Genomic DNA, 57671 nt, shown 5'->3' on the forward strand with positions numbered 1-57671 from the left:
GCTTCCATCGCAATAGTGGCATCAGGGTAAGTACGCAGAAAAGGCAGGAGCTGAGCACGTTTAATCGAGCGGTTAAAAACACTCTTGCCTGCTTGATTAACTCCACATACTTGGAAGATATTTTTTGCGAGATCAATTCCTATTAGTGTAACTTTCATTTTGGACACCTTTTGTTGTTATTGAACGTGCAAATTCAATATGGCGTAAATGACGCCTACTTCACAAGAGGTGTCCATCCCATCATCCTTGTAGGCTCTACTAAAACATCCATGTTTTAGAAGGTCACTGGTGCTACAATGCTGTATTTGGTGTACTCGTTGAGTGAAGAGTTATGCCTATCCAATCACTTCCCGAGCATCGCTAGCTATGAAATTTTGAGGGATAATTATGTTTACTTCTCACCCATTCTCCGATCAGCTTTTTTTCGTAGGGATTACCTCTTTGCCAAAGTAATCATCACCACATGCTTTCTTTATTTTTTCTTGCCATTTAATATATTCATCAGTGAATTCGGTACCGTTATTTTTAAATTTAGGACGGTTCTTGTGTAGCGTATCTATATAAATAATATCTCCAACTGTTGACACTGATTTAACAAATACCTTACTCATTCGATCATGAAAAATATGATTAGAGCCAATTCTGCCTAAGTAATGCACACATGTTAATGAATCTTTCTCTTGCACTGCAGGTACGTTAATTATAGCTGACATTGTTTTATTTCTATAATCAGAGTCTGCTTGTATCATCAATGCTGCAAAAAATGCGTAGATAACAGAGATCGTGAATGCGAATAAAAACTGCAAAAATACTAGAAGGAGCGTTTTCCACCATTTTAAACGAATGTTTTTAACGCTGTTTAGCTTTTTTATAGAATAATATTTTTTATCCATTTTGATTAAAACGAAAAATATCAAAGAAATTGTTGCTGCTGTAAAGATCGCGAAAGCTACAACATATCTTTGTGAAACAGTGTGCCTAGCAAAATCCGATAATTCAGCTAACTCAATATAGTTTATGCCGAATTGCTCATAGAATGATGAAGTTGCGATAACTCCAATACTAGTCAATATAAAACTGGTTATTGTAGAAATCATTACCCAGTGTGTTGATGTCCACTCTAAAAAACTTTTTGTGTCTTCTTTTATCATTTATAAATTCGCCAGTGTTTTTTGGTTATACGTCGTCCAGGTGCTCAGAATTAAATTTTTTAAACTCATTATTTTTATTGTGATTTTTATGTTTTCTCTACCACATTTTTACGAATTATCTGCTGCAGGCTTTTGCATTCTCTTTGTTAGCGAACTTTGTAACTTGATGCCTATAATTTAAGTATTAGTGACACTAAAACATCCATGTTTTAGTAGATCACAAGCAGAACAATGCCTAGTCTGGTGTAATAGTTGAGGGGATTTTAAACTTTTCAAATATTTCATGTTTATATGACTCTATTTCAGAAAGTATACTTTGTATAACCTTCCCCTTTGGTAAACATCGTTGTCCATTTGGTGCAAAATCACTTAAGTTTAAATTGTTAACACTTAAGACAAGCTCCGCAGTAGGATCTTCTTTAGATATAAATCCATTGAAGTCATAGATAATGTTACATGTTCCTTTATATTCCATATTGTCTAAATGGTAAAATGCAACTACTTTATATAACTGAATATGTTCGTGGTATTTTTTTTCTTTAAAAAATAAAGTTGAATGTAATTTTTTGCCTTGTAGTGCCATGTTTGATACATTATCTTGCATCCACGAAATATTATTTGGTAGCAAAGAGTTTTGTTCTGGCTTGAATCCTATATCTTTAGTATCTTTAAAATACAGAGTTTCTATACCCGTAGGCCTTTGGCTTAGTTCATTTAAAAATGCCACTCTATTTTTATTGGTAAAGGAATTGAATCTTATTGTTATCAACTTCTCCCTTTCATTTACTATACCTGATTTTTTTAGTTCTGATAGGAAGTAAGATACAATTTTATTGGCAATAAGTTTTGTTTCAACTGATGAATGTGATGTGGTTGTTTTTACATCGATGCCATTTTTTTCTTTTTTAATTATTACCTTTCCATTGAATTCTGTAATGTTTTTGTAGCTACTATTAGTCATTTGAAATCTCTCAATGCTAAAGTTTAGCTCTATATGTTCTTTCCCATTGTTAATTGCCTTGAATGATGGTATTCCAATTATTTTGTAATTAGAAAATTCTTCTTGTGCTATTGTATTTAGATTAAATTCAGTTGGTACTATATTTATAAGGCTGAACTCTTTTTTTGTGCATTTTATAATTTGAGATTGGTATTTAGGGTTTTCTTCCTTCGTTATTATAGTATCAATTATTTCTGCTAGCTCAGAAGGGGAAATGCCTGTACTTACTAAAGATTGTACATACTCTGACTTTTCATTATTACATATGAAAATTCCTCGTTTACGAGAAATTCTTCTTAAAGTGGATGCTGTAACATTACTATCATTAAGAAGATCTCTTAAAGAGTTACCAAAGAGAAGTTTTTCTTTTAAATTGACTTTATTCATCGCCTAAACTCCAAAACTCACTTTGAAATGAAAGGATTCTTACAATTGTTTTATGTGTTCTTCGGTTAAAATGCCCAATTATTTTTTCGCAAATAAGATTGTGACTGAGTTTGTTATAGTCTGGAAATAAAATAATGAGTTGATTGGTGAAGTCTAGCGATATATCACTAGCGTAAGCTAGTAAACTATTTAAGTTTTCCTCAGAAAATTCATCATTTATTGATATTCCAAAGATAGTATCTTTATCATTAACCAATCTAAATGGCAGAATATCAGCTGTAAGATACTCTACAGGCATAACCGTACCATATTTTATAATTTCAGGATCTGAAAAGTTTGCATCACTCTGATTGTAGTGGAAATTAATTGAATAGTTACTATATTCCGATCTCATTTTTGTTATCGTTTTGTGAATGAATGCCATTCTGGAATTATCTACTAAATATATTCTTGAGAACTTAAGGTCTTTTGGTGTCTCGATAGTGGCAACTTCTTTAGTGATATTTTGTAGGGACTTATTGCAGTTATTTATCCAGAATAACACTCCCAAGTCATCTGCTTTTTTAATGTTTCTTTGTTCGTTAAAACCCATTATAGACTCTGTTCTTAAATCTGAGCGAATAAAGCATTCTAAAGTTTGAGATAAGTCTGAAATGTATTCTTTGAACTTTGTTGATGGGTATTTAGGGTATTCTGATGCTGAAAACTTTACAGATATAACAATGTTATCTAGTGTGTTTATTTTTAAATTAGATTTATTGGTATAGAAAAAGTCAATGCCGTGAGTACTTCGTTCTTTTTTTGCAGTTTTTGATTTATGAGCTATCGAATGCACACAATTTATCGAAATATTCGATTGGGGTGTATTCCAACCAATCAATTCTAAAAAATTGCGAACTATCAACTCGCCTTGCTCACCAATACTTTTTGACTCTTCACCCATGTGTGCACCTTAAATATTAGATAGGTAAAATGAAGTTTATATGAGCTCATGTTATGTATAGAAGAATTCTATTCTTCATTAAATGGCGCTCGATAATTTAATTCTATATTAACTTAGTAGTCGTACTTTAACCTTCTCCATACAGTATTATCAATATTTTTCAATAAAATTGTGTTCATAATGACTCATAAAAATATGACTTTGGATTAGTGAGAGATAAATAAATAGTGTTAGAGTAACCTTTATTCATTATCATCATTTCCCGCTTCACTTTTACTCATGCATCTTTGTGCTACTTGATAAATAATCTGTTCTACTTGTTGCTGGGTAAGTGCTTGGGTTCTGAGTGTTGGGATGGTGCCGACTAATTGTTTGTGGTTGAGGATCGGGAACGGTGGTTTTGATTGGCTTGTGACGTACCAGCCGGGGAATACTAGGGCTGGGGTGGCGGCGACGGGGGAGCCTGTGGCTTTGGTTAACCATTGACTGACCCACTTGGCCTGACGTTCGGCTTGTTCGATTGGCTTGGTTTCTGTCCACGAGGGGAAGTTTAAGCGCCCGTCTTTGTAAAATACTTGATAGCCTTTTTTACCAGAGCCTGGGCCAGTTCCATTGGTTTGGAGTAGGTCTTTGTTCCGTTTATGGCGGCCTTTGGTTTCAATGGCAAATACGCCATTTTTGCCTACGACAAGATGGTCGATATTAAAGCCGTCGGCTTGGACATCGTGAAACACTTGATAACCCAATGCTTGTAAGCCTATGAGCTCATTGGCTGTGGCAATTTCTGCTGTATGGCCGAGGCGTAATTTGATGAGCTTGGAAAAGAGTTTCCAGGTTTTAATGCCGAAGTAAATTACTCCTATTAAACCTGTTAAGGCGAACAACCAAGGGAATTTTCCGACTGTGATATGCGCTTGGATGCTGCTGGCGGCAAATGGAAGGCAAACAATCAATAGTCCCATCATCATGCAGCCGATTAAATCTAATTGCAGATCATGGATTTGCTCTTGTAAGCCATAGGCGGGGATACGGGTCAGTTGCTCACGATCAACGGGCAGCTTGACGGTTGTATCGCGATGTTTGAGCAGCACATACATCACACCCACTGTGACAAGAAGGCCAGACAGAAGTATCCCGTAGGATAAAAGAATGCTGCTGAAATCGGTCATTTACGTCCCTGAAGTAATGCGAGTCAATAGTTAACCCGATGACATAACCCGCTAATAAAATGTACTTATTATTTTGGAAAGTGGTGGCAGACTTGTCTGCTTAGAGTTTGGGCGCACATTGCTGATTTGCTTCTTCTTCCCTAAATGGCGTGCTCGATGATTGAGTTCGAGTTTGCCCTGCATTTTCCTGAGTGGTCACACTTTAACCCGCTCTATACGGTTTAATCAATGCGCTTTATCACAAAAACGTATTTTAAATAACAACTTGTATACAAGTTACTCTGGGGAAAAGATCTGATAGGCATCATTTGTCGCGTCGCGTTTTTAGATTCTGATATTTTTACTTACTAAACTTGCAGATTTACACAAGTGTTAAACAAGATTAAACACTTCATGTAAATAACTACCCGTAGTAAGGATATTTTATACTGCCTCATCGGACCAGTTTTAAGTGTCAACATACTAATTATAATATTTTTTTGAGTTTTTTATCATTATTCTCCCATACTTAATATTTATTCTGATATTGGCTGTGAAAAAACTTATTAGTCTGTTGAATGACTAGGTTTCTCAATTTTAACTTTATGGCCAATTTATATGTGTTGATTTTATTTTTGTTAAGGAAATGTATGAATAAGGCTTTATTATTTTTTTCATTAACCCTACCTTTTTCAGCTGCTTGGGCTGCTAATGAAACGTTTAAGGATGATATGGAGAGCCAAACTAGCATATTGGAAACGCTTAGATCTGCGGATATCGATGAGATAGATGATATAGATGAGACAGATGGTCCAGATAACCATTTGGAAGCTGGTCACAGTCATACTTATATTCGTTGTTGGTATAGATTAGATCAAACGCATAATAATCCTGCAACTGAACATAGATGGGCAAAGCAAAAGGACAGTGATGAATATTATTCTATTCAAGGCGCTTGGAGACATAAGCTTTCGGGTAAAAATATGTTTTATACAGAGACGTCACAAGATGAAATCATGCAACGGTGTGTCGATACATTAGGCGTTTCAAGCAACGAAGTCGCAGACATTACCTTCTTTGCTGCTAATGAAAAATTGTCATTTAATCAGACTATCTGGACGCAAGATAAGGCGGATCAAGGGAATAAAATTAACAAAATTATCGCATTTGGGGATAGTTTGTCTGATACGGGAAATCTATTTAATGGTTCTGAGTGGCGATTTCCAAATCCTAACTCTTGGTTTTTAGGTCATTTTTCTAATGGATTTGTATGGCCGGAATATTTAGCTAAATCGCAGAATATTCCTCTGTATAATTGGTCTGTTGGCGGGGCAGCAGGTATTGATGAATATAAGATTATTCCCGGTTTAGGTCATCAAATACAATCCTATTTTCATTATTTAAAAAAGGCTGAAAATTACCAGCCTGCAAATACGTTATTTACACTTGAAATTGGACTTAATGATTTTATGAATTATGATCGTGAGGTTAAAGATGTGAGTCAGAATTTAAGTGATGGGTTAAAACGTTTAGTTGATGAAGGCGGAGCTCTGCATATTATTTTATTCACGTTGCCCGATGCTACGCGCGCACCACAGTTCAAGTATTCTACTCAAGAAAACATTGTAAAAATAAAATCAAAAATTGAAGAGTTCAATGGTTTTATTAAACAGCAGGCTCTGTTGTATCAAGCAAAAGGTATAGATCTAGTGTTGTTTGATGCTCATTCTATCTTCGATGAAATTATTCAAAATCCTAAAGAGTATGGTTTTGTTAATGTCACAGATGCTTGCTTAGATATCAATAGAGATAGTAGTAAGGATTATTTGTTGTCACACAGCTTAACAAAAGATTGTGCCTACTATGGCTCTGATAAGTATCTGTTTTGGGGGATCACTCATCCAACGACTGCCGTGCATAAAGTTTTTGCGGATAAGATTATTGAAACAGTTTTTTTAATCGTCATTAACAGGCGAATAGTCGGCGAGTAAGATATTTTGGTTAAATATATCTCTAAATAATCAATAATATGGAGGTAAGCCAGTCAAAGCTGCTTTACCTCCATGAGTAAATTGAGTCAGTTATAATTTAAGCCAGTAAAGCAACATCTTTTTGCATTTTTTAGCACCGCTTTTAAATTGCCCGAATAATGCTGATACTTTGAACTGTGGTGAAATCATGTTACTTGACGTGTTGCTCGCCGAGTAGAATGAGCTGCTAAGTAGTATTAGCTAGCTTATGCTTTGTTTTATTGAAGGAATTGCTCACAAGGCCAATCGTTAAGACAAGTATTAAAGGTGCGTTTGGGGAAGGCCGCTTTAAATCTCAAGCGCTGTTAGACGAGTAAGCGCTGCCCGCTTACATGATGTACATGAATTCAAAAAGCAGCATAAGGGTAAAAAATCGAGTCAAGCTTAACATCCTCAAACTCAGGATGTGTAGTGTTCATGGATTTAGTTTATGTTTAGTCCGCGGTCAGTATGATTGGCGACTCTTCAGCTGCGTGAGTTTTTGCTGGTAAGGCTGCATGTATAGTGCTGCGAATAAGCTCTAGCTGATAGCTGCGTTTGGCATTGAAGCGGATTAATGGCAGTTTGGCGCTTTCGCAGGCTTGCTCGATGAGGAGGTCGCGTTGCTGATTACGTGTTTGCTTATGGCTTTTATCGTCGAGTTCGATGGCGGCGATAACTTCAAGTGTATTTTTGTCGCAGAGTAAGTAATCGAAGTGCTTGGCTGAAATTCTATTAAAGGCAATTTGCCAGTGTTTGCGGTTCATGCCTTTTTCTGGGGTGATAACGTCGGCGATACGTACTTTGCCCAAAACTCGGAATTGTTCGCCTACAGCTTGATCTAATATCCCGAGAAAGGAGCGTTCAGCACTGGAAAATAGGGCGTCTTGTTTACGGTAGCGATAGTTATTATCTGAAGATGGGATAAGCAGATTAGTGAAAATGCGTAAGAGTAGCGGCACGAAAATGATAATCGCCAAACCCAGCCCGATAAGTATTAATTGATTCGAATTCATCATTACATCCTTGTTTAGTATTGTCATTGTAACTTGCTAAGTACATATCCGTTAGCTGCTAGTACTTTTATGCCAAAAATAATGAGTCTCTGAGTGTAGTGATCACATCTTGTTAGCCACTACATCAACAGTCGTACCGATATTATCAGTACGCATACATCTTAACGATAAAACGTTTCAACTGTACCTTTTACTGCGAGTAAAAGAGGTTGGCCGCGACGGTCTAAGGATTCATTATGGATGGCCATTTATTTTAATGTTTTATGCACTTTAGTTTTCGATTTTTTGAGTTATGCTAAATGCAACATATAAATTTGCGGGTATCTCTATGTATTTTAAAAGTATCCTTGTTTCGTTGCCTTCTGTTTACGCAATTTTGTGTGTACTTGGTTGTGGTTTTTTTGCGGGCATCATTGTCGCCGCTGAGGTGCAATCGGCTACTTTTTCTAACGTGTTGCGTGCCGATTTTCGGCATCGTCCTCCTGAGATGGTGCTTGATGAGCGAACTAATACTATGACGAGTCCGTTAAAGGATATTCTTGAGGAAGCGGCGGCTAAGGTCGGTTATCGCGTCGAATGGAGCGCGCGTCCTTTTGCTCGCAGCATTCATGAGTTGCGGGTAGGAACGGTCGACATTGTGCCGCGCACGATACGAGACGAAGAGCGAGAGGCATTTGTACGGTTTCTTGGTCCTATCGGCACTCAGACTCGCGATATTTTGTTTCTTGTAAAAGCCGGCGAGGAAGGACGGATTAAGTCCTATGAGGATTTGTATCAGCTTACTGTAGGGGTTAAACGGGGCACAGTTTATTTTGAGCGTTTTAATACGGATCCCGCGCTACGTAAAATTGAGTCTACCGATGATGAAAACATGGCTCGCATGTTTATCATGGGGCGTTTTGACACTATGGTAGTGCTCGATCGTGCCGCCATTGAGAATGCCTTCAAGCAGCTCGGTTACGATCGTTTTAGCTATGCCGATTACCGTCAGTCGAATCGGATCGAACATTATTTTGGTATGTCCCGTAACTCTACCCATGCTGCTATTTTCGATGAACTTAATCGGGCGCTGCTTGATATGGCTGCATCGGGCCGTGTAAAACAGATTTACCAGGCCTATGGTTTAGCCGCAGAAGTAGAATAGGCAAACAAAAACGGCCAATATTAATTGGCCGTTGTTATGATCCCGCTCTTTGCGCTAAAGTTTAACGATAAAAGGCTTCAACTGTGCCTTTTACTGTGAGTAGCAGTGGTTGGCCGTGGCGGTCCATGATTTATTGCGGATGACCATTTATTTTTTGTTTAAATTTTTTCAAAGGTAACATTTTTAGGAGGGAAACTATTAGGTAATGATCCTGATCTTATTTTTCTTAACAATAAACCAGTCAATAGAGAGGTTATATTTTCATCAAAATATTCTACATCTGGCGATCTAGATGCGATTATTGCAGTGCCCCATGTCTCACTGTCTTTCAGATCGGAAACAACCCAAAATATGCAATCACCATTATCCGTTACGCCTATTGGTAAAAGGCCATTAATGTCTGGATAGAGGTTATATTTAAAATACTCTGGGTCTTCATTATTAAGGTAATTGAAATCCTCAATGATTGATTTCTTCTGCTCAAAAAAATCAAGGTCACAATTCGTAGTAAATGGATTGAATATCGCTATAAAATCGGCAATTCTTCCTGTGCCATAACGATTAATAAACGCAATGTAATCACTGGGAAAACTAAGACCTTCATCTATAGAAGGCCAAACGTTACCAATCCCAGATTCATTAGGGATGTTAGGGGGAACTAAAATGCTATTTAATACCGATAGGGTCATGATCTACATTCCACGAGGATTAAGAAGAGTAATGTTTTCAAAGAAACCACCACTACCTTGAGCATTCACTGTTATACCTGCCGGTATTCTGGAAGGACCTTTATATATTGGAGTTACCGAGACATCAACTATTTCTCCTCTCTCTAACGCTTTCTCTCGTGAATCCCCAAATAAACTTAATGATATTCAAATAAGTAGGCATGCATAATGCTATTTGATTTAATCCATTTCGCCAAAAACCGACTAGATAGCTGTTCCGAATAGTCGTTCACTGCACTGGTGCCGTTTCAGCAAGTAGTATTGAATTAGTATCATTTGCTGCTGAGCAAACAAAAACGGCCAATTAGATTGGCCGTTGTTATGATCCTGCTCTTTGCGCTAAAGCTTAACGATAAAAGGCTTCAACTGTGCCTTTTACTGTGAGCAAAAGAGGTTGGCCGCGACGGTCTAAGGATTTGCTTGGCACTTTTACCCAACCTTCACTGATGCAATATTCTTCGACATCAAAACGCTCTTTGCCGTTGAGCTTAATACCGATATCGTGCTCGAAAATTTCTGCCACATGGTGTGGGCTGCGTGGGTTAACGGAAAGGCGATCCGGTAAAGCAGGTAATGATGTTGTGTCGGTCATGGTCGTGATCTGTCGTTGTCTATAGTGAAAAAGCGTGCGCTATTGTAGGCAATCCCAGCGCAACGCTCAAGACTTTAACTGTGACTGATTACGCGCCTTGCGTTACAAGGTTCGGTTGTCCTGTTAGGACACTGCTGTTAGGACACTGTGCCGCAGCTGGAAAAGGCTTTCAGCACTCGGCCGTTTTCTCTGCCCATGACTGAGCGCAAATAAACCTTGGCTAATATGTCGGCATTGATTGCACTAAAACCGGGAAAATAGTCCTGATAGCTCGCTAATGATTCGCTTAATACCGTTGGGCTGACAATGTTTATTCGCTGCTGTGCAGGTAATTCTCCCGCGACGGCGGTAACAAAATGCTCAAGTGCGCCATTGATTGTGGCGGCACTGATGCCATCTTTTACTGGGACATCGGCAATAATGCCACTGGTCAGTGTAAAACTGCCCCCAGTGTTGAGGTATTGGCTACCTATTTGCACTAACTGTATCTGCCCCAATAACTTACTTTGGAACCCTGTATACCAGTCTGCTTGGGTCATAACGTTGAAGGGTTTAAACACGACATCACCCATGGCCGAAATCATTGCATCGACTTTACCGATTTTTTCTAGTCCTTGATGGAGTGAATGTTCATCCCGAATGTCTATCAGGATATCCCCCGTTGTTCGCCCTACCTGAATCACTTCATGCTGAGTTGAATGAAATAAGCGGACTATGGCTTGTCCGATTGTGCCTGATGCACCCACTACGACTATTTTCATGACATGCTCCTAAATTGAGTACGAATTGAGGATAGTCTGGTTAATTAAATAGAAAAAGCGCATATAATCACCACATTGTTTCGTTAATGGATTTAATTGATGAATCTCACCCATCTGCAGTCATTTATGCTGGTTGCCAAAATGCACAGTTTTAGCGCTGCGTCTGAACAACTCGGCGCTTCTAAAGGCTTAGTATCGCGCCATGTTAAATCCCTTGAAGATGAAATGGGTTGTCAATTACTCCACCGAACCACTCGGCGAGTATCAATGACCGAAGCAGGGCATGCGTTATATGGTAAAGCCTGCGAAATCGAGAGGCTGGCCAATGAAGCCGGGCGTTTAGTGCAGGATTTAACGCAGGACTCCTGTGGCACTTTAAAATTCACCGCTCCAACGGAACTGGGCAAAAAATTGCTGAGTCCTATGCTGCTTCAGTTTATTGCTGAGTATCCTCAAGTGAAACTCGAACTGTGTTTTGAGCAGAATATTCAAGATGTTGAGTTCGGCAAGTTTGATCTCGCCTTAAGAACAAGCATTGCGCACAGCGATAATCTGGTCGCCAGATATCTTGGCAGAATTCGCCATGTCTTAGTGGTTTCACCTGCACATCCCGCAGCCGCAGAAGTTCGTCACCCTGATGATTTACGCCATTATCGTCTATTGTCTTCGGGCGAAACACAGTGGGTGTTTGAACCGCTCGCGGGGGGCAGTCTCACGCTCACTTTTGAGCCTGCACTGTGCAGTTCAAACTATGCCACTACACATCTTCTTACTTTGAGTGGTACAGGTATCGCTAGCCTGCCTTATTATTTGGTAGAGGAGGATATCGCTCAGCACAAACTCACTTTGCTCGTTCCCCAATGGCAATGCTATCCACATGAGTTGTATATGGTTTATGCCAAGCAGAGCCATTACCCAAAGAAGCTGCGCGATTTACAACATAAGCTACAAACTTGGTGCGAAACTCACTCAAAATATGTGGGTTAATGAGTAAAAGCGTCATCGCATCAAATCTTATCCGGCAGAGGGTGGAGCTTTTAGAATAAAGTGAGGCAGAGTACACTGCCGCGCATTGAATTTTTGTATTTGAATCTAAAGTCGAGCAGGCTTTTACCCATGCAGGCATAAAAGAGCGGCGATGAACCAAGCGTTATGAACGATGACATTAGTATCTCGCTGCCCTCGCTGATTCATCGAATTGGGCGGGAGGCGGTTAAACAAGCTCAAGCGATTGCAGCCCAATATGATTGCGATCTTAAGCGTGTGCGGCGTTCGAGAAATTGGTGCATTGTTGGCGCGGCGATCAAGATCCAATCCTGCACCGCTCGTTTACAAGCCGAGCAGTTACAGGCACAGCAGTTAACGGCCAAAGATGACCAGTTTGGTTATCTTATCAAAAAGTTGGAGTCAGCCTTGCTGCAACATGTGGATAAGCTAGAGCCCTTAGACGCTAAGCTGATTCGGCTTATCACAGACAATCCTGCGATTACCTTAGGTGAGTTGATGCAATTGACTCAATGCACAGTCACAGAGGCCAGATTGGCACGTTTTCAAGCTGACTCTTGGTAGTTTGTCTGCTGAGTGTTTTTGCTTTGAAGGTTTATTTATGGTTTGTTGTTTCTAACACTTTTATTTGATTTTCAATTTGCTCGGCTTCAGCGGTCAGCATTGAGTAGGATCTAATATCGCCTTTTCTCTGGGCATGCATAGCTTGTTCAAGCTTGGCGTTATATTGCTGAGTTAATTTTTTTAAGGGATTTTTCTTAAATATTGAGAACATGGCCATTTCTATTGGATTGGGTATTTGGACTTATATACGTAGGCAATGGGATTTAAGTTTTACTTTTTGAAATTAAAAAATCCCACGATCTCACAATCCTTCAATTCCACTGCCATCGGTCTCAGCAAGGCTGAGACCTTATCTTACATTTGCAGCAAACCAATGGGTTGCGATGTCTTATTTAGCTTACAACCCATTGAAAATATTTTTAAATCTTAAACTGACCGACGAGCTTACCTAGGTTAATGCCTTCCTGTGACACGGTTTGGCTGACTCTGGCAGCATCTTCGCTGGAATGGAGTAACTCATTCACTATCTCTTGGATGGCGAACACATTACGGTTGATTTCTTCGGTTACAGAGCTTTGTTCCGTGGCCGCCGTCGCAATTTGGGTGCTCATGTCGTTAATTGCCGTGACCGCCGATGTCACTGAACCAAGGCTTTCAGAAATTGCACGGGAAGAGTCTACCGAGCGCACGCAGCTTTGCTGACTTTCTTCCATCGTTTTTACTGCCAGTGCGACAAGCTTGTGCAGTTCAGTTAGCATCTCATTGATTTCTAAAGTGCTTGATTGCGTTCGGCTCGCTAAGTTACGCACTTCATCGGCCACCACGGCAAAGCCTCGGCCCTGTTCTCCGGCGCGGGCCGCTTCGATGGCGGCATTTAATGCCAATAGGTTAGTTTGCTCAGCAATACCGCCAATCACTGACAGCACGTTGTTGATTTTTTTAGACTGTTCGCTCAAAGATTGAATACTGCCCGCCGCATTGTTGATTTGCGCCATGAGAGCCGAAATTTCTTCTAAAGAAGCATCGACGCAGCGCTGAGCATTGGCTACATCGCCAGTGGCAGCGTGAGTCGCTTCAGCCACTTGCGTAGTATTTTGCGCTACTTCGCTGGCGGTGGCTGACATTTCAGTGATGGCGGTAACCACTTGATCAGTTTCATTGTTATGGCTGATGAGTTGGCTCGACATGACTTTGGTTTGATCGTGAATCGCGTTGGCGGCGGTTTTAACTTTAGCCGTCGCGTTTGCCACATCGCCTATGATGGTTTGGAGTTTATCGACAAACAGGTTAAAGGATTGACCTAGTTGTGCAATTTCATCTTCACCTTTAACAATAAGACGTTTGGTTAAATCGCCTTCGCCTTTAGCGATATCGTTTAAGTTATTCGCCATATTTTTAATGGGCGCGACCATACGTTGGGCAGTGATCAGAATAACAGCGACAGTAATCGCGGCGAGTAACAGCGCAATTAACAGAATGGCATAGGATTTTTCGATCATCTGCTCAGTGACCGTCGCACGATAATCCTCAACGACAGTGTCGATATCATCGATATAGACTCCCGTGCCTAGCATCCAGTCTGTGCCAGGGATCATCATGGAGTAACCGATTTTTTCAATTTGCTCATTGGTATTGGGTTTTTGAAAGTAGAACGAGAAGTTACCGTCCCCTTTTTTAGCGGCATCGAGTAAACCGACAATGATTTTAGTGCCGCGGGGATCTGTCATATCAATTTTATTTTGCCCTTCGAGGTTGGGCATGACGGCATGGAACAGGTTTTTACCTTGGGAGTCGTAAATAAAGAAGTAACCAGAACTGCCAAAACGGATATCACGTAGCGCTTGGTTTACATTGCCATTTTCTTTTAAAGACAATTGATACTGCACTATTCCTGCGGCAATTTCGGTGGCTTCTTTTATTTGTGTTTTACGTTCACCGATGAGCTTAGTTCTAAAGGTCGTCACCTCATCTGCAAGGGCGTCTTTTTCGACATAGTAAGAAACTGTCATGAGTACGAACAAAGTAAAAATTAAAGGGAATAACGACAACAGCAGTAATTTATTACGTAGGCTGAAATTAGACATGCTTGACGACTCCATGATGAACATCTCTTTTATTGCAGGGCAGTATAGCTAATTTCCCGCATTCTTAAGTGTTTAAGTTAACAAAAATGTAATGGAAATCGATAAAATGCGCGCTGTTGATTTATTCCAAAGTCGTTAACTATGCTGTGAATCTAGGCCTTTCTTTTGATCTTTATCAACACTATACGGGCCCAATGAGTTCACTATATTAGCTTAAATTGATGCAAAATTAGCTAGAGTTGGTGCAGGCTGATGTGCTGGTGGAGATAGTGGCGAACAGTAAGGGCAGGGTTGTGACGAATGAAAAGTTGATCCTAACGCTGAAAATCTGCATTACTGTAGGCATTTGTCTTATTGCGTTGGGCATCTACTTACATAACTTTAATGAAACTGTTGAGGCGATGGGCGTGCAAGGGATTATTATCAGCGCTATGTGTGTCGCCTTTGGCATGGCCTTGTCATTACCGACTAAGATGTATTTAACCTTTCTGTTGGTTAAGCGAGAAACTGAAAAACATCCATAATGTGTTTTTGCACAGAGTGTTACTCTGCGACTCATTGGTTTCCTCGCCTTCTTGAGACTCAATCTAAGTACTCGCTTAACCCTGCTATTCAAACCGTCAAGCTCAGCCGTAAATGCCCTGATTATGGTTTTTAACATAATTAACCCAAGACTAATGGGCCAAAAACACCGATAATTCACCCTTAATGACTCATTACCAATGACGCGACTTGGTCGATGGGCTGCTACAGACTCGCATATTTAGTGGAAATCATATTCAATGGAAATCAAAGTTAATTTTCTCGACAATCTTAGACTTGAAGCCAAGTTTGATGATTTTACCGTGACCGCCGATCAGCCAATCCGCTACAAAGGTGATGGTTCTGCCCCTAGTCCGTTTGACTATTTCTTAGCGTCGTCAGCCCTGTGTGCGGCCTATTTCGTGAAGGTATATTGCAAAGCCCGTGATATTCCAACGGATAACATTAGACTGTCGCAGAACAATATTGTCGATCCAGAAGATCGCTACAACCAGATTTTCCAAATTCAAGTTGAGTTACCCGAAGATATTTCGGAGAAAGATCGCGAAGGTATTTTGCGCTCGATTGACCGTTGTACCGTTAAAAAAGTGGTGCAAACGGGTCCAGAATTTAAAATTGAAACCGTTGAGAACCTAGATTCAGACGCCAATGCCATGTTAATGGGTCAGCCTAATGGCGCATCGAGCACCTTTATTCTGGGTAAAGATCTGCCGCTGGAGCAAACCATTGCCAATATGACGGGCATGCTCGCCGATCTTGGAATGAAGATAGAGATCTCATCATGGCGCAATATCGTGCCGAACGTGTGGTCACTGCACATTCGTGACGCCGCTTCGCCAATGTGTTTCACCAATGGTAAAGGCGCGACCAAAGAAAGCGCGCTGTGCTCGGCACTCGGCGAGTTTATTGAGCGTTTGAATAACAACTTTTTCTATAATGATCAATTCTTTGGGACTGAAATCGCCAATAGCGAATTTGTGCATTATCCCAATGAAAAGTGGTTTGCGTTAGAAGAAGACGATGCGCTGCCAGCGGGTATTCTCGATGACTATTGCTTAGAGATTTATAACCCAGATGACGAGCTGTGCGGCTCGCACTTGATTGATACTAATTCGGGTAATGTTAAGCGCGGCATTTGTGCGATTCCTTACACCCGTAAATCTGACGGTGAAACGGTTTACTTCCCATCGAACCTGATTGAAAACCTGTTCTTAAGCAATGGTATGAGTGCGGGTAATAACCTGCAAGAAGCCCATGTGCAGTGCTTGTCAGAGATTTTTGAGCGCGCTGTAAAACGTCAAATCATTGAGCAAGAAATTGTCCTGCCCGATGTGCCTATGTCTGTACTAGAAAAGTACCCAAGCATCCTCGCGGGCATTAACGGTTTAGAGGAGCAAGGTTTCCCGGTTGTGGTTAAAGATGCCTCACTCGGCGGCCAGTTCCCAGTGATGTGCGTCACCCTGATGAACCCGAAAACTGGCGGTGTATTTGCCTCCTTTGGCGCGCACCCAAGCTTTGAAGTGGCGTTAGAGCGTAGCTTAACTGAATTGCTGCAAGGCCGTAGCTTTGAAGGCTTAAACGATGTGCCAAAACCGACCTTTAACAGCATGGCGGTCAGCGAGCCAGAAAACTTTGTTGAGCACTTTATTGATTCAACAGGAGTGATTTCATGGCGCTTCTTCAGCAGTAAATTTGATTATGAATTCTGCGAATGGGATTTTTCTGGCACCAGCGAAGAAGAAGCCGACGGCCTGTTTGGGATCTTAGAAGCGTTAGGTAAAGAGGTGTATATCGCCGAGTTTACCGATTTAGGCGCATCGGCGTGTCGTATATTAGTACCTGATTACTCTGAAATTTATCCAGTTGATGACTTGATTTGGGATAACACCAACAAAGCGCTGGCGTACCGTGAAGATATCTTAAATCTGCATTCGTTAAGCACTAAGCAATTGGCTAATTTGGTCAACCGTTTAGAAGAAAGCCAACTCGATAACTACACGGATATTCGCACCTTAATCGGCATTGTATTTGATGAAAATACCGTGTGGGGAAAACTGACGATTATTGAGCTTAAGATCCTGATTTATTTGGCACTCGGTGCACACGAAGACGCGATTGAGCTGGTCGGTGAGTTCCTACAGTTTAACGACAATACCGTTAAACGTGGCCTGTTCTACCAAGCCATGAATGCTGTGCTGGAAGTGACCTTAGATGAAGAGTTAGAACTTGATGATTTTATCCATAACTTCAACCGTATGTTCGGTAAAGAAGTGATGGACAACGTCGTTGGCTCAGTCACAGGAAAAGTGCGTTTTTATGGTTTAACTAAGACCAGCATGCAGCTCGAAGGCATTGAGCCGCATTTAAGATTGATTGAAAGCTATAAGAAGTTGCATCAAGCCCGTAAAGCTGCGAAAGACCTGAATTAATTCTGTTATTTGGCATTAGCTTCATGTGTTTAAAAGCGAACCTTTTGGTTCGCTTTTTTGTTTGTTGCTCTTTTGATTCGCGCTTCTTATGAGCACTTGTGGCTATCATTTATTAAGGGCGTTTGTTATTGCTATGTGTGGTTTGAAATGTTCAGCCCGCTTAGGCTGTATTTGATATAACTCGATTTTTACCGTTACGTTTAGCTTGATACAAGGCCGCATCGGCCCGCTTAAGCGTTTCTTCATAGGACTTATCCAATGGTTCGATAGAAGCGACTCCAATGCTTACGGTGGCAAACAAGCCATTGACCGCATATTTTTGCAGTTCAGTGTAAAAGCAATCGCAGAGGTATTCTGCAAATTCAACCGCTTGCGAATGCTCAACCCCAGGTAGGGCAATCACAAATTCATCGCCACCAAAACGATACGCGCTATCGGTTTTTCTAAATTGAGTTCGGCAGGTTTCGGCAACTGCGATGATGATTTGATCGCCAGCATAGTGACCCAACTGATCATTGATGGACTTTAAATGGTCTAAATCGAGGATCAAGATTGAGGTGGGAATACGGTGGCGCTGAAATATATCGAATTGAAAGGTTAAATCACGTTCTAAGCGGCGACGGTTATACAGCCCTGTCAGCTGATCGGTATCGCTTAGTTGACGTAGTTGCAGTTCAAGTTCATGCCGCTTGGAAATATTACTGGCGACCCAAAGCACCACAGGCTCATCATCAACCAGAAAGTCTAGTGCTTGAATGCGTCCCTCAAACCAAATGGGTTGTTCAGGGCCTATATCGGGTAAGCCTTTGACATCTTTATTGCTCAATTCATATTCTTCGATCAGTAATTTTCGGCTGGTTAATGCACTTTCGATAACCTGTAAGAAGTAATTGAGTTTGTCAGCCTTTAACACATCGCTAAGATACAAGCCGATTAGGCCACTACCATCGTGGTAATAACGGTCATCTTTACCACCGAAGACGGCAATGTATTTACCACTTTTTGACAGAACAAAAGTAGGATCAGGAAGTGCATCAAGGACTAAAGCCATTTCTTCTATTTTGATCATCGATTAAAATCCCTGTGGAAAATCACCCAACCTTAAGTCCGCGTGTCCAAGTTATCATAGATAAACTACTCTTTGGCGCTTTAGCCGCGAATGCATCCTGCGAACTCATTACAATTTAGCCGCTTTTGTGGGTAACAACAAACCATAACAATATGCCGTACAATTTATTTGTCGTCGCGATTTTACCAAGGCATCAGAGCGTTCGATGGCGCAGAGTTGTATCCCTGTTGAGGCTTAAAACCTAAGCCCTGCGATCGTATCGAGTCAGTCGTGATGTCTTGAATTTTAGCGTTTGTGCTTATGTTCAAAAAGCTTCATTGCAGTGCTTAGTGGACAGATGATTTTCGAGTAGAATCTAGGGCCTTAATTGTGGTTTTAATTTTACACAGGGATTTATAATGCATACTGCAGATGATTTTATTGAACATTTAGCGCTAGAGCAGCATGTTGAAGGCGGTTATTACCGCTCATCCTATCGTTCAGAAACGGCATTTGATCAGACTCGGGCATTATGGAGCAGTATCTATTTTTTGCTGCGTACGGGAGAGGTTTCCCATTTCCATCGTCTGACAGCTGATGAAATGTGGTATTTCCATGCGGGGCAATCACTGACGATTTACATGATTGATCCTGATGGGGTGCTAACGACGGCGCAATTAGGGCTTAATTTAGCTGCGGGCGAGCGGCCACAGTTTTTAGTCCCTAAGGGCTGTATCTTTGGTTCAGCCATGAATCAAGATGGTTTTTCATTAGTGGGCTGTATGGTATCGCCCGGTTTTACCTTTGATGATTTTGAGCTGTTTAGCCAACAAACTTTGTTAGCCCAATATCCACAGCATAGTGACATCATCCAACGTCTGAGCCGTTAGGGAAGCGCCAAAGTCAGTTAAATTTAGCTAGTTGATTTGTTAAATGGTAACTTGGTTGACATTGCCTCATTCGGCAAAACCAAGGTCGCTCTGAGTCATTAAATTTGACTCAATAGTAAGATATCCCCGCGACAAGGCTTGTCTATTGGCGTTTAACCACGTAAAACATGCTTTTTGGCGTACCTCTATGTACCAAGTGTTATGGAGTAATTGAATTTGGAACACTTAGTGTGGGAGCTCGATCCTGTATTAATCTCGTTTATGGGACTAAAAATACATTGGTATGGAGTCCTGTTTGCTCTTGCTATTACTGCTGGTTTTCAGGTGATGAAGCGGATTTATATCAAGGAAAATCTCGATCTTGAGTCCCTTGATAATTTACTGATTTATTGTGTGGTTGGCATTATTGTGGGTGCGCGTTTGGCCCATTGTATGTTCTACGATCCGACTTATTACTTTGCTCATCCGCTTAAGATCTTGGCGATTTGGGAAGGCGGACTCGCCAGCCACGGTGGTGGTTTAGGCGCGATTCTGGCCTTGTATTATTACCAACGTAAAGTGAAGCTACCCTTCCTGTTTTTGTTGGACAGACTCGCGATCGCCACCGCCATTTTTGGCTTTTTTGTGCGTATGGCAAACTTCGCCAACTCAGAAATTTTAGGCGATCCTACGACTCAACCTTGGGGCATTATATTTGCCCGTGTCGACATGTTGCCAAGACATCCAGCACAGCTCTATGAGGCTTTCGCTTATTTAGCTATCTTTATTGGTCTGTATGCTTTGTATCAATACACGCAGATTAAACAAAGACATGGGGCTATTTTCGGCCTGTTTCTGGTATCGGTGTTTAGTGCGCGAATTGCGATTGAGTCGATTAAAGTTAGCCAAGCGGCTTACTCTGAAACTTTCTTAAGTGCGGGACAACTTCTGAGCTTACCGTTTTTAGCCGTAGGTATAGTTTTGTTGTTCTTGGCGTATCGAAAGAAAACCGTTTAAATCTGAATATCAAACGATTAAAAAAGGCTTTCTATCTAGATAGAAAGCCTTTTTTATGAATGAATTAATCATCAAGTATGACGTTAGGCTGTCTTCACTATATTGGTCACCTGCACCATGGCATCCCGAGCGGAACGGCTCACGCCCGAGAGTTGGAAGAAACCATGGATGACGCCAAGATAACGACGGCAGTGGGCATTTACGCCAGCCTCTAATAGATTCCTAAATAGCTGTTCACCTTCATCGACGAGTGGATCGAATTCGGCGGTGATGATATGGGTTTCCGGTAAGCCTGCTAAGTCATCACGGCGAAGTGGACTGGCTTCGGCATCGGTTCTGGGGTGCCAATCTAAATACAGATCGAAACCTGTTAGCAAGGTGTCGCGGGTGATGATGTATTTCTCGCCATTGTCGCTATAGCTTTGGCTCTTCGCGGTGGCATCGAGCATAGGATAGATAAGCACTTGTTTGTGTGGCAACCATTGCCCTTTGGCTTTTAAACGCAGGCAAGTGACTAGGGCTAAATGGCCGCCGGCGCTGTCGCCCATTAGGGTGATCTTAGTGTTATCACCGCCCCATTGGTGACAATGTTGATAGATGACTTCTGCGGCATGGCAGGCATCGTCGTGGGCAGCGGGATAAACATGTTCTGGGGCGAGGCGATAGCGAACGGCGATCACCAGTGCGCCAGAATCATTGGCGAGTTTTCGCAGTTGTTGATTATGGGTTTCAACGCCGCCACTGACAAAACAGCCACCATGGTAGTAAATGACGATAGGTAAATTGTCTGCCGCCGAGGGTTTAAACAGAGTTAATTCTGCGCCATCGATGGAAATTGCGCGCACCTCGAACACCTCTTCAGGCTCACCCGCGAGTACAGTGCTGGCGATATAACCTTGCCTACGTTGCTCAATGGTTTGCTCTCGCACCGATGGGCAACCCGCCGCGATAAACTCGCTAACCAATTGTTTAATAACCTCTTCTAAATAGAGTTGGCTCATTTAATACTCCCTCAATTTTTAGTGCGCTCGGCTGTTCTGCAATGGGCTGAGTTTATCGGCAGCTTAATTGAATTGGTAGCCTAGATTCACACTCAGCCATGAGCTCTATCATGATTGCGGAAATTAACTTTGGTATTAACTTAGTAATGAATACGGTTGCAGTCGGCATCTTTTTCACTATTACAGATTGAGTTGTAGGGTGTCTTGTAAGAAAATTACCAACTTAATTGACTGTCAGGCTTAATGCGCTTAAATGTCCGCCTGATTGTGCGTTCGATAGCACTTTGATGTCTATTTGTGAAAGTGGGTTTCAGTCTCTTGGCTAAAATATAGGTTGCCAAGATGCTGTTTGAGCGACACATTGAGCCAGCGATCACACTCGTTATTCGTTCTCTATTTGCAGGAATCTTTCGTGGCAAAAGCACCCAAAACATTGCAACAGCGCATGGGCATAGTTGCCCTGACGTGGCCGATTTTTATCGAGACCTTGTTGCAATCTCTGCTTGGGATCAGCGATATCTTTATGCTGAGCCATTATTCCGATAATGCGGTTGCCGCGGTGGGACTCACGACTCAGTTGATGTTCTTCATGATGGTCATGTCCATGATGGTGAGTACGGGCGCGAGTATTTTGATTAGTCAAAGCAATGGGGCAGGCCAACCACAGCAGGCTGTCGATATCGGGGTGGCGAGTGTCGTATTGAGTTTGGTATTAGCCTTGGTCATGGGCGCATCTATGTTCTTTGGTGCTAAGGGCATTATCGGCTTATTTGCGCTTGAGCACGATGTGGCTGGTTTTGGATATGACTATTTAGTGATTTGCGGCAGCTTGAGCATAGGGCTAGTGATGAACATTGCCTTCGCCGCTATTTTGCGTAGTTACGGTTTTACCCGCTCGGCCATGTTAGTTACCTCGAGCACGGGCTTAATGAACGTGATCGGTAATTATATTGCCCTGTATTCACCCTTTGGTTTACCTGTTTATGGGGTAACTGGGGTGGCGATATCGACAGTGACCAGCCAGATCATCGGTGCGTGTATCATGCTGATGGTGATCCGGCATAAGCAAATTCCGCTGCCACTGCAACGACTTAAGCTCTTACCGCGCAGCACTTATTGGAGTGTGATGCGTATTGGCCTGCTCAATGCTGGCGAGATGCTGTCTTACAATGTGGCTCAGATGACCATCATCTACTTTATCAGCCAGATGGGCACTTTATCGCTCACGGCCTACACCTATGGCTTGAATATTAGCCGTTTTATCTATTGTTTTGCGGTAGCACTCGGGCAGGCGACGCAAATTCAGACCGGATACTATGTGGGTAAACAATGGTTCGATGAAATCACTACTCGGGTGCAGCGTTACTGTTTGGTGGGCTTTGTGGCTTCACTGACCATAGTATTAGTCTTCTATTGGCAGCGATTCGTTATTGTCGGCTGGTTGAGTGAGAACGAAGAAGTCATCCAACTGACGGCGTTATTACTGGCAGGTTCAATCGCGCTCGAAACGGGGCGGGTGTTTAATCTGGTGATTATTTCGGCCTTAAAAGGCGCGGGTGATGTGGCGTTCCCTGTGCGGGTAGGCCTCTTTAGTATGTGGGGTATTGGGGTATTTTTTGCTTGGTTCTTTGGCTTGCATTTAGGTTATGGCGTGTTGGCTGCTTGGCTTGCCGTCGCGGCAGATGAATGGGTGCGTGGATTGATTATGGTGCAGCGTTGGCGCTCGGGTCGCTGGCAGCGTTTTACGCGTATTCCGCCAGTAACCCTAGCTTAAACCGCGCTGATAACAAAAGGTCAGCACTTATTGGTTGCCCCATTTGCCCGATTTCAGTAGTTCATTTTTAAATTGTAGATACCTTGGATGCCCTTCATAGGTTTCGATTTCCATAGTGCTGTAGGGGGCAAAAATAGCCCCTGGAATTTGGCATCCTCTAGTAAGAACGTCTTCTAATGAGGGCATAAAACATTCTTTAAGCGGGTCAAAATGGATTTTATAACTGGCATAGCCGCGCGCAACAAATCTATCGGTTATGGTTTTGAATAGCTGTCCAAAAGGCGTGTCGAGCGTCTCCGGCGTGGAGTAATAAAAGCCTTGTCCGTACCAGTAGAGTAATAAGGCGGTACCTGCGTCGCAGAGTGGATGTTCGATAATCGCCCTGACCATGTCGGGATCATCGTTATCCCAATTCAAGTTGGCCGCGACAAAATGCAATTCCTCCATACTTTGTAAGTCACTGATACAGGTGATTTGTGTCGCCGCTTTGCCAAAGTAGGTACTGTCTTGATGTAAAAAGTCGTAATCGGGATCGGCGAGTAATTTGGCGAGTTGTTGTTGATTGGCAAAACAGCCAAATTCTGCGCATTCATAGGCGCGAATAAATTGTTCTTGTGAGAGTAATTTAGCCAAGGGAATCCTTTCTTTTTATAGAAAACACAGTTTATAAAAAAGACAGCGTCAGCCTTTACGTAGTAAAAGGCTGACATAGAAGAAAAGGAGCGTAAAACGTTACGCTTGCTCTTGCAGTAGGGTACGGCACAGCTTAATAAAGTCCGATGAAGTGACGATACCGAGTACCTTTTTATCGACATCGACGACGGGCAGGCAACCAAGTTTGTTCTCGATAAAATATTCAACCACCACAGTTAAGGGCTCGTCGGCGGTGAGATGCTGATAGTCTTTATCCATCACAGTTGTGATCGGCGTGTATCGTTCCTTGCGCTCGAGCGCGCCTTGGCCGTACTTGTTCAACATAGTCATCACGCTGGCGATCATCTTTTTATGGGTGAGTACGCCAACGAGGGTGCCATCAATTTCAGAAATCACGGGTAAGTGGCGTACGCCACGGGTTTGCATCAGATGGTGGGCATCTTTCAAACTGGCGCCATCGCTGATGCAGATGACTTGATCACTCATAATATCGCTGACTTTCATTGTTAAATTCCTTTTCTTGCCATTCTTAGGCGTGCATTTAACACGCTGCGTTAGCCTGCACCGATGTTAGCAGCTTCTCTGTAACCTACGCCAGTCCTGCACAAATAAAGTACGCTATCCAGTATAAGTGTTTGAATTGATAGATATCATAAAAGGCTGACAAAGATGTCACAAATATGTAACAGTGATATCTCACAATCGTGGTCTTATTAGACCTCATACCAGTGAAGCCTTATCTAACAAGGAATAATAATAATGAATCGTACCGTAACTCGTCGTGATTTTTTGGCTATGTCGGCCAAAGGTGTTGGTGTTGCTGTGATCTCTTACGGCTTGATGGGCTGTAGTGATAGTAATGATGATAATTCTGTACCCGCGCAATTTTTACATGGAATTGCCAGTGGCGATCCGGCAGTCGATGCCGTGATCCTCTGGACCCGTGTCACGCCTGAGTCTGAGGGCGATGTAAAAGTGAGTTGGCAAGTGGCAAGCGATGCGGCCTTTAGTCAATTAGTGACCACAGGTGAGACTGTCACTAATGCGAGCCGTGACTACACGGTTAAGATTGATGCCCGTGGTTTACGTGCCGGGCAAACCTACTTTTATCGCTTTATGACGGGTGATAAAACCTCAGTTGTGGGTAAAACCCGCACTCTGCCTGAGGGTGACGTTAGCTCAGTCAAATTAGCCGTGATGTCCTGTGCTAACTTTCCTGCCGGTTATTTTAACGTCTATGAGTTAGCGGCGGCGCAGGATGATTTAGATGCTGTGGTGCATTTAGGCGATTACATCTATGAATATGCCCGCGGTGGTTATGCCAGTGAGCATGCTGCCGAATTGGGGCGTGAAGTGTTACCCGCCAATGAGTTGCTGACGTTGAGTGATTACCGCACTCGCCATGGTCAGTACCATACCGATGCGAGTCTGCAAAAGTTACACGCGAAAGTGCCTTTTATTACAGTGTGGGATGATCATGAAGTGGCCAATGATACTTGGCGTGATAGTGCCGAGAATCACAACGAAGGCGAAGGGGATTTTGCCGTTCGTAAAGAAGCGGCACTACAAGCTTATTTCGAGTGGTTGCCGATTCGCCCATGGCGTGAAGGGAACCATGAAGAGATTTACCGCAGCTTCAGTTACGGCAATCTCGTCGATCTGCATATGCTGGATACTCGCGTATTAGCCCGTGATAAACAGCTCGATTATGCCGATTATATGGATCCTACCACGGGCTCGTTTGCTGGAGAGCGTTTCCTTGCCGATGTCACTTCGACCACTCGCACTATGCTGGGGCTGACGCAATTATTATGGCTACAGGGCACATTGCTACAGTCGACAGGCAAGTGGCAGGTACTGGGACAGCAGGTATTAATGGGTAAGATGTCATTGCCGGCGGCGATTGCCACTCAGCAGATGAGCATTCCCCAATTTGCCATGTTAGGGGCTTTAGCTAAGTTAGCGGCCCGTGCGGCGGCAAATGATCCCACGCTGACTGCCCAAGAGCTGCAATATCTTCAAGCCAATCAAGCTTTACTCACGCCAGAAGTTATCGCACTGCTGCAATTACCTGCAATCCCGTACAACTTAGATGCTTGGGATGGTTATGCCTATGAGCGTGAAGTGATTTTAGGTACGGCTAAATCGAAAAATCTCAATCTAGTTGTGATCGCGGGTGACACCCATAATGCATGGGCAAACGAGCTTAAAGACGTGAATGGCGATACCGTTGGGGTGGAGTTTGCGACCAGCTCAGTATCATCGCCAGGCCTTGAATATTATTTGAATCTCCCTGCGGAACAGATCCCCGCGACCGAGGCGGCAATCGTCGAGTTAGTGCCAGATCTTAAGTACGCTAACTTAAAAGACCGAGGCTTTATGACGCTCACCTTTACCGCTGATGAGGTGCGCAGCGACTGGCATTATGTGGATACCATTTTGTCGAAGGATTTCCAAGTTGCAACGGCCCGTGGTTATAGTGCTAAGACAAAAGTAGGCGAGCATGTGATTACGCCTATCGTTTAATGCGGTATTGTTCGCTTGTTTATCGGCCACCTTAGGGTGGCCTTTTTGTTGCTTTTGGCTTTAAAAGGCAAAATAAATGTCTGTTGTCACGCAAGTTCTTACTATTACTGCAGCACATCGCATTTTTTTGGTATAAAATTCGCTCCCAAAATTCGGCGGCTGCCTACACTTGCTAAGGCAAAGCTGTTCTAGTGTTTTGGGAACCTTTACCCGCCGAACAGACCTTACAGGGGTCATAAGCTTTTGCTTTAACGACCTAAGAATAAAATCAATGTGATGGGGACTGTGTCATGTCAGAAAAGTATTTTGTTACCGCGCAGCAATTGCTGGAAGATTCATTTTTATTAGCTTCGCAAGTGTATGAGAGTGGCTTTCGTCCGCAATTTATCGTGGGTATTTGGCGTGGCGGTGCTCCAATCGGGATCGCGGTACAGGAATTTTTCGACTTTAAACAAGTTGAAACCGATCACATTGCCGTGCGTACTTCTTCCTATTATGGGATTGGCACCGACAAACAAAGCAAAGAAATCAAAGTTCATGGCCTGCATTACATCGTTGAAAATGCGAACGCGAGCGATGGTTTATTGATTGTGGATGACGTGTTTGACTCTGGCCGTAGTATTCATGCATTAAAAGAAAAACTCAGCCAACTGATGCGCCTAAATATGCCAACCGATATCCGTATCGCTTGCCCTTATTACAAGCCAAAAAATACCGCAGTGCCTTTAAAACCCGACTATTACATTCATGCCTCTGAAGACTGGTTAGTTTTCCCGCACGAAGTCACAGGTTTAACGCCTGAAGAAATTGCCGAAGGTAAGGGCGATTTAAAGAATATCCAGCACCTGTTTAAATAGCTCGCGGCGAGATATAGATTATTTTCGCAATAAAAAAATGCGTTAACGATTAATCGTTAACGCATTTTTTTTTTCTATATCGATGACTTATAAATCCATACAGTTAGCATAGTAAGTCACTGTGGCGGGCCAGTCGGAGAACACTCCAATCACGCCGACATCTTTCGCCAGTACATCAAGTAATTCAAAGGTATCGCCTTCGTTATCTATCGCTTCGGTAATGCTTTGATAGTAAAAGCCGCCGCCATTTTTTAATAAACCAGATCGCTCCAGCGACCAAGTGATGATCTTAAGCCCTGCGCCTTTGGCGGCCTTAGCGTATTCCGAAGGAATGATCTTTTTGTCCGCATCTAAGGCGACTAATACCCAGAGTGGCGGCGCAATAATTTCGACGCCTTGGGTCTTTAAATCCGCCATTGATGGCGACCAAGTGGCAGAGTTCTGCGGATCAAAGGCGCTGTTATAATCGTATCTGTCATCGAGAAACACGGCTTGCTTCGCAAATTCAGGTGCGTTGGCGACCCAATATTTGATGTCATCTAAGATAAATGATTGAGGGAATACTTGCGAAGCATCGACGCCCGCCGCAGTGTATTCATCCAACATTTTTTGCGCGTAATCCTGCTGAGTAAAACCATCGAAGGGCATAGATACGCTCGCCGCTTTTAGCTCTGGCGTCATCTTCACACCGGCTTTTTTAAACATATCAATACTTTCAGCGTGGGTCATCAAGGTGCCATTGCCAGCATAAAGATCGGTGCGCCAGCTTGGGGTACCATTGATGAATTCGGCCGCAGTGGTCGCTTTTGGATTGTTGCCTTCCATTTTACCCTTGAGGGTTTTAAATTCGGCGAGGGTGATATCGCTGGTGCAACAGGTCGCCGATGCGCTGACGCCATTGGCTGCATCGGCTGGAGTGAATGGGCTCGAACATTTATTAGCCAGTTCAGGCACTGCTAAAATGTTGGTCGTGCTGGCAAGATCGCACTGTGAGTGGCGGCAAACTAAAGCTTTATCGGCGGTGAAGGTGACATCACACTCGACTATGCCTGCGCCCGAATCGATAGCCGCTTGGTAGGATTCCTTTGTATGCTCAGGGAATTGCATTGGTGCGCCACGGTGACCGATAGAAAATTCGCTGCGATAAAAACTGTCAGTGGTGCATTGTTCTAAGCGGGTTTTAAGTGTGCTGTCTTGCATTTGACGTACGAGGAATAAAGGTCTTTCTCCCACTTGAGCAGGAACGGGTTTGCTGGTGGGTGGCGTGATAGCGGCGTTATCATCGTCATTATTGCAACCGGCTAATAAAGCGCTCGTGGCAATTAACAGGCCGAGTGAGAGCGACGAAATAGGGTGTAGTTTCATCAGATTTACCTATGAGCAATGATGTAAGTTATTAATATTAATCAGAAACTCTAAAGTGTTAATGTGACTGAAAAAGCCTATTTGTATGACATAAACAAGAATATATACCGTTTGCACGACGATTATCTAAGGCACGCTAGCTTGCGATAAACTGCCTTAGACAGAGGACGGTCGGGATATATGCACAGTGTTGCTTTAGATGTGAGCATTGACTCCACTGAGCGAGTCGATGAAACTGGCATGAATATTTTCATCTTGGCGATCTTTCTGGGCCGAAATCAAGTACACTGCGCTCCTTTTGTTTTATGATGAGCGTTTGGTTCGCTTGATAAGACAAACGTGACAAGCATCATTTAGGAAATAGAGCAGAATGAGCAAGGGCAAAAAATACGATTTTCGCGTGACACAGGGCGACAACGGTTGGAAAACTGAAATCACTCGTCGCATGACATCAACTAAAACAGTTGTGTCTAAGAGCCATGATGGCTTTGCGACTGAAGCCGAAGCGCAAGCGTGGGGCTTAACTGAATTACAAGTGTTTTTAGGCACGTTAACTGAGCGCAATAAACGTCGTTCAGAGAAACAAGCTAAAGCAAAATTAGCCGCTGCATTAGCGGCTGAAGCGGCAACTGATGCCGAAGATCTTGATGAAGATGATTTCGACGAAGAGTAACACTCATTCGTTTAACCTTGTCTTATCAAGCCAGTGTGACTGTTAGGGCGCGCATAACGCGTTCTGAAACGTCACTCTGGCGATGAACAGCAAAAGGCAGATCTTAAGATCTGCCTTTTGTGATTTTGTCGCTCGCGAAACTGTGCATATCAATTCATTTCATCCTATTTCCTCGTTTATCTTCATACACTCTGTTCGGCTGGACTGATCTACTGATGCTGTCATTAGCTTGTTTTTATCGCATTTAGCCGGGATTACGTACCCTATACCATTAATAATTAACGATAACTATTATCATTTGATTTACTTAGATGCTGCTCTGTGCTCATATGTAAGGAATTCGAACGCACGTTTAACTTTATCAAGGTAAGGGAACTCCTATGAAACTACTTCAATCCAGTTTATTGCTGTGTTTGTCGGCTTCGGCAACCCTGAGTTATGGCCAAGCCTTAGATGGAGAGGCGTTACGCTTACTACAAGCGTCGCTAAAGGATTCGACTTTGGATGCACAAGCGCAGTTAACCAATACTAAACGGGCATTGGCGTTAGATTTAAGCCATCAATATGCGCAGCTCGCGCCTATCTTACAGACTGAAATAAACCAGTATCAGTTAGCAGTGAATGCCGATGACATTCTGTCTCAGCGTAGGCTCAATGATAATGTGATCATCAAAGCCGATGCATCAATTCGCCGAGTGAAGGGCTTAAGTGCCAAAGCGGATTCTCTGGTGCAAGTGCGCCTGGCAGATGAAGCCATGTTGACCCCATGGCAGCAAGGTGAGTCTCCTTTATTTGCCTATGAGCCCGATGGTGACGAGAGTCAGTGGGATTATATTGAAGCCTTTGATATTCATGGGCAAGTGCATCAATTAGACGTGTATAACCTGCCGCAGCAGCCAGTGTTTGTGGTCGGTATCGATAGTAAAAAAGCCTTTGTGGCTGGCTTAGAGGTGATGCGGGCGACATTTGCCGAGGCGCAGTCAGCGAAAAAAGAGGGCGCACTACTGAGCCGTGCGCAAACACAGGCGGTGGCAGACAAGCCTATTTCAACCACAGTGATCAAACAGATATCCTTGAAGGATGACCATGAGCCGTGGATTTCTGGTCGTGCCGAAATTTACGGCATAGTGACTGGGGTTGATCCAAGCCGTGAAGAGCCTGTGCTCGATATCGTCGAAATGCCCTATTTAGATTATGCGGATACGACCTATTATCCGAATCAAATCATCATACATTGGGAGCGTTATCGTTGGGCGGCTGCGGACATGATCTTAATGGAGCATGACGATGGTACTAACTATAAAGTGTTGGCCACTAAGCTGTTGGAAGCGGCGGAGCAGATCTTAAAGTCGATCCCCGATCCTGAAGCTCAGGGTTATGCGCTGATCCCGCAAATCACCAATGGTATTTTAAGTGTAATGCCGGATGCTTGGTTCACCAATGACGATGACTTTGTCGATGTGTATTACACCTTACAGGAAGGGGGTGAATATCCTAACTTGAACGGCGCTAACGGTAATGCGACGACGAGCTTTGCGCCATTAGTCATCCAACCAAGACCATGATGGATTAGTGCGGCTAAATGCAATGGCTGAAATGTAAAAGCGGATCCTAAGATCCGCTTTTTTGTTTTTATCACTTAACGTTAGGCTAAGCCATTCACCTTAAGCTTTTAACTTGAAACTGCCTTGCATAATCGCCCAGTGACCTGGGAAGCTGCAGAAGAATTGGTAGGCTTCGGTGGCGCTCATACCGGCAGTGCTAAAGGTGATAGACGTTGATTCGCCACCGCCCACTAAATCTGTGTGTGCGATAACGCGCGTATCACCGGCTTTGACATAGGCTGCATCAGGACCGGCGCTCATACCTTCGGTCGCTACGGCTGACATATCGGCTGCCTTAGTTAATACCCAGTTATGGCCCATGGCTGCTTTTGGCAAAGTGCCTGAGTGGGTTAAGGTTAAGGTCACTTCTTTACAGCTTGCAGGTACAGACAGCTCTTTAGTGTCAAATTGCATTGCATCAGTGGCGGCAATTTTCAGTTCACATTCGTTGGCACTCGCTTGGCTAGCGAATAATAATCCTAGGCCGATTAGGCTAGTGCTGGTCACGTTACGTAAAGCTGTGCTTTTTGCTTTCATCTGGTACTTCCTTATTTGAACAAGGGTAGCCGAGCCGTTTTGACTCGGACATGCACCTGCTAGCATAAGCAATCTTCATTAAATGGGAATGAAATCAGCGTGTAAATTATGTATATGCAACTTTAGGTTGAAAGCTTGCATCGTTATTGGCGGCAAAATTGTTAGCGGTAAACATAGGTGAGTACTTATTTGGAGTGAACTAAGTACTCAGGAACTATTATTTATGTGTTTGATTTATAAATTATAATTTTTTGTTCTAACGCAGGGCGTCTACTTCAGAACGTCTTACGTTTTTAGTACGAAAGCTCCTGTCGATAGGGAATCGCACGTTGTGCGCCTGGGCGAGTGACAGTAATGGCACTGGCTGCATTGGCAAATCCCACGGCTGCAGCAATCGACATGCCCTCGCTTAAGCCCACAACTAAGGCGCCATTGAAGGTATCCCCTGCGGCGACTGTGTCTATGGCCTGCACTTCAAACGCAGGTATTAGCCCATTAAAACCTGGGCTGCTGATAAATGCGCCACGGCTACCTAAGGTAATGACCACAATCTTTACTCCCTGCTGGTGGAGAAGTTGCGCTGCCATGTGTGCATCATCAATATGGTTGATCTCAACTCCCGTTAAGGCTTCTGCTTCGGTTTCATTGGGGGTAATAATATCTACCCACTTGAGTACATCTTGGCCAAGTGCCGTCGCTGGAGCAGGATTTAGTACAGTCGTCACGCCAAGATTCTTGGCTATTTGCAGCGCCTTTGCCACTGTGGCAGCGGGCGTTTCCAATTGTGCTAACAAGTACTCCGCATTAGCAAACAGAGCGTAATGAGCTTCTAAGTCATCGGGTGAAAGGCTGGCGTTGGCACCTGCGGCAACGCCAATCGTATTCTCACCGTTATCACCGATAAAAATCATGGCAGTGCCTGTGCTCAGTCCGGCTATTTGGCGGATCCCTTCCGCACTGATGCCATCTTTCATCCAGCTTTGACGCATATCATCGCCGATACTGTCTTGGCCGAGATGGCAGATAAAATCAGTGCGTGAACCTGATTTGGCTAAGCGCGCGCAGGCGACGGCTTGATTGGCCCCTTTGCCGCCCTGTTCGAGGCGGTAATCTCGGCTCATTAAGGTTTGCCCTGCAGCGGGCAGGTACTCAAATTTCATCACATGGTCGGCATTTGCACTGCCGATAACGAGTATCTGGCTCATAGAAGACTCACTGTCATTTTTATCTGCGATTGAGATAAGTTGCATCATAGACGCGTAAACTGTCTACCAGTAAATCGACAAAGCCTTGCCTATCGATCCCAAACAGCACAGTCGCATTGGCGGCTTTACCTGTTAACTGATAGCGATCGACCACTGTCATGCCTAAGGTCAACTCACTTTGGGTTTCAATACTTACCCAGCAATCTTGCGCCTCAAATAGCTCAGGTTTAAGCAACCAAGCGATAGTGCAGGGGTCGTGCAATGGCGCACCAATAAAGCCCCATTTAGGATCTCTGTGGTAAATCATAAAGAAATCCAATAATTCGGCGACGCACTGAGCAATTGGATTTTGAATCGCGCGAATGCGTTCTATGTCTTCATCCATGATTTGTGCCTGATGAGTCACATCGAGCCCACACATAGTGATGGGAATACCGGATTTAAAGACAATATCGGCGGCTTCGGGGTCGACAAAAATATTAAACTCGGCGGCTGGGGTCCAATTACCGACACCGGCTGCACCGCCCATTAGCACTATGCGTTCGATCTTGGCGTGTAATTCGCTATGACTCGCCAGTAAAAGGGCGATGTTAGTCAGCGGCCCTGTGGGAATTAAGGTTACTGGCTGATGACTTTGGCGAATTTGCTGCGCCATTAATTCAACTGCGGTAATGGCTTGAGGACTAAAACTTGGATTAGGCAATGCAGGGCCGTCGAGTCCGGTTTCACCATGGACATTGTCGGCAATGATTAATTCGCGGGCTAATGGCTTGGCGGCGCCGCCAGCGACAGGAATATCACTGCGATTTAATAAGGTTAAGATCCGCAGGGCATTATTGAGCGTTTTATCCGGCGTTTGGTTGCCGGCACTAGTGGTGACGGCCAGTGGAACCAGCTCTGGATGGGCGAGAGCTAAAATGAGCGCAATGGCGTCGTCATGGCCGGGATCGCAATCCAGAATAATAGGGCGAGTCATACTGTTACTCCTTTAAACAGCGGTGATGGGGGCTTAGAATAGCATGCCATCAGTTAGGCGCTAGCCTGTGTAGGGGACTTGCAGAGTAAACTGTGAGCATTTTCGTCTTTTTATCAACAAGCTGCTAGAATTCTGCCCATTTTTGACATTAGGCGATGTTAGGTCAATCCATTCTCGCTCTGTCCGCTGCACAACATTGAATGACATCTCCAAGCAAATATAAGGAAATAAGTAATGCTCACTCATCGAATCACTTGGCCTAAGGTTTTACTCGTGGGCATGGTTGCCATGCAGATCTCTGGCTGTAGCGATCCTCAACCTATGGCCGTTGTGGAAAGTAATAACGAGTCATTGCTACAGTTTGATAACGGTAAACTCATCCAATTTAAGGAAAATCCGAGTCCACAGTATCGCCATATTCCCTGTGATTTACCCGCAGTCGAGACTGTGGTCACCAACAGTTCGGCCTTTGCGGCGTTAACAAAATCCGGTGAGGTGATCACTTGGGGTGACAGTTATGCTGGCGGTGATAGCCGCGAGGTGACGGAGCAGCTTAAGCGAGTTAAGCAAATCGTCCCAGTTAAGGACGGGTTTGCCGCGCTACGTCAAGATGGCACTGTGGTGTACTGGGGCAATGCGGGGAAATATAGCCTCGACAAAGCCCTACAAAACCGCATGACCAATATTACCAAGTTGTTCGCCAATCAAGAGGCCATTGCCGCCCTTGATGCCAATGGCAAGGTGCATACTTGGGGTTATGGCCCCTACGGCGGCAATAGCTTACATGTGCAGGATCAATTAGTTGATGTTGTCGATATCTTTGCCAGAGGACGCAGTTTTGTCGCCCTCAAAAAAGAGGGCAGTGCTGTGATTTGGGGGCAGGTTGAAGAGTCGACCAATATGAAAAAGTTACTCCCGCAGCTTACTGATGTGGCGAAGATCGAATATTTTCAACACACCTATGCCGCCTTGAAAAAGGACGGCACTGTGGTGAGTTGGGGTTGGCGCAGTGATGCTTACTCGATCCGCAGCGCCTTAAAGGATGTGGCGAGTATGACGGCAAACAATTGTGCCTTTGCGATTTTAAGTCCTACGGGGGATGCGCATTTTTGGGGCGATGGGATTAACTGTGGTGTCGATTGGATTAAAAAAACCAATATCACAGGGGTAAAAGAGATTATCAGCATTGGCTCAGGCTTTTTATTACTGCGGGATAAGGCCGTGCCGCAAATAGTGGCCGACGATACTGATTACGCTCATATGTTTGGGTTTCACTATGCCCAAGAGATTCTTGATAAATATTGGCAGGAAGGCAGCGTCATTACTCGAGGGCCTGCCTCCTTTGTGTTTACGCGTCCCGATGGCAAAGTGGTACCTGTTGGTTATCGCGCCAACCGTGAAAATGTGGAGAAGTTGATTGCACGTATTCCGCGACTCACTTGGTTAGATGGCGCAAATGACGGTTATGTTGGCATCAGCGAAAAGGGGGAGCTGGTCTCTTGGTCGATGAATTTGCCAATGTTTGACAAGTCGCCGGTACAACCTGCTGACTCGTTAGTGATTAAACCGCTGGATTTTACCCCCGTTGCCCAATGCGAAACCCCTGAGCAGCGTCAGGCGATTTTGAGCAAAGACAGACCAAAACCTGCGGCAAAAAACTGGGATGGCGTTTTCTAGCTCATGTGAGTTTTCTCGCTAACTTGAGATTGATGGACTTTCATCCGTATAGACGTCTATAATGCGCGCGCTCAGGTCTGATATGCTCTGAGCCTTGTTGGGCGTTAACAGGTTGTACGCCCTTTGAACCTAATTTTGAGTCAACCTTCTGTGGTGCTTGCGATGATAGCGTCGTGAGATAATCGGGAAGCCAGTGAAATTCTGGCACTGCCCCCGCAACGGTAAAAGGTGAGAGAGGACCGCGTTTGATTGGTGTGTTCAAGACAGAACCCGAAAGTCAGAATGTGAAAGGTCAGTCTCGTGTTAATCCAACTTTAATGGATTAACATAGCCTAAGTCCGGAGACCGGCCCTAAAGGTGTTTTTGAGATTTCGGTGGGCAGATCTCAAAATGCGATAATCACCGTCAGTATTTACGACTGAATTAACGGTATCGTGGCGTCAATGCCCCGTTTTCCTTGCAGGAGTTAAAGGTAAAATGGGAACAAATCCAACAAAAATCGCGCTGCTGATCGGCAGCCTTTGCAGTTTTTCAATTATCGCGCCCGTTATGGCGGCTGACGATACCAGCACAGCTAAAGTCGACGAGCATCTTGTCGTGATCGGCCGCTCTGATAAGACCCCGTTAAATATTGCCGCCAATGTGAATGTGATTGATGCCGCTGCGATTGAAATGAGTGGCGCGACTAATTTGACCGACGTCTTACGTGGTCAAAGCGGTATTCAAATTTCGGATAACAATATTGGAACTAGCTTTGCGATGCGCGGTTTTAGCGCCAGCACTGCCGTTAATAACACGCTGATTTTACTTGATGGTCGTCGTCTCAATAATATCGATATCGCCGCACCTAGCCTTAATGCCATTCCGCTTAATCAAGTGGATCGTATTGAAATTTTATCGGGTAGTGCAGGTGTACTTTATGGCGATCAAGCCGTGGGTGGGGTGATTAATATTGTCACTAAGTCCCCTGAAAATACTGGCGGCAGCGTGCAGTTATCTGGCGGTAGTTTTGATACCTATGAAGGTCGTGGTGATGTGTCTGGCGCGATCAACAAAGATTGGCGTTACTTTTTCACCGGTAGTTACAACCAAGGTGACAACTATCGCCAGCATAATGCCAACGAAACCGGCTCTATTCTTGGCCGCATTCAATATAAAACAGCCACAGACTCCTTCTTTGTTGAAACCAGCTACTACGATAACGATCGTGAAAATCCGGGCTCGCTTACTGAAAAGCAATTTAAAGACGATCCCCGTGCTTCATCAAATAAGGTAGAGTATGCCCACGAGATGACCACTGCGGCGCGAACGGGTTACCAGCATCAGCTTAATCAAAACTGGGCGCTGGCGGCGGATTTAGATTATAGCGATACCTTGGTGTCTTCTCTTAATTGGGGGGCGAACAGCCATAACACACGCTCACTGTTAATGTTTAGCCCTAAAGCGTTAGCGAATTACAGTACGCGTCAAGGCGAGCTAAACCTAGTCACAGGTTTAGACATCAGCCGTGGCAAGGCTGATTTTGACACTATGGCGCGCAGTAATGTGCAGCAAATGCAAAGCGCCTATCTACAAGCTACAGTGCCTTTAAGTCATACTTTAAGTTACGTTGTGGGTGGACGATATGCGCGGGTGACCGATGAGTTAGTCGATGGCAATGTTTATCCTAATGGCATGGATTTAGACGAAAATGCCCACGCATTCGAACTGGGTTTAAATTACCGCCCAACTGCGGAGCACAGACTCTATGTGCGCGCCGATGATAACTTCCGTTTTGCCAAAGTGGATGAGCAAGCTTATACATCGCCGGGCGTATTTGGCTTAAAGCCGCAAACAGGCCGTTCCTATGAGGCGGGTTGGGATTGGGCTGTCGCTAGTCAAACCCTGCGAGTCAGCCTATATCGTCTCGATTTAGAGGATGAAATTGTTTATGACTCGAGTGCAGTTAAACCCATAGGTGGAAATTTCAACGGTGCAAACGTAAATGCCGACGCTTCTCGTCGTTATGGCGCGGGTGCCGATTGGGATTGGCAGATCACTAAAGCGCTGCAACTCGGGCTAGAGTATAACTATACCGACGCCGAATTTACCGATGGTGCTAACGATGGCAAAGAGCTGTCTTGGGTGGCAAAACACACGGGACGCGGTTATGTCAGCATGGATTTTGCTGAGCATTTCCAAGTATTTGCCGAAGCTATCTACACGGGTGATCGTTTTATTGAAGGCGATAACGCTAATCAAGGTGATAAGCTAGCAAGTTACGTGCTTGGTAATTTAGCCTTGAATTATAATCGTGATGCTTGGCTTGCAAGTCTGCGTATCGATAATGTATTCGATAAAGATTATGTCAGTGCAGGTTATTACGGTGGCGATTGGGGGGATAGTTACTATTCTGGTCGAGGCCGTGATATTCGTTTCACTGTGGGCTACCGCTTCTAATTATTAATGAGCTATCTAATAACAAAGCCAGACTGAGTCTGGCTTTTTATTTTTTACGCTGAGTTCAAAGAATAAATCTTAAAATAGGTATAGTCTTGAATATCGTTTTAGTAGAGTGGTTTAATTGTCGTTATCTATAGTGTTAGCGGGCAGTCATCACTAAATAGGAGTAATTTATATTTTACTCTGCTGTTTATGGCTGAAATTCTTAGTATTTTAGGTATGATGTGAGCTGTAACCGAATCATCTTATTGTTAATAAACAGGTGTAAAGTGTCTTATGACTGATCTTGAGCAACAGGTTTTTACTCAAGTTAGAGCTATCATAGCGAACGAAGAGCAAGTGATTGGCCGCCGAGGAATTCTAATTCCACTCAAAAAAGCGATCCTTGCTGAAGGCGACATTCGTAATGTGATTGACATTATCTCGAGCGATCCCGCATTGGCAGCGCACATGCTTATGCGCAGTAATTCCGCACAGGCTGCTGTAGTGGAAAATCACAAAACTCGTTCGTTGAAAGAAGCTTTGATCCGCTTAGGTCAAGTTAATATCTATCGCTACGCTTTTACGTTCTATTTAAAAGAACGCCTCGATGAACTGCCACAGCCCTATAAAAAGTTGGTCCAAGGTTATTGGAAGCTGACTGAAGATATTGCAACGGATGCGGTAGATAGCTTAGCGGATATGGAAGGTGTGGAGGTTGATGCTGACGAAGTACAAACCTTAGCTCTGTTCAGTGTGTTCGGCCAAATTATCGCACTGACCGCATTTGCCTATTTAAATGCTAATGCCGAACAGTCATTTCCTTTAAGTGTGATTAAGTCATTGATTGATAATCAACAACAGACCTTAACCATCGAAGCGTTCGAGGCGTTAGATCTCGATCAGGATCTGCGTCAAGAATTTATGATCGCCCATAATTTGCGTCAGACCCGTAATCCTAATTCATCAGGGTTGATACTGCGCCGTGTCTTGTCTATGCGTGGATTGTTGATGAATCCGCTGTAATTTGTCGATGCTATGAAATAGTCATTTGACTCAATAAACAAGCCTGCATTCGCAGGCTTTTTTATTCAATGTCACCCGCATTAATTCGTCTTCTGCTGGCGGGATAAACCTTCCCTCGCCACCAGTTGTAACCAATTTTGGATCAATGCAGAGTTAGCACTGTGGCGGCGATAGGCACCAAATAGCGGTCGTTTCAGGCCTTCTTGGCCGAGTTTTACCGTAGCGAGACTCAGTCCATGTCCTTCATTAATCGACCAGCTTGGCAGTGCGGCTATGCCGTCTTTACAGGCGATGCGTTGCAATAACATCATGGTTAAATCACAGGTTTTTTGCTCGCCCGCCTCTATGCCCGCAGGCTCTAAAAAGTGGCGATAAATATCTAAACGTGTCAACGGCACTGGATAACTGATAATAGGCAAGTGTGCTAATTGCTTAGGGGTGACATAGGCTTCTTTCGCTAAAGGATGATCCTTAGCAACCACTAACCTCACTTCAAAATCAAACAAATGCTGGTAGGCGAGTGAATGCCCAGGCACAGGATCTGAGGTTAATACAATATCCAGTTCACCCATTTCTAAGGCATTGAGCGAGTCGAACAGATGACGGCTCGACAAGTCTAACTCGGCTGCCGGATGATCTTGCCTAAATTGCTCCATTACAGGCATTAACCAGCGAAAACAGCTATGGCACTCAATGCCGACACGCAACTGATTGGTTTCGGTTTCCAGCCCATTCTTCAAATCTGTCTCGGTTTCTAACACTTTAGGCAAAATTTCTTCGGCCAGATGCAGCAGGCGTGCACCTTCTTGGGTGAATGACAGTGGCTTACTCTTACGCACAAAAATGGGCGAGTTAATCCTTTGCTCCAACTCCTTAATCTGGTGGGAGAGGGCGGATTGAGTGACAAAACGTTTTTTGGCTGCGCCCGCCAAACTGCCGCTTTCTTTCAGGGCCATTAAGGTTCGCAGGTGTCTTAGTTCGATCATGTTCACTCCAAGTGAATTTCGCTCATGTTGTGCTTGAAATCAATTCGGTTGCTGGAATAGAGACTAACACAATAAACTTCTAGACGTCCAGACGCCCATTGTTATTTATCAAGGCTGAAGTGCTGAAAAGTGCCAAGAGAAAACAATCTGGTGGGTGCAAGTGCCGAATATGGCTTATCTCAAATAAAGGAAGATAGAGTATGCAATTAAATAGTCTTGGTTTTCCCCGTATCGGGCGTCGTCGTGAATTGAAATTTGCTTTAGAAAAATACTGGCGTGGTGAGAGCACTCAGGCACAATTACGTGAAGTGGCGAGTGAACTTCGCCACACCCATTGGCAGTGGCAAGCTGCTGCTGGCATTGAGCAAGTTCCCGTAGGTGATTTTGCCTTTTATGATCAAGTGCTGACCTTAAGCGCGACTTTAAATGCCATTCCTGAGCGTCATCGTGGTGAAGGGGCAATCGATCTCGATACTTTATTCCGTGTTGCCCGCGGCAGAGCGCCAACGGGCCAAGATGCGCCAGCTTCTGAAATGACCAAGTATTTCAATACTAACTATCATTATTTGGTGCCAGAGCTGACGCAAAACCAAGAGTTTTCTATTGCTTACGAGCAGTTTTTTGATGAAGTCAGCGAAGCGCAAGCGCTAGGCTATAAAGCAAAACCTGTGCTACTCGGCCCTGTTAGTTACTTGCACCTTGCTAAAACTGTGGGTCAAGAGTTCAATAAGTTAAGTTTATTGCCTAATTTATTAACTGCTTATGCTGACATCTTGGCGCGTTTCGCTGCTCAGGGAGTGCAATGGGTACAGCTCGATGAGCCCATTCTCGCATTGGAATTGGATGGCGAATGGCAAGCGGCGATCACTGAGGCGTATCAAGCCCTCAGCATTACGAAGGTGAAGATCCTTCTTACCAGTTATTACGGCGGTATCGCACACCATCAAGCGCTGGTATCGGCCTTACCGGTCGCGGGGTTGCATGTCGATTTAGTCACAGCGCCGGATCAATTGGCGGTCTTTGCTAATGCGCTTGGTCAAGATCAAATTCTGTCGGCGGGTGTGGTCAATGGCCGCAACGTGTGGGCGGCAGAGGCGGATTTGATTGCCGAACGCATAGGCGCGGTTGCCCGTGATCTCGGAGATCGCTTGTGGATCGGTACTTCTTGCTCACTCCTGCACAGCCCTGTGGATTTAGAGGTGGAAGCCACGCTTGAGCCCGCGCTGCGTCAACAACTCGCGTTTGCGAAGCAGAAATTACTCGAACTGGCCAATGTGCGCCAATTGCTACTGGCACCTGAATCAGTCGCGGCAAAAGAGATTGTGCAAACCTGTTTGGCGCGCCGCGAGGCGAAAGCGCAGGCTGCCGACAGTCAAGTGATTGCCCGCGTTGCCGCGTTGACATCTGCCGATTATGAGCGCGTCAGTGATTTCAGCGTACGCCAAGCAGTGCAGCAGCAGAAATACCGTTTACCTCTGTTGCCGACCACCACCATTGGCTCCTTCCCACAAACACCAGCAATCCGTGGACTACGCAGTCGCTGGCGCAAGGGCGATCTGAGTGATGCACAATATACAGAGCAATTACAACAAGTCACCCGCGATACTATCGACCGCCAGCTTAAACTTGGTATCGATGTACTGGTTCATGGTGAGGCCGAGCGCAACGATATGGTGGAATACTTTGGTGAGCAGCTTGCGGGCGTTGGCTTTACCAAAAATGGTTGGGTGCAAAGTTATGGTTCACGCTGTGTTAAGCCGCCGTTGATCTATGGTGATGTTAGCCGTCCAAAGGCGATGACGGTTGATTGGGCCGAGTTTGCCCAAAGTCTCACCGACAAGCCTGTAAAAGGCATGCTGACTGGCCCGGTGACGATTCTGCATTGGTCATTCGCCCGTGAAGATATCGGCCGCGATGTGATTGCGACTCAGCTGGCGCTGGCGATCCGTGATGAAGTGGTGGATTTACAAAATGCCGGTATTGGCATTATACAAATCGATGAGCCCGCCTTCCGTGAAGGTCTGCCATTGAAACAAAGTGAATGGCAAGCCTACTTAGATTGGGCGGTGAATGCCTTTAAACTCAGCGCTGCTGGCGTGACTGATGAGACTCAAATCCACACCCACATGTGTTACAGCGAGTTTAATGACACCATTGCCGCGATTGCCGCCATGGATGCCGATGTGATTACTATCGAGACTTCGCGTTCACGGATGGAGTTACTCAACGCCTTTGAAGATTTTGAATATCCAAATGAAATTGGCCCCGGTGTGTATGACATTCATTCGCCAAACACTCCAAGTGTGGAGGCCATGGTGCACTTAATCGAGAAAGCGGCGCAAAAAGTGCCCGTACGTCAGCTATGGGTTAATCCAGATTGCGGCCTAAAAACCCGTACTTGGGATGAAGTTGAACCCGCACTGAAAAACATGGTCGATGCCACGCGAGAACTACGTCGCCGCCTTGGTTAATATTATGCTTGAGTGAAATATTTTTTTACTGAGCTTATTGAATTAGTAACAGCGGATGCTTATGCATCCGTTGTTTATTGCTTGCCGATTGACTTAAGCATCTCGCGGTAAGCCTTTTTCGATAATGCGCACCATGCGCTCGGTTTTGCGGCGGGCTTTTTGTTGTTCAGTTGCTGCGCTTTCAGCAAGGCGCGATTGCTGGGCATTAAGCGCCCATTCAATATGCTCACGCACTATCTCATCGATATCTTCGCTGTGATTGCGGGCGTTAAGTGCGGCAATAATGCTTGGGCTCGCGGGAGCGTTACCCAGTGCTACTGCAATATTACGTAGCCAACGTTTATGTCCAATGCGACGAATGGCGCTGCCTTCAGTTTGTTTAAGAAACTCGGCCTCGCTCCAAGCAAAAAGGCTGAGAAGGTCAGGTTGCTTTAACTGCGGACGAATATGAAAGTCAGTTTCTTCAGTCAGCGGCGCTTGGCGATTGATGGGACACGCGAGTTGGCAATCATCGCAGCCATAGATGCGATTGCCCATGAGTGGCCTAAATTCTTCGGGAATAGCGCCCTGCAGTTCAATGGTGAGATAGGAAATACAGCGTCTGCCATCGACCACATAAGGTTCTACGATTGCACCCGTTGGGCAGGAGGTAATGCAGGCGACACAAGTGTTACAGCCTTCTTGAATGGGAATATCCACAGGTAGAGGCAAATTGATCAGTAGCTCACCTAAAAAGAACCAACTGCCAGCCTCATGGTTGAGTATGAGTGAGTGTTTACCTGTCCAGCCTATACCGGCTTTTTCTGCTAAGGGGCGCTCAAGTACAGGGGCTGAGTCAACAAAGGGGCGAAAGTCAGCGGCATCGAAACCGAGAGCAACTAACTCTGCACTGATTTGATCTCCGAGCTTTTTAAGTCGAGCGCGGATCAACTTGTGATAGTCGCGACCTCCGGCATAACGGGAAATATAACCTAAGTTGGGATCGGTGAGATTCGTTGCAAAGCCAGCTTCGGGTGGCAAATAGTCCATCCGTACGGAGATCACCCGCACTGTGCCCGGATGCAGTTCTTGCGGGCGAGCGCGCATCATGCCATGGGTAGCCATATAGGCCATTTCGCCATGAAAACCTTTGTCTAGCCATGCTTGGAGTTTGGCTTCTTCAGCGGTTAAATCCGTATCGCAAATGCCAACCTGCGCAAATCCGAGTGCTTTTCCCCACGTTTTAATTTGCAGAGCGAGCCGCGACAGCATGCTGGCATAGGATTGGCTTGGGGTTTGATTGACTAAAGTTGACATGAATTGATTGCAGCGAGGCTCTTGGCTAGGTGGCAATATGATAGCAGTTTTCACTTATTGAGGACGAGTTTACTCAGAAGGGGGCGTGAGGCGATATTTTCTTTGGGGTATTTGTTTATTTGCTGTTGGGATTGAGTCTATGATTAGGTCTACTGTTTATCGTTTGGTATTCGTATGCTGAGTGCGATTCCCCTTAGGGCGTGTTTTCTTGCGATGAGCTTATTAGGCCTGATGCCTAATCTTGTTTTTGCGGCGCCTGACAAGTTGAAATTGGTGACCGAAGCTTGGCCTCCCATGAGTTACGAGCAAAATGGTGTGCCGCAAGGTTTTGCGGTGGACTTAGTCAATACCTTGCAATCAAGACTGGGTCAGAGTGAAAAAATCGATGTGTTACCTTGGGCTCGGGCGTATTCGATTGCTAATACCTCTGCGAACGTTTTACTTTTTGCTACGTCAATTAATGATGAACGAGCTGAGCAGTTTGATTTTATCGGTCCTATTGCGACCAGCAAAATTGCATTGTACGCAAGGGCGGCAGATCCTATCGCTCTCGATCAACTTGCTGAACTTCAATCGACAGATATTGTGGGGGTTTATCGGGAATCGGCGGGTGCGCAGTTGCTACAACAAGCGGGCGTGGATAATTTGCTGGTGGCGAGTTTTCCACAGCAATCGGCGAAACAGTTGCTGTTTTCTCGAATTCGTTTTTGGTGCCAAGCGGATCTTGCGGTAAAGCAGATACTCGAAGAGGTTGGCGCGAGTGAGACAGATATCCGCCAAGTGTTTGTGGTATCGGAGATTAATCTCTATTTAGCTTTTTCTAAAGGGACGTCGGCGGAAACCGTTATCAGTTGGCAAACAGAGCTTGAGAAAATGAAAGACTCGGGTGAATTTAGTCGTCTGTATCAGACATGGTTTGGCACTTTGCCACCGCCATTACAACATCAAGTGTTTTGGCATAAGGCCGTTTAATTCTCTCTTAAAGCCTCATTATTGGCTGATTTCACACAATTTCTGCCCGCATTTTTAGCCTCATAAAGAGCATTGTCGGCCCGCTTTAGCAAGGTGGCAAAATCTTTATCTTGATATGCATCTTCCGTATTATTTTGTGGTTCTAAAGTGGCGACACCAGCGCTAACGGTTAATTTGAGTTCTGCTGGTAAATTCTGTGCGCTAAGGCGGCTAATATGGTTCTGCAATTGATGCGCCAGCGCTAACGCACCTGTGGCGTCAGTGTTAGGCAATAGGATTAAAAACTCTTCACCACCGATGCGGCCAACGAGGTCTTTATTACCTGATAAGGCTCGGCCTGCATTTGCAATGGTCATAAGGGCGCGATCGCCTAATTCATGGCCGAAGTTATCGTTGATTTTTTTGAAGTGATCCGCATCAAAAATAATCACTGAAAAAGGGCTTTGATGTTTTAAGGCTTGCTGAAAATATTTCGCGGCTTGGGCATAAATATGCCGACGATTAGGGAGTTTGGTAAGATAATCCGTGAGGGCAATAACTTGCAGTTGGCGATTTCTATGTACTTGTTTATAAGCGAATATAGACACTATCGTCAGGATAAAGCCCGCTAGTAATAGGATAATATGTTGCAGTGATTTGTTCTTTTCAAGTAGCGCGAGCTCTTGTTCTTTAAGGTTTTGGTTTTCAATCAAGCGTTGATTTTCAGATTCAATCCGACTGGTATCAAACTTGACCTTTAATTCTGTCGTATGATGGGAGAGAGAATTGCCATCGACTTTTTTTGTTAGGGTAACAAATTCTTGCAGCGCTCCGTAGGCGGCAGATAAATCATTCATAGCCACATATATGTTACTTTTAAGCTGCAGCAGTTGAGTGAGTCCCCGATTATTCTGCAGAGTGCGAAAGGCTTTTTCCCCTTGCTCAAGTTCGGTAAGCGCCTCTTTATAGCGAGCTTGTTGAAACTTTATCTCGGCCATAAAAAGCTTCATGAAGCTGTAATCTGTCAGATCTTTTTCATTAATAACAGTATCGGCTTCGATTAAATACTTTTCGGCTTCGTTTAGACGATTGAGTTTGATTAAGCTGTAGGCAATATTCGTTGCCATAGTTGCTGCCACTTTTTCCTGCTGATGTTCCTTGAAGTATTGATAACTTACTAAGAAATTATCTACGGCCTGTTGATGTTCACCGAGTTCATCTAAGGCAAGGCCAATGTCCGAGTTGACATACATTGCCTGTTCTTGGTTATTGTTTTTTAGATAGAGAGCTTTGAGTTTGGTGTAATAGCGGATTGCACTTTGGGGATCGCCATAACGTCTAAAACTGGTAGCAACATCGGCAAGGTTAATGTTAGCCCAACCGCTTAAATTGAGTGATTCATAGAGATCTTGTGCAGTGACGAGATCGTCTAATGCCGCAGAAAAATCGCCAATATAAGAGTAAAGTGCGCCGCGAATGCTGCGCGAGTCGGCGATTAGCTTAAGGTCTTCATGCTCATAGGCACGTTTAACACTGAGATTATAGCCTTCCATCGCGCCATCCATATCACCACTTAATTGCAGAAACCAAGAGCGGCAGAGCGTGAGGTCGGTAATGAAATGGGGGGAGGCGGTTGGCTGAATATTGCTCAGTGCTTGGTTAGTATTTTTAAGTGCCAGTGCAATAGCGGTGTCGTTTTCTGTATTCTGATCCCAGCATTTAAGCAGTTGCAGCTTTTCATGACGGGTGACATCGTCAGTCGAAATTAGTTTGCTTAATAACACTAGATTGCTTTCGATTTCTTCACGGGTCATAGGGACGCCGCTTTCAAATCTTGCAAATATTTTATCAACCTGAGTCTTTTCTTCTGCCATAGCGTTGCTGAGCGGCAGTAGAAGCAGCAATAAGGAGAATGATAAATACCTAAGTTGATGTAGCAAAAAAGATTCCTGTTCGAATTAAAATCAATAGCTAATTATTAGCTTAGCATAACTTGTTTGTTCATTTTTAATATAGATGTATAGCAATTTTGCATTCGGTTAATGATCAAGGTATAAACTCCGCCTTGGTTATTATCCCACAAAGGAATCACCCTTGAAGAAATTACTCTGTGCTGCATTATTCATGATGAGTGGCACTAGTTGGGCAGGCTCAGATTTAGAAACCTCTGGCGATGTATTGCATTTATTATTACCCGCTACTGCGATGGGCGCGACCTTGTTTTATGAAGAGGGTTATGATGGTAGTTGGCAGTTAATTCAGGCGGCAGTGTCGAGTCGGTTAATTGTTGAAGGTCTTAAGTATGGTGTGAGTAAAGACAGGCCAGACGATAGTGGCGATGATTCGTTTCCATCGGGTCATACCTCAGACAGCTTTATGGCGGCGACGTTTATTCAGCAGCGCTATGGTTGGCAATATGGTTTACCTGCCTATGTTGCCGCATCTTATGTGGGCTACACCCGAGTGGCGAGCGACCAGCATTACCTCGAGGATGTGTTAGCTGGCGCGGCGATTGGCGCGCTGGCGGGTTGGTATTTTACTCAACCCTATGAGGGGATTACAGTTACGCCGATTGCGGGTAACGGCGTTTATGGTTTATATGTGAGTGGCCAGTTTTAAGTCTATTTTTGGGATGCGAATCGAGATTTTTATGAGCGAATTATCAGCTGTTTACCGCGAAACTGCCGAGCAGATTTCTTACAATGTTGCGAATAAAGTGTTACCAATGGCTAAATTACCGGGTGACTTATTAGCAGCGTACCAAGGTTTGTGTGCCGAACTGTTGGAAGACAGGGAGGGTAAATTTAGCCAAGCTTGGACATCTTTACCTGCCAGTGCGCGTAATCTAATCGAACAAGCCGCATTCCACGGTTTCTATATCGCGAATGCTTGGTTGCAATTGAGTCGTGTCGCCCAAGAAATTTCTGAGCAAGCCGATACCGATAGTGCAATCCAAGAGCAAGAATATAACGGTATTTTTACGCGCTTAGCCGATGAATCGCTCAAAGAAAGCCTACGTAAGTTGAAGAAAGCGCGTACCGATCGTGCTTTGCTCAATAGCTTTAAACAGGTGATGGCGCCTTAGTTTTTATTGAAATCAGCACAGAGTCAGAAAATTAAAAAGCCCGTTACTGCAAAGTAACGGGCTTTTTGCTGGCTAGCACAAACGCTCAACTAAGCTGCTTTACTGCGACTTGGGTCGCGGCAACGCTATGCTTAGAACGAAGTGCGTTTGTAGCGGCGATATTCTGGACTCCAGAAATTGCCTTCAATCGACTGCTGTAAGATCTCATCGCTCATTGGCAGCGTTAACCCTTGTTCAACTGCGACTTTACCTACGGCGAAAGCAATATGCTTACTCACCGCATGGATATCTTCCAGTTTAGGCAGTAGAGGACCTGTACCATCGATTGCCAGTGGCGAACATTCGGCAAGTGCGCGACTTGAAGCCATCAGCATGGCATCGGATACATGACGTGCACCCGAAGCTAATACGCCTAAGCCAATACCTGGGAAGATAAAGCTGTTGTTGCACTGGGCAATTTCATAGGTTTCACCATCGACAACCACAGGCTCGAATGGGCTGCCCGTAGCGACGAGTGCTTGACCTGAGGTCCAATGCAAAATGTCCTTCGGTGTCGCTTCTACGCGGCTGGTGGGGTTCGACATAGGGAAAATAATCGGGCGAGCACAATGGCTGTGCATAGCACGGATGATTTCTTCGGTGAAGAGACCCGGAACGCCAGATACCCCAATCAGCACTGTCGGCTTGGCGTTGTTAACCACATCGAGCAGTGAAATATTGTCGCTGAAATTGCTCCAATTTTGGATGTTGGTGCATTTCTGCGCCAATTTTTGCTGGAATGGCAACAGGTTAGGCATGTTGTCGAGCAATAAGCCCCAACGGTCAACCATACACACTTGAGTGCGAGCTTGCTCGTCGCTGATCCCTTCAGACACCATTTGTGCCACGATAGCTTCGGCAATACCGCAACCGGCACTACCAGCACCGAGGAAGGCGATACGTTGTTGATTCAATTCAGTGCCCGCAGCCTTACACGCGGCGAGCAAGCAACCAACGGCAACCGCAGCAGTACCTTGAATATCATCGTTAAAGCAGCAATAGCGATCCTTATAACGCTCTAGGATCGGCATGGCATTCTTTTGGGCAAAGTCTTCGAACTGGATCAAAGTATCCGGCCAACGCACGTGGACGGCTTGCATAAAGGCTTCGATAAACTCGGCATATTCTTCGCCACCGATGCGCGGATGGCGCCAACCCATATACATAGGATCTTCTAACAACTGCGGATTATCTGTGCCTACGTCTAAGGTAATAGGCAGGGTATAAGCTGGACTGATACCGCCACAGCTAGTGTAGAGTGACAGCTTACCGATAGGGATCCCCATGCCGCCAATACCTTGATCGCCAAGGCCTAAAATACGTTCACCATCAGTGACTACGATAATTTTAACTTTTTGACGAGTCGAGTTATTGAGGATGTCATCGATCCTATCTTTGTTCGGATAGGAGATAAACAAACCACGGTTGCGGCGATAGTTTTTCGAGAAACGTTCACAAGCTAAACCTACCGTCGGCGTATAGATGATGGGCATCATCTCGCTGATGTTATTTTGCACTAAACGATAAAATAAGGTCTCGTTTGTGTCTTGGATATTACGTAGGTAAATATGCTTGTCTAAGTCGTTATTGAAACTTCTAAATTGATCGTAGGCGCGAGAAGCCTGCTCCTCAATCGTTTCAATGGCATAGGGGACTAAGCCTTCGAGGTTAAAGAAAATACGCTCTTCTTCAGAAAATGCACTGCCCTTGTTAATCAGTGGGGCTTCAAGAATGGCAGGTCCTGCAAACGGAAGATAGAGGGGGCGTTTATTATCGTCCATGGGTAACCTTTTGAGTTATTGTTTAAGTGGTCAATACGTGCTGTAAGTCACGTAAGGTTATCATGAAATGTGATCTTTGTTGTCCGTGGAACGAGGTATTTGTGGTTTTTTTTGCAGCAGTAAAAAAGTCAGCTGTTTTAAACAGGATTTCTGAGGTTGTTGAGATGGAATTGTTAAGGTCTTGTTTATATCCAAACAAGCTCAGGTGTAGATAAAAACGGATATAAAAAAACGCAGCCTAAGCTGCGTTTTATGTCATAAGTTTAGCGTTATACGCCGCGATACTTAAGTGATAAGCCGCGGATAAAGTTACGCAGTATTTGATCGCCACACTCTTTAAAATTCTTGTGGTCTGGATTGCGGAACAGGGCACTTAGCTCTGATTTTGACATTTGCACTTCGGCTAAAGCCAAAGCTGCTACTATGTCTTCTTCACGCATTTCGAGGGCAACTCTCAGCTTTTTAAAGATGAGGTTGTTGTTTAAACGTGAAACGGGCGCTGGAATTTCTGCACCTTCACGTAGACCGCGCTTCTCTATGATAAGACCATCTAAAAACTGACATAAGGTCGTGTCGTTACAAGCTTTATAACCTTCTTCCTCTTCTTTACGTAGAAGATCAATCATCTCTTCGACAGACACTTCTCTTCCAGCTTTAGCAAAAATTTTAATCATTTTTGCATTGCTAAAATCAAACACGAAGCGCAAACGGCGCAAAATATCATTATTAATCATGGTCATCTCTTGGCGCGGCTGCGCTGTCTGGTTTAAGAGCCCGCATTATATACCCAAACCACCTTAATTGCAGAATTCAGCAGGAATTTAATGGCAGTTAGTTAAGGCCATTTATTGCTCCTGCATAAACATTCTGGCAATTAACCTTTAATGATGTTGTACCAATAGATAAACAGTGCCGCGAAAATCAGTAGATAACTTAGGCCAAACCAAGAGAGTAGCTTCATCTTAGTGTCGTATCTATCGGCTTCGGGGAGCTGTTTGCTGGTCATTAAGCGGTAGTTTAACCAAGCAAAAATGACTGTGGTCATAAAGGCCAAGATCATCACAAACTCAAGCAGCGGTAACAGTGCGCCTTTAAAGAAGAGGATTAGCAATAAACCAAAGGCACTGATGGCGAGCATGATCCCAGTGAGGCGTTTGTCTGAACCGGCCTTTGAGGTGAGTAACTGCCAGCCCATATCTAAAGTGCGGCTGTAGCCATCGATAACAGTTACAGTGGTGCTGAAAATACACAGAAATGCCACAATACCAATAAGATAACGACTTTCTCCGCCCATCACTTGGCTATAAAGGTTGATTAATTGATTAGCAAACTGCGCGCCGGAATCTGAAAAGTGTTCGCCACTGCCATGCATCACTAAAGCGCCCAAGGACAAAAACACGATCGCGAGGATCGCAGTGATGATATAGCCTAAGTTAAAGTCGAGCAGCGCCTGCGCTTTCGTCACTGTCTGGCTTTTTTGTTTTTCGAGCAACCAGAGAGAATTCCAAGCGCTGACTTCAATCGGGGCTGGCATCCAACCCATCATGGCGACCAGAAATCCCACATGGGCCCATTGCCAAGGTGAAGGAGAGGCAAAATTGCTCGCTAATGGTTGAGCATGATCCCAAGCCAAGGCCACGGCAATTAAGGTGGTTAAGGTTAGGGCGAACATGATGATCTTAGTGAGTCTATCAAGCAGTTGATAATGGCCTAAAATCAGTAAAGCCAAAGAACTCAGCAATACCAGCAGGGCTAACCAATCGATGGGCAGCGGAATAAATTGGGTCAACATAGCGGCGGTTAACATGCACACCCCTGCTGTACTGGCAATGGCGGCGATCACATTGAGCCCAGTAAACAGCAGTAAGTAACCTCGGCCCTGTTTTTGGTAGCCGTGCAGTAGACTCTCCCCTGTGGCAGCTGTGTAGCGTGCGCCAGCTGCAAAGAAGGGATACTTAAGTAAATTCACCCCAAGAATAACCCAAGCCAGTTGCCAACCAAATTCGGCGCCCGCCCGAGTCGAGGCGACTAAATGGGATGCGCCAATCGCCGCTGCGGCCATAAGAACACCTGGGCCCATGGCTTTAATGCCGAGAGTTAGGTGTGTCATCCAAGAGGATGAAGGAGAAGTTACTGAAGATTCTGTCATGTCGTTATTAAAAATGCCTGTTGAAAATTAATCTGGGGAATCGAACACTCCCTCATGCTAAGGCTGCGCTCATGTTAAAGCCGAGCTAACGCTAAGTGAGTGGCTCAACATTAAAGGTAAAGTGATTGAACTAAAAGTCGTTTTATTCAATTTATTTGTTTAATTTTTGGCTGAGTAAAGTTTCAATGCGTTTTAAGCTTGCAGCCATTTCGGCTACGATTTGTAACAGCGTATTATCTGGCTGTGCCGATGGGATTGTTGGGCGCAAGGGTTGGGTAAGCCGTTCTTTTTGTTCTAATACGCGGGTTCTAAATTGAGGCGCATCGACTATGCCGACTAAGCTTATCAATGCGCCTGCGCCCGATTGCCCTGCGGTTTCTACCGTGAGTTTATGCAGACCAAATAGGCGCATAATTGGGCCTTGGATCAATGCCATATCGGTAATTTTGTCCAAAGGCACTGTGTTTTCAGTACGAGTTAATATGCCCCTCCTGACAATAAGTTTATTGCTGGTGAGCTGCGCACTCATGTTGTTAATATAGCGGCGAGTCCCCCACAGCCCTATTGGAAACCAAAGTAATAACAAGGGAATACCTATTATGCTTAGGCTGAAATAGGCGGCCCCTGAAAGCAACCAATACCAACCTAAATGGGGTTCAAACTCTGCTTGATAAATAATCTTGTCTTCCATATTTCTTCCTTTAATTCTGATATTCAAATACTGCGACTTGTCTTGTAGGTTGAATCTTTAGTGCCTAGACCTTCTTTGATTCTCGTATGAGGAAAATACACTGCCTCAAATGTAACAAAAGTTTAACTTTTTATATCTCTGCCATTGACTTTGGTTTGTAACTCATTACCTTGTTTATTGTTAATTTAGGGTTTTCTTATTGTTAAAATAATTTTAATGAGATAAATAAAACAAGGGAAATGTATGAACAGACCTCAGATTCTACCCAGTGCTTGTGCAATCGCAATTGCTATGGCATGTGCGCCAACAGTGGCCCATGCTGCCGATAAAGGTGCAGAAAAAGTTGAACGTATTGAAGTAACGGGTTCCCGTATTAAACGTACCGATATTGAAGGCCCTTCCCCTATTCAATCGATCAGTAAAGACGATATTGCCAATATGGGATTTGATAACCTGCAGCAATTACTTGAACGCATGCCTGCCAATGGTGCTGGCGCGTTTTCTACCCGAGGTAACAGCCAAGATTCAACCGCCAACGGCGGCGCATCTATCAGTCTACGTGGTTTAGGCCCAGACGCGACCTTAGTGTTAATTAACGGTCGTCGTGTTGCGGCGAGTGCTTTTGCCGAAGGTATCACTAATTCCTTTGTTGATATCAATAATATTCCGGTATCAGCTATTGAACGTATTGACATACTGAAGGATGGTGCATCGGCTATTTATGGTTCTGATGCGATCGCGGGTGTGGTTAACATTGTTCTGAAAAAAGACATTGAAGGCATTGAGGTCAATCTTGGTTACGGTGATGCTTCAGGCACTGGCTACGATGAAACTACAGCGAATATGGTGTGGGGGATGAAGTCCGATAAGGGCAGTGCTTCCGTCATCCTCGACTATTTCAAAAATGATACTTTAGCTGCGACTGATTTAGGACGTTTTGGTGTTTCAAATCAATCACCTTATGGTGGTGAAGATTTTCGTTCTTCCCGTGGCTTTCCTGGGTATTTCTATGTTGATGGTGTTAAAACTATCGACCCTGCTTGTCCTGCTGATAGTGCAACCGCGAGTGGAAGTTGTTTATTTGAGTACGGCTCATACAATTTTGTTGCGCCGGCTGCGGAGCGCGTAGGGGCTATTGGCCAATTTGACTATCATTTTAATGATGATTTAACAGCATTTTTAGAGTTAGCGGCGCAGCACAATACCTCGATCGCAGGTGGAGCACCGACACCACTTGACGAGGATGCTGGTTTAACTGTACCTGGATCTCACCCGAATAATCCTTGGGGGAAAGATATTGAAATTGGTCGCTTCCGTACGGTTGATGCAGGGGCGCGACGTTGGGATATTGAATCCGATAGTTTACGTTTAGTTGCTGGTTTACGCGGTGTAGTAAAAGAGTGGGATTGGGAAGCTTCTGTTCAAAAAGGTCGCAGTGAGTCGACTCAAACGGGTGATCGCAGCCAAGGCTGGGTAAGAACAGATTATTTGCAACGTGAAATTGATGCGGGTCGTTACAATCCTTTCGGCGGTACGATGAACTCACAAGAGGTCATTGACGCTATTACCACCAGTTTAGTACGCCAAGGTTTGTCAAACATGACATCTTATGCGGCTAACATATCTGGTCAAGCATTTACCTTGGCTGGTCGCGACATCATGATGGCGGCGGGAGCTGAATATCGCGAAGAAGATGTCAGTGATGTGCCCGATGAGCAATTCCAACGTGGATTGATTTTTGGTACTGAAGCTGTCTCTGCGGCGGCATCCCGTGAGCAATATGCCGCTTATATGGAATTATCTATTCCAGTCACGGATAACTTCGAGTTGCAACTCGCTGGTCGATATGATCATTACAGCGATTTTGGTTCAACGACTAACCCTAAAGTCGCCTTTCAATGGGGAGTGACTGACGAGCTAACGGCGCGCGCGTCTTGGTCTACGGGCTTCCGTGCACCCTCGTTAGCGCAGATAGGTCTTGGTCCATCTCGCGAAAGTAGTTTCTTTGTCGATACTTACCGTTGCGCTGCCGATAATGTTGATTGTGAAGCCTTAGATTACAACACTGAATTTGAAGGTAACTCTGAGCTGGATGCTGAAGAATCCGAAACTTGGAACGTCGGTATGATCTGGGCGCCGAGTCAGACGTTTGATGTGGGTTTTGATATCTTTAGCATCACGCAAGACAACAAAATTGATAAACAGCCATTAGGCGATATCTATACTGCAAATTGTAACGATCAAAATAGCACAGTGTGCGAGCGCTTAGCGCCACAGCTAGGTCAAACTTTAGGTCCGATCAGTATTATCCATTCAAGCTTTATCAACTTAAGCTCTCAAGATGTACAAGGGATGGATGTCTCTAGTCATTATGGTTTTGAGCTAGATAGCTATGGGGATTTGAAGTTTGGCTTAGAGTACAGCTACTTACATAATTTTGAGAAAGATGGTCTGGATTACACGGGTGAGTATAAGTTCCCTCAACATCGCTGGTTACTCACCACTAACTGGACTATGGATAATTTTGCCGCCAATATTAATTTGAGTTACATCGGTGAATTTGAAGATACCCCAGATATCAATTTCGATGGTGTACTTGATTTTGAAAGTAATAAGTCTCGTATGATCGACTCTCAATTATTGGTCGACATGTCTGGTACTTATCGCTTCAATGAAATGTTCAAGCTGACACTAGGCGTGAACAACGTATTTGATGAAGAGCCACCATTTGCTATCGGTGACGGGGATACGGATCTCTACGGCTATGTTATTTCAGTACATAATCCTATGGGCCGCTACATTTACACTAAATTCACGATGAACTTCTAACTACCGCTTAGCGTCATTTCATTCGGAATGGTGCGTCATTTATGATGGGTGGTGTGATCTCTAATAAAAAAGGCCAATAATGATATTGGCCTTTATTTTTATAGGGTTAAACTTGTGACGGTTGAGTTTATAACTGCGTCGCTGCCCACTTTGCGCGACTTTCGCGGCTTTCACTCATTTTGGTCGGTTCACGGAAGGCTTTGTAGGCCTCCACGTCGAGGGCCACTAGGCTGACGTCGACTTCTAGGACCAGTTTGCACTCTTTCTTGATGCGCCAAGCGGCCGTGTTGTACAGCTCAGTAAAAGGCAGTGAACTTAAGAATTCGGGGTTGTATTGTGTGTAAACCGCTTGAGTGGGGTAGACCACGAAGGCTAAGTGACGCTTAGGTTCTTTCTTAAATAGTTCTTCGATACCATCGCAGGTGTTGAGCACTTGCATCTCAATGATGTCATCAATATCAAGCAGTTTCTTTTGTGCCAGCTCAGGTGCCAGTTGTTCACCGCTTTCCCAGGCGAGTACATCGGCTTCGCTATGGTTAGTCAGAGCACCAACTTGAGCCGTGCTTAAGCTGAGTGACTGGCGTAAGTAGCTCATTTCGATGGCATTCAAGCCAATGTTCTTAGACATAATCGTGTTCTCAATGCAATAAAAGTAAAATTAGTATTTGATCTTTAACCAGATTTCTTCAACCCATTCCCAAAACGACTCCCAATAGATATCGGTAAAGTCGCCGTTTTTCCAGAAATGTACTTGACCATCTTGGTCGATACAGTAAAAAGCATCACCTTGCTGACATATGGCAATCATGTCCCTTGGCATACCGATGGACCACGCATAGCAAGTCACTTCGGGCAGGTAGGTGTGCGAGTAGGGATCCGATGCTGTTACTGGCTCTATCGTGCCGTAAATCACATCACTGGCATACAACAGGTATTCTTTTAGCTCCCTTGGCAATGAAATCAGGATTTGCTCTTCGACTTCGACGAGCTGCTCAAATGTGGGTAATTCGAGTGGTACAGGAACAGTTTCGCTGCGTTCTTGGAGTTGCTCAATAATGTCGTGCATGGCATTTCCTGCTGATAGGGCTATGGCGCGGGATTATATACTTAAAAAGACGTTCGATGCGAGAGAGTGCATTTTTCAGCTTATTTTTAATATGTTTTTTCAGGCACTGTAAAATATAAAAAAAGGCGCTGGCACCTTTACAGATAGCCAGCGCAAGAGTGGAAGCTTTTTAGTTAAGCGACCGAGGCTCTTAATAAACTGGCTTCATCAACCCGTTTATAGTTAAGCCATGCCTTGTGGTACAACTTATGTGATTCTTGACGTAATTGGGCAATCTGCGCGAGTTCAAACTCACTTAGTGAACGTTGTTGTTTACGAGCATTGGCCTCAATCCTTTGTACTTTTTCATATACCTTGTGTTCAGGACCATTTTTGATATCAGCGATATCCTGTAGGTGTAACTGCACTTCAGCAATCATGCCTGATTGGGGTAAGCGTACCAGTAGATTGAGATCGCGATAGCCAGAGGCTTTAGGTTCAGCAAAGCGGTTTTTTTGTTTCACAACTTGGGTGTGCTCATTCAAAGTTTGGTAGGCATGCATCAGATCTTGAATGCTGTCGGTCACAATACTTGCCCTTGCAAGGTCGGTAATTTGGCTGGCATCACCGTTAAATTTTGTCGCCACTTTATCGGCAGCTCTTTGGTAACTCTTTACTGGCGGAACAATCACTTGTGCCTGTGAATAATGGGCAATATTGGTGAGTAATTGGGCGAGTTCAGCTTGTGCATCATAGGCTTGGTGATGGAGCACGGATAAGTCATTCGAGGGTTGATGAGGCGCATCGAAGGTCTGACTGCTGAGTGCATATAGACCATGTAGGTCATGGCTTGATGCCTGTCTTGCACTGTAATTACCACGTTCTGCTTTACTGTCACTGATGTCGAGAGGATTTGTTACACCAGCGCGGCTCGATAATAAGAGTAGAAAAATAAAAAAAGTACGAAATAACTTAGTCATGCGGCCTACTTCCTTATGGGTGAGTTATTCAGGTCACGCACCCACCATAGGCTTCTATTGCTTAATTAAAGCTGAACCAACCATGAAGACTTGTTCATCTTGCGCATGGGGCTCAGTGGTTTAAGGAAATAAAAATGGCGCCACCTTTAACAGTGAGCGCCATTGTTGGCCAGCTTATGCCGCTGAACAGTGATTTAAATTTGGCTTACCAAATTTTTACGCGTTTCTCTGGTGCGATATACATGGCATCGCCAGGTTTTACATCATATGTAGTGTAGAACTCAGGCATGTTAGATAGGGCACCCAGAGCGCGGAATTCCGCAGGTGAGTGTGGATCGGTCGCTACGCGGTTACGCATGGCTTCTTCTTTAGCTTTTGCGCGCCAAATTTGCGTGAAGCCTATGAAGAAACGTTGATCGCCCGTTAAGCCATCGATAACGGGTGCATCTTTACCGTTAAGCGATTTCTTATAAGCACGATAAGCGATAGTCACACCTGACAAGTCACCAATGTTCTCGCCTAAGGTTAAGCTGCCGTTGACATGCAGATCATCAAACACTGCGTAACCATCGTACTGTGCGATTAGCGCTTTGCCGCGAGCAGAGAACTCTTTCAAGTCTTGCTCTGTCCACCA

General features: G+C 44.5%; 50 protein-coding genes, 1 pseudogene and 1 riboswitch (1 of these 52 running past the window's edge). Of the genes and pseudogenes, 21 read left to right on the top strand and 30 right to left on the bottom strand.

What is annotated here, in order from left to right; translation table 11 throughout:
* From L5L94_RS04240 to L5L94_RS04260, 5 genes and pseudogenes are all read right to left on the bottom strand, one after another.
* Positions 1–158 (bottom strand): annotated as a pseudogene (locus L5L94_RS04240) (IS110 family transposase); the annotation flags it as partial.
* 255 nt (positions 159–413) lie between these two features.
* Positions 414–1151 (bottom strand): hypothetical protein, encoded by a 738-nt coding sequence (locus L5L94_RS04245; RefSeq protein ID WP_263161430.1) that lies wholly within the window; start codon positions 1149–1151, stop codon positions 414–416.
* Between the two features lie 235 nt (positions 1152–1386).
* Positions 1387–2538, bottom strand: coding sequence for a hypothetical protein (locus L5L94_RS04250; protein WP_263161433.1), 1152 nt, complete (start codon positions 2536–2538; stop codon positions 1387–1389).
* The gene (locus L5L94_RS04255; protein ID WP_263161436.1) at positions 2531–3481 is read right to left on the bottom strand and encodes a hypothetical protein; all 951 of its coding nucleotides are present in this window, start codon (positions 3479–3481) and stop codon (positions 2531–2533) included. Before L5L94_RS04255 ends, L5L94_RS04250 begins: the two co-directional genes overlap by 8 nt.
* 242 nt (positions 3482–3723) lie before the next feature.
* Positions 3724–4650 (bottom strand): nuclease-related domain-containing protein, encoded by a 927-nt coding sequence (locus L5L94_RS04260; RefSeq protein WP_263161438.1) that lies wholly within the window; start codon positions 4648–4650, stop codon positions 3724–3726.
* Between the two features lie 629 nt (positions 4651–5279).
* Here L5L94_RS04260 and L5L94_RS04265 point away from each other — a divergent pair.
* Positions 5280–6620, top strand: a complete 1341-nt coding sequence (locus L5L94_RS04265) for an SGNH/GDSL hydrolase family protein (RefSeq protein ID WP_263161440.1) — start codon at positions 5280–5282, stop codon at positions 6618–6620.
* A 473-nt stretch (positions 6621–7093) separates the two neighbouring features.
* Here L5L94_RS04265 and L5L94_RS04270 read toward each other — a convergent pair whose 3' ends face one another.
* Positions 7094–7654, bottom strand: a complete 561-nt coding sequence (locus tag L5L94_RS04270; protein WP_263161444.1) for a DUF2726 domain-containing protein — start codon at positions 7652–7654, stop codon at positions 7094–7096.
* Between the two features lie 328 nt (positions 7655–7982).
* Between L5L94_RS04270 and L5L94_RS04275 the strand changes: the two genes are divergently transcribed.
* On the top strand, positions 7983–8798 hold the full coding sequence (locus L5L94_RS04275) for a substrate-binding periplasmic protein (RefSeq protein ID WP_251073360.1): 816 nt from the start codon (positions 7983–7985) through the stop codon (positions 8796–8798).
* Positions 8799–8956: 158 nt separating this feature from the next.
* Here L5L94_RS04275 and L5L94_RS04280 read toward each other — a convergent pair whose 3' ends face one another.
* From L5L94_RS04280 to L5L94_RS04290, 3 genes are all read right to left on the bottom strand, one after another.
* Complete coding sequence (locus tag L5L94_RS04280) at positions 8957–9487, bottom strand: SMI1/KNR4 family protein (RefSeq protein ID WP_263161447.1); 531 nt, start codon at positions 9485–9487, stop codon at positions 8957–8959.
* A gap of 385 nt (positions 9488–9872) precedes the next feature.
* Positions 9873–10118: a DUF3297 family protein gene (locus L5L94_RS04285; RefSeq protein ID WP_006080205.1), complete on the bottom strand. Its 246-nt coding sequence runs from the start codon at positions 10116–10118 to the stop codon at positions 9873–9875.
* Between the two features lie 137 nt (positions 10119–10255).
* Positions 10256–10879: a short chain dehydrogenase gene (locus tag L5L94_RS04290; RefSeq protein ID WP_263161450.1), complete on the bottom strand. Its 624-nt coding sequence runs from the start codon at positions 10877–10879 to the stop codon at positions 10256–10258.
* Positions 10880–10978: 99 nt separating this feature from the next.
* Between L5L94_RS04290 and L5L94_RS04295 the strand changes: the two genes are divergently transcribed.
* Both L5L94_RS04295 and L5L94_RS04300 read left to right on the top strand, forming a co-directional pair.
* On the top strand, positions 10979–11866 hold the full coding sequence (locus L5L94_RS04295; RefSeq protein WP_263161453.1) for a LysR family transcriptional regulator: 888 nt from the start codon (positions 10979–10981) through the stop codon (positions 11864–11866).
* A gap of 165 nt (positions 11867–12031) precedes the next feature.
* The gene (locus L5L94_RS04300) at positions 12032–12448 is read left to right on the top strand and encodes a ribosome recycling factor family protein (protein ID WP_263161455.1); all 417 of its coding nucleotides are present in this window, start codon (positions 12032–12034) and stop codon (positions 12446–12448) included.
* A gap of 31 nt (positions 12449–12479) precedes the next feature.
* Here L5L94_RS04300 and L5L94_RS04305 read toward each other — a convergent pair whose 3' ends face one another.
* Positions 12480–12659, bottom strand: coding sequence for a DUF6435 family protein (locus L5L94_RS04305; RefSeq protein WP_198571902.1), 180 nt, complete (start codon positions 12657–12659; stop codon positions 12480–12482).
* 208 nt (positions 12660–12867) lie between these two features.
* The gene (locus tag L5L94_RS04310) at positions 12868–14532 is read right to left on the bottom strand and encodes a methyl-accepting chemotaxis protein (RefSeq protein WP_212599701.1); all 1665 of its coding nucleotides are present in this window, start codon (positions 14530–14532) and stop codon (positions 12868–12870) included.
* A gap of 293 nt (positions 14533–14825) precedes the next feature.
* Between L5L94_RS04310 and L5L94_RS04315 the strand changes: the two genes are divergently transcribed.
* Together L5L94_RS04315 and L5L94_RS04320 are read left to right on the top strand one after the other, a co-directional pair.
* The gene (locus L5L94_RS04315; RefSeq protein ID WP_113939077.1) at positions 14826–15056 is read left to right on the top strand and encodes a hypothetical protein; all 231 of its coding nucleotides are present in this window, start codon (positions 14826–14828) and stop codon (positions 15054–15056) included.
* A gap of 258 nt (positions 15057–15314) precedes the next feature.
* Positions 15315–17504 carry an OsmC domain/YcaO domain-containing protein gene (locus L5L94_RS04320; RefSeq protein ID WP_263161459.1) on the top strand — a complete coding sequence of 730 codons (2190 nt, stop codon included), beginning with the start codon at positions 15315–15317 and terminating at the stop codon, positions 17502–17504.
* 160 nt (positions 17505–17664) lie between these two features.
* On the opposite strand, the gene L5L94_RS04325 is transcribed toward L5L94_RS04320, so the two are convergent.
* Positions 17665–18573 carry a GGDEF domain-containing protein gene (locus L5L94_RS04325; RefSeq protein WP_131523762.1) on the bottom strand — a complete coding sequence of 303 codons (909 nt, stop codon included), beginning with the start codon at positions 18571–18573 and terminating at the stop codon, positions 17665–17667.
* Between the two features lie 398 nt (positions 18574–18971).
* On the opposite strand from L5L94_RS04325, the gene L5L94_RS04330 reads away from it, so the two are divergent.
* Positions 18972–19442, top strand: coding sequence for a cupin domain-containing protein (locus L5L94_RS04330; protein ID WP_173242850.1), 471 nt, complete (start codon positions 18972–18974; stop codon positions 19440–19442).
* Positions 19443–19658: 216 nt separating this feature from the next.
* The gene (gene lgt, locus L5L94_RS04335) at positions 19659–20438 is read left to right on the top strand and encodes a prolipoprotein diacylglyceryl transferase (protein WP_105250184.1); all 780 of its coding nucleotides are present in this window, start codon (positions 19659–19661) and stop codon (positions 20436–20438) included.
* An 83-nt stretch (positions 20439–20521) separates the two neighbouring features.
* Here lgt and L5L94_RS04340 read toward each other — a convergent pair whose 3' ends face one another.
* Complete coding sequence (locus tag L5L94_RS04340) at positions 20522–21439, bottom strand: alpha/beta hydrolase (RefSeq protein WP_263161460.1); 918 nt, start codon at positions 21437–21439, stop codon at positions 20522–20524.
* A gap of 412 nt (positions 21440–21851) precedes the next feature.
* Between L5L94_RS04340 and L5L94_RS04345 the strand changes: the two genes are divergently transcribed.
* The gene (locus tag L5L94_RS04345) at positions 21852–23213 is read left to right on the top strand and encodes an MATE family efflux transporter (protein WP_263161462.1); all 1362 of its coding nucleotides are present in this window, start codon (positions 21852–21854) and stop codon (positions 23211–23213) included.
* A 27-nt stretch (positions 23214–23240) separates the two neighbouring features.
* Here the strand turns inward: L5L94_RS04345 and L5L94_RS04350 are convergent, their stop codons facing one another.
* Positions 23241–23846 carry a DUF4274 domain-containing protein gene (locus L5L94_RS04350; protein WP_263161463.1) on the bottom strand — a complete coding sequence of 202 codons (606 nt, stop codon included), beginning with the start codon at positions 23844–23846 and terminating at the stop codon, positions 23241–23243.
* 99 nt (positions 23847–23945) lie between these two features.
* Positions 23946–24371, bottom strand: coding sequence for an HPP family protein (locus L5L94_RS04355; protein ID WP_263161466.1), 426 nt, complete (start codon positions 24369–24371; stop codon positions 23946–23948).
* A gap of 255 nt (positions 24372–24626) precedes the next feature.
* Here L5L94_RS04355 and L5L94_RS04360 point away from each other — a divergent pair, with 255 nt between their 5' ends.
* Both L5L94_RS04360 and L5L94_RS04365 read left to right on the top strand, forming a co-directional pair.
* A complete protein-coding gene (locus tag L5L94_RS04360; RefSeq protein WP_263139624.1) occupies positions 24627–26393 on the top strand; it encodes an alkaline phosphatase D family protein in 1767 nt (588 codons plus the stop codon).
* A 290-nt stretch (positions 26394–26683) separates the two neighbouring features.
* On the top strand, positions 26684–27250 hold the full coding sequence (locus L5L94_RS04365) for a phosphoribosyltransferase (protein WP_028759331.1): 567 nt from the start codon (positions 26684–26686) through the stop codon (positions 27248–27250).
* Between the two features lie 87 nt (positions 27251–27337).
* Here the strand turns inward: L5L94_RS04365 and L5L94_RS04370 are convergent, their stop codons facing one another.
* The gene (locus L5L94_RS04370; RefSeq protein WP_263161469.1) at positions 27338–28615 is read right to left on the bottom strand and encodes a glycerophosphodiester phosphodiesterase family protein; all 1278 of its coding nucleotides are present in this window, start codon (positions 28613–28615) and stop codon (positions 27338–27340) included.
* A 370-nt stretch (positions 28616–28985) separates the two neighbouring features.
* Between L5L94_RS04370 and L5L94_RS04375 the strand changes: the two genes are divergently transcribed.
* Entirely contained in the window at positions 28986–29288 is a 303-nt protein-coding gene (locus L5L94_RS04375; protein WP_105250177.1) for a DUF3622 domain-containing protein, read from the top strand.
* Between the two features lie 380 nt (positions 29289–29668).
* Positions 29669–30853 (top strand): DUF3103 domain-containing protein, encoded by a 1185-nt coding sequence (locus tag L5L94_RS04380; RefSeq protein ID WP_263161471.1) that lies wholly within the window; start codon positions 29669–29671, stop codon positions 30851–30853.
* 99 nt (positions 30854–30952) lie between these two features.
* On the opposite strand, the gene azu is transcribed toward L5L94_RS04380, so the two are convergent.
* From azu to rihA, 3 genes are all read right to left on the bottom strand, one after another.
* Positions 30953–31429: an azurin gene (gene azu / locus L5L94_RS04385; RefSeq protein WP_028759449.1), complete on the bottom strand. Its 477-nt coding sequence runs from the start codon at positions 31427–31429 to the stop codon at positions 30953–30955.
* 293 nt (positions 31430–31722) lie between these two features.
* Positions 31723–32634, bottom strand: a complete 912-nt coding sequence (rbsK, locus tag L5L94_RS04390; RefSeq protein WP_263161474.1) for a ribokinase — start codon at positions 32632–32634, stop codon at positions 31723–31725.
* Positions 32635–32653: 19 nt separating this feature from the next.
* Positions 32654–33610 (bottom strand): pyrimidine-specific ribonucleoside hydrolase RihA, encoded by a 957-nt coding sequence (rihA, locus tag L5L94_RS04395; RefSeq protein WP_212599711.1) that lies wholly within the window; start codon positions 33608–33610, stop codon positions 32654–32656.
* Between the two features lie 234 nt (positions 33611–33844).
* On the opposite strand from rihA, the gene L5L94_RS04400 reads away from it, so the two are divergent.
* The 3 genes from L5L94_RS04400 to L5L94_RS04410 all read left to right on the top strand — a co-directional run bounded on the left by L5L94_RS04400 (position 33845) and on the right by L5L94_RS04410 (position 38734).
* Positions 33845–35287, top strand: coding sequence for a hypothetical protein (locus L5L94_RS04400; protein WP_263161478.1), 1443 nt, complete (start codon positions 33845–33847; stop codon positions 35285–35287).
* A gap of 134 nt (positions 35288–35421) precedes the next feature.
* A riboswitch (cobalamin riboswitch) is annotated at positions 35422–35656 on the top strand.
* Between the two features lie 108 nt (positions 35657–35764).
* A complete protein-coding gene (locus L5L94_RS04405; RefSeq protein WP_198571887.1) occupies positions 35765–37726 on the top strand; it encodes a TonB-dependent receptor in 1962 nt (653 codons plus the stop codon).
* A gap of 279 nt (positions 37727–38005) precedes the next feature.
* Positions 38006–38734, top strand: coding sequence for an HDOD domain-containing protein (locus L5L94_RS04410; RefSeq protein ID WP_105250172.1), 729 nt, complete (start codon positions 38006–38008; stop codon positions 38732–38734).
* A gap of 80 nt (positions 38735–38814) precedes the next feature.
* Here L5L94_RS04410 and L5L94_RS04415 read toward each other — a convergent pair whose 3' ends face one another.
* On the bottom strand, positions 38815–39720 hold the full coding sequence (locus L5L94_RS04415) for a LysR family transcriptional regulator (RefSeq protein ID WP_173242864.1): 906 nt from the start codon (positions 39718–39720) through the stop codon (positions 38815–38817).
* 200 nt (positions 39721–39920) lie between these two features.
* Between L5L94_RS04415 and metE the strand changes: the two genes are divergently transcribed.
* Positions 39921–42191, top strand: a complete 2271-nt coding sequence (metE, locus tag L5L94_RS04420; RefSeq protein ID WP_263161483.1) for a 5-methyltetrahydropteroyltriglutamate--homocysteine S-methyltransferase — start codon at positions 39921–39923, stop codon at positions 42189–42191.
* Positions 42192–42284: 93 nt separating this feature from the next.
* Here the strand turns inward: metE and queG are convergent, their stop codons facing one another.
* Complete coding sequence (gene queG / locus L5L94_RS04425) at positions 42285–43487, bottom strand: tRNA epoxyqueuosine(34) reductase QueG (protein WP_173242868.1); 1203 nt, start codon at positions 43485–43487, stop codon at positions 42285–42287.
* Positions 43488–43661: 174 nt separating this feature from the next.
* On the opposite strand from queG, the gene L5L94_RS04430 reads away from it, so the two are divergent.
* Positions 43662–44459, top strand: a complete 798-nt coding sequence (locus L5L94_RS04430; RefSeq protein WP_173242870.1) for a substrate-binding periplasmic protein — start codon at positions 43662–43664, stop codon at positions 44457–44459.
* Here L5L94_RS04430 and L5L94_RS04435 read toward each other — a convergent pair.
* Entirely contained in the window at positions 44456–46312 is a 1857-nt protein-coding gene (locus L5L94_RS04435) for a diguanylate cyclase (protein ID WP_411569218.1), read from the bottom strand. The genes L5L94_RS04430 and L5L94_RS04435 overlap by 4 nt on opposite strands.
* 220 nt (positions 46313–46532) lie before the next feature.
* On the opposite strand from L5L94_RS04435, the gene L5L94_RS04440 reads away from it, so the two are divergent.
* The gene (locus tag L5L94_RS04440; RefSeq protein ID WP_113939058.1) at positions 46533–47057 is read left to right on the top strand and encodes a phosphatase PAP2 family protein; all 525 of its coding nucleotides are present in this window, start codon (positions 46533–46535) and stop codon (positions 47055–47057) included.
* Between the two features lie 31 nt (positions 47058–47088).
* Positions 47089–47523 carry a DUF3069 domain-containing protein gene (locus L5L94_RS04445; RefSeq protein WP_263161490.1) on the top strand — a complete coding sequence of 145 codons (435 nt, stop codon included), beginning with the start codon at positions 47089–47091 and terminating at the stop codon, positions 47521–47523.
* A gap of 131 nt (positions 47524–47654) precedes the next feature.
* Here L5L94_RS04445 and L5L94_RS04450 read toward each other — a convergent pair whose 3' ends face one another.
* The 4 genes from L5L94_RS04450 to L5L94_RS04465 all read right to left on the bottom strand — a co-directional run bounded on the left by L5L94_RS04450 (position 47655) and on the right by L5L94_RS04465 (position 52183).
* Complete coding sequence (locus L5L94_RS04450) at positions 47655–49343, bottom strand: NAD-dependent malic enzyme (RefSeq protein ID WP_105250164.1); 1689 nt, start codon at positions 49341–49343, stop codon at positions 47655–47657.
* Positions 49344–49612: 269 nt separating this feature from the next.
* Complete coding sequence (locus L5L94_RS04455; protein ID WP_263161494.1) at positions 49613–50077, bottom strand: DUF1456 family protein; 465 nt, start codon at positions 50075–50077, stop codon at positions 49613–49615.
* 140 nt (positions 50078–50217) lie between these two features.
* The gene (locus L5L94_RS04460; protein WP_263161497.1) at positions 50218–51492 is read right to left on the bottom strand and encodes an Nramp family divalent metal transporter; all 1275 of its coding nucleotides are present in this window, start codon (positions 51490–51492) and stop codon (positions 50218–50220) included.
* Between the two features lie 151 nt (positions 51493–51643).
* Positions 51644–52183 (bottom strand): PH domain-containing protein, encoded by a 540-nt coding sequence (locus L5L94_RS04465; protein ID WP_263161500.1) that lies wholly within the window; start codon positions 52181–52183, stop codon positions 51644–51646.
* Between the two features lie 243 nt (positions 52184–52426).
* On the opposite strand from L5L94_RS04465, the gene L5L94_RS04470 reads away from it, so the two are divergent.
* Positions 52427–55012, top strand: coding sequence for a TonB-dependent receptor (locus L5L94_RS04470; protein WP_131523744.1), 2586 nt, complete (start codon positions 52427–52429; stop codon positions 55010–55012).
* A gap of 127 nt (positions 55013–55139) precedes the next feature.
* Here the strand turns inward: L5L94_RS04470 and L5L94_RS04475 are convergent, their stop codons facing one another.
* The 4 genes from L5L94_RS04475 to L5L94_RS04490 all read right to left on the bottom strand — a co-directional run.
* Positions 55140–55640 carry a DUF4447 family protein gene (locus L5L94_RS04475; RefSeq protein WP_173242879.1) on the bottom strand — a complete coding sequence of 167 codons (501 nt, stop codon included), beginning with the start codon at positions 55638–55640 and terminating at the stop codon, positions 55140–55142.
* Positions 55641–55670: 30 nt separating this feature from the next.
* Positions 55671–56078: an SMI1/KNR4 family protein gene (locus L5L94_RS04480; protein WP_113939053.1), complete on the bottom strand. Its 408-nt coding sequence runs from the start codon at positions 56076–56078 to the stop codon at positions 55671–55673.
* 173 nt (positions 56079–56251) lie between these two features.
* The gene (locus L5L94_RS04485) at positions 56252–57037 is read right to left on the bottom strand and encodes a RelA/SpoT domain-containing protein (protein WP_173242882.1); all 786 of its coding nucleotides are present in this window, start codon (positions 57035–57037) and stop codon (positions 56252–56254) included.
* Between the two features lie 205 nt (positions 57038–57242).
* On the bottom strand, positions 57243–57671 hold the final stretch of the coding sequence (locus tag L5L94_RS04490) for a M13 family metallopeptidase (RefSeq protein ID WP_168824750.1). It continues 1656 nt past the right edge of the window; the window shows 429 of its 2085 coding nt (coding positions 1657–2085); its start codon lies off the right edge, out of view; it ends in the stop codon at positions 57243–57245.

The sequence above is a fragment of the Shewanella sp. SM21 genome, assembly GCF_025654335.1.
Taxonomy (GTDB): Bacteria; Pseudomonadota; Gammaproteobacteria; order Enterobacterales; family Shewanellaceae; genus Shewanella; species Shewanella oncorhynchi.

What these genes read in the sequence shown, in the direction of transcription:
- L5L94_RS04435 (WP_411569218.1), bottom strand. Translation starts at nt 46,312, where the DNA reads ATGGCAGAAGAAAAGACTCAGGTTGATAAAATATTTGCAAGATTTGAA.
- L5L94_RS04360 (WP_263139624.1), top strand. Translation starts at nt 24,627, where the DNA reads ATGAATCGTACCGTAACTCGTCGTGATTTTTTGGCTATGTCGGCCAAA.
- L5L94_RS04260 (WP_263161438.1), bottom strand. Translation starts at nt 4,650, where the DNA reads ATGACCGATTTCAGCAGCATTCTTTTATCCTACGGGATACTTCTGTCT.
- L5L94_RS04410 (WP_105250172.1), top strand. Translation starts at nt 38,006, where the DNA reads ATGACTGATCTTGAGCAACAGGTTTTTACTCAAGTTAGAGCTATCATA.
- queG (WP_173242868.1), bottom strand. Translation starts at nt 43,487, where the DNA reads ATGTCAACTTTAGTCAATCAAACCCCAAGCCAATCCTATGCCAGCATG.
- L5L94_RS04370 (WP_263161469.1), bottom strand. Translation starts at nt 28,615, where the DNA reads ATGAAACTACACCCTATTTCGTCGCTCTCACTCGGCCTGTTAATTGCC.
- L5L94_RS04330 (WP_173242850.1), top strand. Translation starts at nt 18,972, where the DNA reads ATGCATACTGCAGATGATTTTATTGAACATTTAGCGCTAGAGCAGCAT.
- L5L94_RS04470 (WP_131523744.1), top strand. Translation starts at nt 52,427, where the DNA reads ATGAACAGACCTCAGATTCTACCCAGTGCTTGTGCAATCGCAATTGCT.
- L5L94_RS04465 (WP_263161500.1), bottom strand. Translation starts at nt 52,183, where the DNA reads ATGGAAGACAAGATTATTTATCAAGCAGAGTTTGAACCCCATTTAGGT.
- L5L94_RS04445 (WP_263161490.1), top strand. Translation starts at nt 47,089, where the DNA reads ATGAGCGAATTATCAGCTGTTTACCGCGAAACTGCCGAGCAGATTTCT.
- L5L94_RS04325 (WP_131523762.1), bottom strand. Translation starts at nt 18,573, where the DNA reads ATGATCAAAATAGAAGAAATGGCTTTAGTCCTTGATGCACTTCCTGAT.
- L5L94_RS04355 (WP_263161466.1), bottom strand. Translation starts at nt 24,371, where the DNA reads ATGAAAGTCAGCGATATTATGAGTGATCAAGTCATCTGCATCAGCGAT.
- L5L94_RS04285 (WP_006080205.1), bottom strand. Translation starts at nt 10,118, where the DNA reads ATGACCGACACAACATCATTACCTGCTTTACCGGATCGCCTTTCCGTT.
- L5L94_RS04295 (WP_263161453.1), top strand. Translation starts at nt 10,979, where the DNA reads ATGAATCTCACCCATCTGCAGTCATTTATGCTGGTTGCCAAAATGCAC.
- L5L94_RS04475 (WP_173242879.1), bottom strand. Translation starts at nt 55,640, where the DNA reads ATGTCTAAGAACATTGGCTTGAATGCCATCGAAATGAGCTACTTACGC.
- L5L94_RS04375 (WP_105250177.1), top strand. Translation starts at nt 28,986, where the DNA reads ATGAGCAAGGGCAAAAAATACGATTTTCGCGTGACACAGGGCGACAAC.
- L5L94_RS04405 (WP_198571887.1), top strand. Translation starts at nt 35,765, where the DNA reads ATGGGAACAAATCCAACAAAAATCGCGCTGCTGATCGGCAGCCTTTGC.
- L5L94_RS04450 (WP_105250164.1), bottom strand. Translation starts at nt 49,343, where the DNA reads ATGGACGATAATAAACGCCCCCTCTATCTTCCGTTTGCAGGACCTGCC.
- L5L94_RS04300 (WP_263161455.1), top strand. Translation starts at nt 12,032, where the DNA reads ATGAACGATGACATTAGTATCTCGCTGCCCTCGCTGATTCATCGAATT.
- L5L94_RS04485 (WP_173242882.1), bottom strand. Translation starts at nt 57,037, where the DNA reads ATGACTAAGTTATTTCGTACTTTTTTTATTTTTCTACTCTTATTATCG.
- L5L94_RS04275 (WP_251073360.1), top strand. Translation starts at nt 7,983, where the DNA reads ATGTATTTTAAAAGTATCCTTGTTTCGTTGCCTTCTGTTTACGCAATT.
- L5L94_RS04245 (WP_263161430.1), bottom strand. Translation starts at nt 1,151, where the DNA reads ATGATAAAAGAAGACACAAAAAGTTTTTTAGAGTGGACATCAACACAC.
- L5L94_RS04270 (WP_263161444.1), bottom strand. Translation starts at nt 7,654, where the DNA reads ATGAATTCGAATCAATTAATACTTATCGGGCTGGGTTTGGCGATTATC.
- L5L94_RS04455 (WP_263161494.1), bottom strand. Translation starts at nt 50,077, where the DNA reads ATGATTAATAATGATATTTTGCGCCGTTTGCGCTTCGTGTTTGATTTT.
- L5L94_RS04255 (WP_263161436.1), bottom strand. Translation starts at nt 3,481, where the DNA reads ATGGGTGAAGAGTCAAAAAGTATTGGTGAGCAAGGCGAGTTGATAGTT.
- L5L94_RS04460 (WP_263161497.1), bottom strand. Translation starts at nt 51,492, where the DNA reads ATGACAGAATCTTCAGTAACTTCTCCTTCATCCTCTTGGATGACACAC.
- metE (WP_263161483.1), top strand. Translation starts at nt 39,921, where the DNA reads ATGCAATTAAATAGTCTTGGTTTTCCCCGTATCGGGCGTCGTCGTGAA.
- L5L94_RS04310 (WP_212599701.1), bottom strand. Translation starts at nt 14,532, where the DNA reads ATGTCTAATTTCAGCCTACGTAATAAATTACTGCTGTTGTCGTTATTC.
- rbsK (WP_263161474.1), bottom strand. Translation starts at nt 32,634, where the DNA reads ATGAGCCAGATACTCGTTATCGGCAGTGCAAATGCCGACCATGTGATG.
- L5L94_RS04430 (WP_173242870.1), top strand. Translation starts at nt 43,662, where the DNA reads ATGCTGAGTGCGATTCCCCTTAGGGCGTGTTTTCTTGCGATGAGCTTA.
- L5L94_RS04480 (WP_113939053.1), bottom strand. Translation starts at nt 56,078, where the DNA reads ATGCACGACATTATTGAGCAACTCCAAGAACGCAGCGAAACTGTTCCT.
- L5L94_RS04380 (WP_263161471.1), top strand. Translation starts at nt 29,669, where the DNA reads ATGAAACTACTTCAATCCAGTTTATTGCTGTGTTTGTCGGCTTCGGCA.
- L5L94_RS04290 (WP_263161450.1), bottom strand. Translation starts at nt 10,879, where the DNA reads ATGAAAATAGTCGTAGTGGGTGCATCAGGCACAATCGGACAAGCCATA.
- azu (WP_028759449.1), bottom strand. Translation starts at nt 31,429, where the DNA reads ATGAAAGCAAAAAGCACAGCTTTACGTAACGTGACCAGCACTAGCCTA.
- L5L94_RS04365 (WP_028759331.1), top strand. Translation starts at nt 26,684, where the DNA reads ATGTCAGAAAAGTATTTTGTTACCGCGCAGCAATTGCTGGAAGATTCA.
- L5L94_RS04415 (WP_173242864.1), bottom strand. Translation starts at nt 39,720, where the DNA reads ATGATCGAACTAAGACACCTGCGAACCTTAATGGCCCTGAAAGAAAGC.
- L5L94_RS04320 (WP_263161459.1), top strand. Translation starts at nt 15,315, where the DNA reads ATGGAAATCAAAGTTAATTTTCTCGACAATCTTAGACTTGAAGCCAAG.
- rihA (WP_212599711.1), bottom strand. Translation starts at nt 33,610, where the DNA reads ATGACTCGCCCTATTATTCTGGATTGCGATCCCGGCCATGACGACGCC.
- L5L94_RS04265 (WP_263161440.1), top strand. Translation starts at nt 5,280, where the DNA reads ATGAATAAGGCTTTATTATTTTTTTCATTAACCCTACCTTTTTCAGCT.
- L5L94_RS04305 (WP_198571902.1), bottom strand. Translation starts at nt 12,659, where the DNA reads ATGTTCTCAATATTTAAGAAAAATCCCTTAAAAAAATTAACTCAGCAA.
- L5L94_RS04280 (WP_263161447.1), bottom strand. Translation starts at nt 9,487, where the DNA reads ATGACCCTATCGGTATTAAATAGCATTTTAGTTCCCCCTAACATCCCT.
- L5L94_RS04340 (WP_263161460.1), bottom strand. Translation starts at nt 21,439, where the DNA reads ATGAGCCAACTCTATTTAGAAGAGGTTATTAAACAATTGGTTAGCGAG.
- L5L94_RS04400 (WP_263161478.1), top strand. Translation starts at nt 33,845, where the DNA reads ATGCTCACTCATCGAATCACTTGGCCTAAGGTTTTACTCGTGGGCATG.
- L5L94_RS04250 (WP_263161433.1), bottom strand. Translation starts at nt 2,538, where the DNA reads ATGAATAAAGTCAATTTAAAAGAAAAACTTCTCTTTGGTAACTCTTTA.